Raw genomic sequence first — 57,308 nt, forward strand, 5'->3', positions numbered from 1 at the left:
ATGGGGGGTACACCAGCCGGTAGCGATGTGAGCACAACATGACTGTAGGAGCGTGGCTTGTCCCGCGATCTGGCGCGTAGCGCCAGCAAAACCAGACCGCGCGGTCCTGCTGATTAAATTCAGAAATAGGATTTGCGACTGCTGCGCAGCCGATCGCGGGACAAGCCACGCTCCTACAGATCATGCAGCGCTGCCATTCTCCAACTCACCCACAATCACCACCTTCGCCTTCGGCAAGAACCGATCCTGAATACGCTCCAGCAGCAGCGTCACGGCGCTGCTGCCCGCCTTGGACGCATCGTGCGCGATACAGGCAATGGGGATGCCGAAAATGTCGGCGAACGGCAACCGGTCGATACCGCAAATGGGCAGGCTGTCGTGCGCAACCCCCTTGTCCCGAAGTGCACGCATGGCGCCGAGGGTGATCAACTGGTTGAAGCCGAAAATCGCATCCGGCAGCGGGTGTTCGCTAAGGTATTCCAGCGTGCTGTGATAGGCCGGCTCAAGGGTGTAATCCCCCGCGAACACCTCAAGCTGCACCGGCTTGCCGTTCTCCGCCAAGGCCGCCTTCACCCCCTTCAGACGTTCTTCTGAAATCCGCGAGTGGGCAGGGCCGGTCAGCACGAGCAGGCGTTGCAGCGCCGGGCTTTTCGACAGCAGGTAACGCGCGCCCTTCAGGCCGCTGTGGAAGTTGTCCAGCACCACATGGCTGAACGGGCTGCCATGTAACGCGCGGTCCAGCTGCACCACCGGCACCTCGCCATTGCTCAGGCGACTCAAATAATGCGGCTGATACTCCGGCTCATCCGACACAGGCGACAGCACGATGCCTGCGACGCGATAACTGAGCAGCGTGTCCACCGCCTTGCGCTCCAGCTCTTCGGAGCCGTCGGTGTCGACCAGCATGATCGTGTAGCCGTGCTTCTTCGCTTCGCGAGAAATGGCCTTGATCATCTCGCTGTAGAACGGGTTGTCCACCGACGCCGTGATCACACCGATGATCATGCTCTCACTACGTTTCAGGCTGCGGGCGAACGCATTGGGCACGTAGTCCAGTTCTTGGGCGACTTCGAGGATGCGCGCCAGCGTGGCGGGTTTGACCAGATCAGGTTTGTTCAATGCGCGGGAGACAGTGACGGGGGTCATGTTCACGCGGCGGGCGATGTCGGAAATCGTGACAGGGTTCTTTTTGCTCATGGACTTCGGGCGGCCTTGAATCGGGATCACACGCGAGCGGGGTCAGCGGTGTTTAATTGCGCAAGGCTAGCACGATGAAGGGTCTGACAGGGCGCGCGGATTCGACGAATGTTAACGTTTTCATCGCCGATTTTCTGCAGCCTTGGGGTGTGCGACGGGTGGCGTCGAACGGCTCTATAAACGGCGGGTCACTGGCCACGCAAATCGTCTTCGATGTTTTGTATGCAATCGGTCAATAATGTGTGTCCGTTTACCTCACTGGAGGGTTCATGACCTCGTCTGTTTCACCGTCATCCCGTGACTTCTTCATTGCCGCAGCGGCGCTCTTGATCACGATGGTCGGCACAACGTTGCCCACGCCGTTGTACGCGATCTATCAGGAGCGGCTGGGGTTCGATGCGAGTTGGTTGACGATCATTTTCTCGATTTACGCTGCGGGGGTGATCGCGGCCCTGCTGGCTGTCGGCAGTTGGTCCGATCAATTGGGCCGTCGGCCATTGCTGTTTGCCGGGTTGTGCATGGGCGCGATCAGCGCGCTGATTTTTCTGTTCTCCGACTCTATCGGCGGGTTGCTGATCGGGCGTTTGTTCTCGGGATTTTCAGCGGGAATCATGACTGGCACGGCGACCGTCGCGGTGATCGAACTGGCGCCTAAAACCTGGAAGAACGCCACACTGATGGCGACCGCCGCCAATATGCTCGGCCTGGGGCTCGGGCCGATGCTGGCCGGGTTCACATCGCAGCATCTGGCCGATCCGCTGCACCTGATTTTCTACGTCCACCTGGCGCTGTTGCTACTTGCAACACTGGGGGTCGCCATGATTCGCGAGACGGTACAGCGCCCGGCGCAACGACGATTGTCTATCCAGAAACCATCGGTGCCTGCCTCCGTTCGCGGCGTGTTCATCTCGGCATCAATTGCAGGGCTGGCGGGGTTCAGTGTTGCCGGGCTGTTCACCAGCATGGTGCCTTCGGTGATGATTCACATCATGCAGATCCACGGCGGCTTGCTGATTGGCGCCGTGAGCGGGCTGTTTTTCGTGGCCTCGATCATCGGTCAGGCCACGTTGCAATGGCTGCCGCAACGGGCCCACATGACCCTCGGCTGTGTGGGATTAATCCTGGGGATGATCTGCCTGGGTCTCGGTATCGCCACAGCGCAGCTGTTCTTGCTGGTGAGCGCGGGGCTGCTGGCAGGCATCGGGCAAGGCATGATTCTGCGCGCCGCGATAGGCGCGGTGACCGCCAGCAGCCCGCCCCATCAGAAAGCGGGCGTGACCTCAGCGTTTTTTGTGGTGTTGTACATTTCGATATCGGTCCCCGTGGTCGCTGTAGGATTCAGCGTGCAGGCGTTTGGCTTGACCCATGTCGGCGAGTTTTTCGCAGGCCTCGTCGCCGTGGTGGCATTGGTAGCGATGGTCAGCATGCAGCGCGTGCAGTCCCGCGCGTCGGCTGTGGCGCCCTTGGGGAGATGAGCAGTGAGCATTAGGGTTGGCCTTATTTCAGACACCCATGGGCTGTTGCGCCCCCAGGCGCTCGACGCCTTGCGGGGGTGTGATTACCTGATTCATGGCGGCGACATCGGCAAGCCGGAGATTCTTGAAACGTTGAGGCAGATCGCGCCGCTGACCGTAGTGCGCGGCAACAATGATACGGACGATGCGTGGGCGGGGGACGTGCCGGTCGAGGCCGTCCTGAAGGTCGGCGGTGTGGGAATTTACGTCACCCACATCCTCGCCGACGTGCCCGAAACGCTGCCGCCGGACATCCGGGTCGTCGTCACCGGCCATTCCCACAAACCGCTGCAACAGACCCGCCACGGCGTCCTGTTCATCAACCCCGGCAGCGCCGGACCTCGCCGCTTCAAACTGCCGATTACCGTGGCCATGCTGCACATCGACGGGCTTGAGGTGCGCGGGGAGTTGATCGAGCTGAATGTGGGTTAGCGAAAAATCGAGCCTGTTGTAAGAGTGAGCTTGCTCACGAAGACGGCATATCGACCACTAGAGATTCAGCGGCTGCATCCACCTCTTCGTGAGCAAGCTCACTCCCACAGGTTCCGTCTCTGGCTTGAGATCAGGCCCGCCAGGATTCAATCACTTCGCAATCGGGTCCAGTCCACTGGCCTTGATCGCCGGGGCGGCCGCGGTGGAACTCAGAAACTCCAGAAACTGCTTTGCCTGTTCAGGGTGTTTGCTTTTGCTGACGACGCCTGCGGAGTACAGCGTCATTTGCTGGGCCTGGTCAGGGATCAGGCCGATGATGTCGATGCCGTCCACTGGTTTCAATTCGCTCAATTGCTGGAAGCCGATTTCCGCATCGCCCCGCGCGATCACTTCACCCACGGGCTCGGCCGGGATCATGTGGCTTTTGCTCTGAATGCGGTCGGCGATATGCATTTGATTGAACAGCACGCGGGAGAGGTAAACGCCGCTGGCGCTGTCGGAATAGGCGATGCTCTTGGCGTCGAGCAACGTTTGCTTGAAGGCTTCCATGTTGCTGATATCGGGGTGGGGTGCGCCGTGTTTAACGGCCATGGCGATGTAGGATTTGCCCAGGTCGACGCGGGTTTTTGGGTCGACCTGGCCGTCCTTGATCAGCTTGTCCAGCGCCGCGCCGACCATCAGCACCACGTCGGCAGGTTCCTGGCGGGCGAGACGGTTGGGGATGGCTTGCGGGGTTGCGCCCATCGACGGCGCCACTTCGCCTTGCAGTTTCACGCCCACGCGTTGTTCGTAATCCGGCGTGACGGCCTTGAACGCACCCATGATGCCGCCGGAACTCAGCACGATCAGTTGAACGGGGGCTGGGGGTGTTGCCGCCTGGACGAATGCCGCTGGAATGAAAGTGATGGCAGCGCTCAGCAGATAGGGCAGAATTTTTTTCATGAAAATGAACCTGACGATTTAAAAAGTGGCGTTGAATAAATAAAAAACAGCGCGGGCAGTATGTGGCAATTGCGCGGTGAGTAAATCCCTTTGTTGCCTTCACTGTTCACAGAGGGTCATTTCAGGCGCAGGTTCAGTGCTCCTGCAACGGCCTCAAGCCGCTGCCTCGTCGGAATCCCACTCAAGAAAATCGGGCCCACGCCGATGCTCAAGACGATCCCCTTATCTCTCTGGAAGATCGTCTTTCATGTTCAATAAACGTCTCAAACAAGAGTTGGCTGCGCTGCGTGAAGAGCTTTCATCAGTGGAGCAGGTGAGGAGCAGTCTGGACAGCGAAATGCTGTGCATGCGCCTGGACGCGCAGGGTCGTATCGAAACCGTCAACAGCAACTTTGAAAAGGAAATGCATTACCGCAGCGCCGACCTCGTCGGGCGTTCCCTCGAAGCGTTGACCCCTTCACACGTCAAGAGCCTGGATTTCTATCAGCGCATAATATCCGCCATCAGCCGGGGCGAGCATTTCAGCGGCGCCCTGCGTCTGCTGCGGGGCAATGGCCAAGAAGCCTGGCTGCGCTCGATCGTGCAGCCGGTGCTCGATAGCGGCGGCAAGGTCCGATATTTCACCATCCATTCCAGTGACCTGACCCGCACCATCGAGCATTCACGCGAACACGAAAACCTTATCGAAGCGCTGCAGCGTTCCACCGCCGTGATCGAATTCAACCTCAACGGCGAGGTGCTGGCGGCCAACGAGCGTTTTCTCAGCTCGATGGGCTATTCGTTGGCGCAGATTCAAGGTCAACATCACCGGATGTTCTGCGAGCCGAAAGAGTCAGGTTCGCCCGAGTATGAAGCGTTCTGGGACAAACTGCGCCGTGGCGAATTCGTCACCGGTCGCTTCAAGCGCGTGGACAGCCGGGGTCGTGAAGTCTGGCTCGAAGCCTCTTACAACCCTATTACCGATGCCCATGACCGGCTGTACAAAGTGGTGAAATTCGCCACCATCATCACCGAGCAGGTCAATCGCGAAAATGCCGTCGCCGAAGCGGCCGGCATCGCTTTCAGCACCTCGCAGCAAACCGACGGCAGCGCGCAAAAAGGTGCCGCTGTGGTCCAGGAGACCGTTGAGGTGATGCGCGAACTGGCCGGGCACATGGAACAGGCCGCCGATCGCATCTCCGCACTGGATAAACAGTCTCAGTTGATCGGCTCGATCATCCAGGCCATCAGCAGCATCGCCGACCAGACCAACCTGCTGGCGCTCAATGCCGCCATCGAAGCGGCGCGCGCGGGCGAGCAAGGACGCGGGTTTGCCGTGGTCGCCGATGAAGTCCGGCAACTGGCCTCGCGCACCAGCAAAGCCACCGAAGAAATCGTCGGCGTGGTGAAACAGAATCAGGAGTTGGCCGAACAGGCGGTCAACGTGATCATCAGCGGCAAGCAGCAGGCGCAGCAAGGCCTGGAACTCGCCGGTGAGGCGGGGTCGGTGATCGTTGAGATTCAGGACGGCGCGCGACGCGTCGTGAGTGCGGTGGGGCAGTTCGCGAATCAGTTGTCGAGCTGATCTTCAAAAGACCTCAAGCGTCACCTTGTCGGAAATCGCCATATCGTCTTCAAAACCGCTAAAAAAGCCGCGTCGGCGTGAGTATCCGGCGCGGCTTTTTTGCTTCAGACCCGGAAGCGGCTGACCAGCATTTGCAGCTGATTACCCAAGCGTGCGAGTTCAACGCTGGAGGCAGCGGTTTCTTCACTGGCGGCGGCGGTCTGTTCCGACACGTCGCGAACGTTGAGGATGCTGCGGCTGATCTCTTCGGCCACTGAACTCTGCTGTTCGGCAGCGGCAGCGATTTGCTGGTTCATGGCCTGGATGTTGGACACCGTGTGGGTAATGCTTTCCAGTGACGTGCCTGCCTTGCGCGTGAGGGCCACGCTGCTGTCGGTCAGGCTGCGGCTGCTGAGCATGATGTCCGACACCTGGCGCGTGCCGCTCTGCAGGGCGGCAACCAGTCCTTCGATTTCTTCAGTCGATTGCTGAGTGCGCTGGGCAAGGCCGCGCACTTCGTCGGCCACGACCGCAAACCCGCGCCCGGCCTCGCCCGCACGGGCGGCTTCGATGGCGGCATTGAGAGCCAGCAGGTTGGTCTGTTCAGCCACCGATTTGATGACGTCCATCACTTTGCCGATCTTGTCACTTTCCCGCTCCAGCACGCCCATGGCGTCCGAAGAGCGGATCACTTCGTGGGCCAGTTTTTCAATCTGCGCGATGGCTTCGCCCACCACTTTGTCACCGTCGCGCGCCTGCTTGTCGGCGTCGGAAGCAGCGCTCGAAGCCTGTTCGGCGTTGCGCGCGACTTCGTGCACGGTGGCCGACATTTCGTGCATCGCTGTGGCGACCTGATCGGTCTCCACTTTCTGGCTGTTGACGCCGGCACTGGTCTGCTCGGTAACCGCCGACAACTCTTCGGCTGCACTGGCGATTTGGGTAACGCTGTCACGAATGCCACCGATCAGGTCACGCAAGGTAGAGGCCATGCGCTGGATGCCGGTTTGCAGCACGCCAAGCTCGTCGCGGCGGGTCACGATCAGGTCATGGGTCAGGTCGCCGGAAGCGATACGGTCGACGACGGCCAGCGTTTCCTGCAGGGGACGAGTGATCTGACGGGTAATGATCAGCGCCGCCAGCGCACCGAAGATGAGGGCGAGCAGAGTGCCGCCGATCTGCAGAACGCGCGCCTGTTGAGTGTCGGCCGCGCCCAGCGTGGTTTGAAGATCGACCAGTTGCTGGCTCAGTTTGACGATGGCGGCGCCCTCGTCGGTCATCTCGGTGCGGGCAGCGTTGATGGTGTCATTGGCGACCTTGAAGCCCTGCACCGAACTGCGGTAACCGATCAGTGAGGCCTCAAGCTGCTTCAGGCGTTCGGCCTCCGGGGCGCCGAACGTCGATTTCAGCTGATCCATGCCGCCGATGGCGGTGGTCAGTTGACGGGCGGCAGCTTCTTCGGTCTTGGCCGTGGGGTTGCCGGTGTAGCCGCGCACTTCGTAGCGCACCAACATCACGTCTTCCTTGGCCTTGATGGCGGCCTGATACTGGGTGAAGCGGCGCTCGTCGGTAGGGTCGAGCTTGATCACGTCATCGGTGATGGCCGCGATCAATTCCGCGGCTTTCACGGCGTCCACGCCCATGTCGGCGCGAACCTTGGCGCTGGTTTTGTAGGCCTCGCGCATTTTGCCGAACGACGTTTCATAGGCACGGACCTGCTCGCCCAAGGCTCTGATCGGCGGGACGTTCAACGGATTGCTGAAGGTTTTTTCCAGGAACTGCTGCTGCGTCTTGAAAGCGTCGAGGGCAGTCTGCACGTTCTGAGCCACGGCTTCGTCGCCATTGCTGAGCATGTATTGCAGGCGAGTGATGCGCAGGTCGGTCAATTTATTGCTGAGCTGCATGATGTCCGCCACGCGCTCGCTGCGGAAGGTCATGGCGCCCAGGCTGGTCCAGCCGATGATGGCCAGCAAGGCAGTAAACACGAGGACGAAGCCGAACCCTAAAGCCAGCTTTTTGTTAACGCTGATGTTTGCAAACCAGCTCTTCATTCCAATTCTCCATAGTCCATTTTTCGAGTTGTCAGCCGGAGCGTTGTTGTTATGAGGGCCAGCAAAACAGTCATGTAGATGAATTCATCGGCCACACGCTGAGAATCTGAAACGGATACGGGGATTTGAAGGCGATTACCGACGCAGATGTGTAACAAATCTTACGGGGGGGGGAGTTGCCGGGCTTGAAACATCAAGCCCGGCAGAAGCCGGGCCAGGAAGGGACGAGCAGGTCTTAGCTCAAGCGGTTCGCGCCTACGCGGTCAGCGCCGTCAGCAGCAACGCGGCCCAGTTGGGTTTTCTCGGACCCGTTTTCAGCGACGCGGTTGGCGCCTACGCGGTCAGCGCCGTCAGCAGCAATGCGGCCCAGTTGGGTCTTCTCGGAGCCGTTTTCGGCAACGCGATTGGCGCCTACACGATCTGCGCCGTCGGCAGCAACGCGGTTGATAAGGGTGTGAGACGAACCGTTTTCAGCAACGACCGGTGCATCGACATGTTTGGCGACGGGCAGTGCGAAAGCGCTGGTTGCCAGTACAGAGAAGGCCAGGCCAAGGATCAGTTTGTGGGTTTTCATGGGGATTGCTCCAATTCGATTAAGTGGGTCACTCGGTATGGAGGCCATGTTACGCGGCGCTGGGTTATTAAAAACTCAATACGATTGGTAGCGATCATCGCTGGCATTGATAGTTAGTACGCCCCCCCGGCATGGCCTCGAAAGTCCGCGAAATGTAAGGCCGGATCAAGCGCAAACCCAGCGCCGCTCATGAGCCAATTTATTGACGGGCGCTGACCATCGCTTCCGAGGGTGACCGCCAAGTCATTGTTGTCAAAACATGGCGTCAACATTCCCGCGTTCGGGTGTATCAGGGATGAAATATTTCAACTGTCTAGGGTGCGCCAGACCTCATACCGTGTACGGGCTCCATCCTCGACCGTCGGGGGCGGGATTTCTCCAACCAAATGGAAGTTGCGTTATGAAACCTGTTCAGCGATTCACCACTCTCGACAGTTTCAGGGGCATCTGCGCGCTGCTGGTCGTGTTTTTTCACCTGCACGTCGTGGGTACCTTCATTCAACTGCCGTTCTTCCGGCGCGACGAGGTCCTGCTTAATTTCTTTTTCGTCCTCAGCGGGTTTGTGCTGGCTCACACCTACGGCATGAAACCCAACCTGTCGTTCAAGTCGTTCGTCGTTTCCAGGGTCTTTCGCCTCTATCCGCTGCATCTGGTCATGCTGGCATTCTTCATCCTGTTCGAAACGGCGCGCTGGTTGGCCTGGAAAAATGGCTTCAACCTGAACAACGTACCGTTCACCGGGACGTTCGCGTTGAAGGAGATACTCCCCAACCTGCTGCTGGTTCAGGCGTGGACCACCTACACCGAGACCATGTCGTTCAACTACCCGTCCTGGACCATCAGTATTGAGTTCTACATCTATATGCTGTTCGGCGCCCTGTGCATGCTCTCCATGCGCAATCGCTTTCTGTTGTTCGCCAGCGTTTCGGTGGTGGCCTTTATTCTGATCTTTTCGGAAAACGAGCCGTTGGTCGACCGCGCCATGCTCGGCTTGTCGTGCTTCTTCGCGGGCAACATCACGTATGTGGTGTACCTGCTGATTCGCGATAAAGGGCCTCTGAAACCCTGGCTCATGACCGTGCTGGAATGCGCCATGATGTACACGACGTACTGGATCGTGATGAACGACTTCGAGTATCGCTCGCCCATCGGCAGCCTGGCATTCTGCGCCCTGGTGTTGCTGTTCGCGTTCGAAGGTGGCCTGGTGTCGACCCTGCTCAAAACCGGCGTCTTCATGTTGCTCGGCAAACTGTCGTACTCGATCTACATGACCCACGCGGCCGTGATCTTCCTCCTCTCGACCGTCTTCATCATCGGCCAGAAAGTCACTGGCCTCGCCTTGGCGCCGATGATCGCGGGACAGCGTTTCATGGACACCGGGTCGATGTTCGGCAACAACCTCTTTGTGGTCGGCGTCACGGTGCTCACGGTGGTGGTGGCCGGGTTCGCGCACAAATACATCGAGTTGAAAGGCTACGAAATGGGCAAGCGCTTCCTGGGCAAATCCGCTGCGGCCAAAGCGCATGTGGAAAAGCCGGAATCAGCCCCGGCGCTCAAGCCGCAGGTCGATCGGGTCGCCTGATCGCCCTTCTACACATGTCAGGTGGCTGGCTGCTGGGCGCGGAGCCACTCGACGATTCCCAGCCCCGCCGCGCGACCGCTGGCAAAACAGGCGGTCAACAGGTATCCGCCGGTAGGCGCTTCCCAGTCCAGCATCTCGCCCGCGCAGAAAACGCCGGGCAGCGAGGTGAGCATCAATCTCGCGTCCATTGCCTCGAAGGTCACGCCGCCCGCAGTGCTGATCGCCTCATCCAGCGGGCGCGGTTTGATCAGCGTCAGTGGCAAGTGCTTCACAGCGTGGGCCAGAAGTCCCGGATCGGCAAACGCTTCAGCCGGGGCCAACTCCCGAAGCAGCGCAGCCTTCACACCGTCGAGTCCCAACTGGCTGTGCAGATGTTTGGCCATCGAACGCGAGCCACGGGGTTTGCTCAGGGCATTCTGCGCGTCGGTCAGGGATTTGTTGGGCAGCAAATCAATTTCAACGACGGCACTGCCCTGTCGATTGATTGCTTCGCGAATCTGCGCTGACAGCGCATACACCAGACTGCCTTCGACGCCGGTCTGCGTCAGCACGCATTCACCCAAGCGCAGCGTCTGCCCCTGCAGGCCCATTGCGATGTTTTTGAGCGGGGCACCTGCGAATTTGTTGCGCATCAGCTCGCTCCAGGCGCTGACCTCAAACCCACAATTGGCAGCCTGAAGCGGCGCGACCTGTACGCCCTGCCGTTCGAGCAGCGGGAGCCAGGCCCCGTCCGACCCCAAGCGGGCCCAACTGGCCCCCCCCAGCGCCAGCAGCGTTGCGGCGGGAGCGACCCGCAGTTCACCTTCCGGGTTTTCAAGGCGCAGGCTTTGGTCGGCGTTCCACCCCAACCAGCGATGGCGGGTGTGGATAACCACGCCGCCGTCGCGCAGGCGTTTGAGCCAGGCGCGCAGCAACGGCGCGGCTTTCATGTCGCAGGGAAACACTCGTCCGGAGCTGCCGACGAACGTGTCGATGCCGAGCCCGTGAATCCACTCGCACAAAGCGTCGGCATCAAATGCGCGCAGTAGGGGCGCCAAGTGCGGCGCGCGTTCGGCATAGCGTGACAGAAACGCCGGGTACGCCTCGGAATGGGTGATGTTCATGCCGCCGACCCCGGCCAGCAAAAACTTGCGGCCCACCGAGGGCATGGCGTCGTAGAGTTCGACCTTGAAACCAGCCTGGCTCAGCACTTCGGCAGCCATTAACCCGGCCGGGCCACCCCCGATGATGGCGACGGCGTGAGTGGAGGAAGTAGAGGCTGAAATCATGGTCAACGTGCGGATCATCGAAGTGGGTCGCGCATTCTACCCGAGGCCTGTGACGAACGAACGGCCTGTGGAAAACTTTTGAGCAAAAAACGTACAGCGCTGCGCGAGGCTTATGAAATATGGGCTCTGTAGCCTTGCGCTCAGGTTATCCACAGGTGGTTCCACAGCGGATGTGGGTAAATGAGCCGACGTACTGAACGCTGTCGATCCAACCATCAAAGCCCCTCCGAGACCCAGACACGCTGCGCACTGTGATGCAAAATCCCGTGCCGGCGGGCGAGGGCTTCGCGATCCTTGCTGTAGCCGCCGCCAATGACCCCCATCACCGGAATGTCGCGACCCAGGCAATGCCGCATCACCGCTTCGTCACGTCGCGCTACCCCTTCATCGGTCAGCTGCAGATAACCCAACGCATCGTCCTTGTGCACGTCGACCCCTGCGTCATAAAGCACGAGGTCGGGCCGGTAGAGCGGCAGCAAGTAATTAAGCGTGTCATCGACCACCTTCAGGTAATCATCGTCGCCCATGCCCATCGGCAGCGGAATGTCCCAGTCGCTCTGAGCCTTGCGCGCGGGAAAGTTTTTCTCGCAGTGCAGGGAAACCGTGATCGCGTCTTCGGTGTGTTCGAGAATTCGTGCGGTGCCATCGCCCTGATGAACATCGCAGTCGAAGATCAACACACGGTCAACACGGCCGCTCTGCAGCAAGTAATGGCTGATGATGGCCAGGTCGTTGAAAATGCAAAACCCGGCGGGATAATCGTAATGCGCGTGATGCGTACCTCCGGCCAGATGACAGGCCAGACCGTGTTGCAGGGCTTTTTCGGCAGTGAGTAAGGAACCCCCCACCGCGCGCACCGTACGTCGGGCCAGATCCTCGCTCCAGGGCAGGCCCAGGCGGCGCTGGTCCTCGCGGGAAAGGTCGCCATCCATGTAGCGCCGGATGTAGGCAGGGTCGTGGGCGAGCGCCAGAATATCGTCCGGGCAGACCTGCGGGCGGAAGAGTTGAGCATCTGTCGTCAGACCGCTGTCGATAAGGTGGTCGTGCAGCAGACGGAATTTGTCCATCGGGAAGCGATGGTCGGGCGGAAACGCCGGGCTGTAGTCTTCGTGGTAGATAAGCGGCAGGGGCATAGTGCGTACACATGGGTTCGATGGGCAATCTTGCCAGTTATGCCCGTCCTGGCACAGCGGTCTGGCCGGGATAAAGCGTCGCTGCAGTGGCGGGCGATTCTGATGGGAATTTGAGAGGCGGGGCAGGGGGATGTTCAATGGAACCGATACTTGAGCTCAACAGCGCGCGCTTGTTGCTGCGTCAGTGGCGGGATGATGATCTGCCGGCTTTCGCGCAGATGTGCGCCGACCCACAGGTGATGCGGTATTTCCCGCAAACGCTGACGCGCCTGGAAAGCGCCAAGATGATCGGGCGTGTGCGCGGTCATTTCGCTGAATACGGCTTTGGTCTGTGGGCTCTCGAACGCAAGGATACGGGCGAATTCATCGGTTTTACCGGGCTCAACGTCGTAGGTTTCAACGCAGCATTCACGCCTGCCGTCGAAATCGGCTGGCGACTGGCGCGGGAACACTGGGGCCTCGGATACGCCAGTGAAGCGGCCTGGACCGTGCTGGGCTGCGGGTTCGAGCACGTTGAGCTGGACGAGATCGTCTCGTTCACCGCCGTCAGCAACCTGCCTTCGCAAAAGGTCATGCAGGCTATTGGCATGCAGAACGATCCTGCCGACGACTTCGACCACCCCAACCTTCCCGAAGGCCACCCTCTGCGGCCCCACGTGCTGTACCGCATCAACCGCCAGCAATGGCTCGCCACGTTGTGATCGGAGGGAATCGCACCGCAAACCTCTGTATCATCTGGCGCATTGCCCACGTCCGCCGAGGCACGGCGTTCGCGGCTGGATGAGTGTGAAATGACTGTGCGAGGAGTCTCTGAATGAGCCATGTGCTGGATGATCTGGTGTCGCTGTTGAGCCTGGAGTCGATCGAAGAAAACCTCTTCCGTGGACGTAGCCAGGACCTTGGCTTTCGCCAGCTGTTTGGCGGGCAAGTGCTGGGGCAGTCGCTGTCGGCGGCGAGCCAGACCGTTGAGGATGAGCGCCACGTCCATTCGCTGCACGGCTATTTCCTGCGACCTGGCGATGCGAAAATGCCGGTGGTGTATCAAGTCGATCGGGTGCGCGATGGCGGCAGTTTCAGCACGCGTCGTGTGACGGCGATCCAGAAAGGCCACCCGATCTTCACCTGCAGCGCCTCGTTTCAATACGACGAAGAAGGTTTCGAACACCAGAGCCAGATGCCGGATGTGGTCGGTCCCGAAAACCTGCCCTGCGAGATTGAACTGGCCCGGCAGCGCGAACACCTGATTCCTGAGCACATGCGAGACAAGTTGCTGTGCCCGAAACCCATCGAGGTGCGGCCTGTCACGCAGTTCGACCCGTTCGATCCCACCCCCGCAGACCCGGTGAAATACGTGTGGTTTCGCGCCGACGGCACGCTGCCGGACATCCCGGCGCTGCACAAATACATGCTCGCTTACGCCTCGGACTTCAATCTGCTGACCACCTCGATGCTGCCCCACGGCAAATCTGTCTGGCAGAAAGACATGCAGATCGCCAGCCTTGACCACGCCCTGTGGTTCCACGGCGAGCTGCGCGCCGATGAGTGGCTGCTCTATGCGATGGACAGTCCCTGGGCCGGTAACTCTCGCGGATTTTCTCGCGGCAGCGTTTATAACCGTGCGGGCAAACTCGTCGCCTCGGTGAGTCAGGAAGGCCTGATCCGCCACCGCAAGGATTGGGCATGAGCCTGTCGCAGGTGCGCCACTGGGTGTTCGACATGGACGGCACGTTGACGGTTGCCGTGCATGATTTCCCGGCGATCAAACGCGCATTGGGCATCCCGCAGAACGACGACATCCTCACCCACCTGGCCGCTCTGCCCGCCGACGAAGGCGCTGCCAAGCACGCCTGGCTGCTGGAACATGAACGCGCGCTGGCGGTGGCATCGAAACCGGCCACCGGCGCAGTGGAGCTGGTACGTGAATTGGCGGGGCGCGGCTATCGATTGGGCATCCTCACCCGTAACGCCCGCGAGCTGGCCCATGTGACGCTCGAAGCCATCGGCGTCGCCGACTGTTTTGACGTCGACGATGTGCTGGGACGTGACGAGGCGCCGCCGAAACCCGACCCGGGTGGATTGCTGAAACTCGCCGAGGTCTGGAACGTTGCGCCTTCGCAAATGGTGATGGTGGGCGATTACCAGTTCGACCTCGCCTGTGGGAAAGCCGCGGGTGCCCGCGCTGTGCTGGTCAATCTGCCTGAGAATCCCTGGCCGGAACTGACCGATTGGCATGCGGATGATTGCGTGGCATTGCTCAATATTCTTAACGCCAGCGCCTGACACAGCGGTGTTTGTCAGACATGCACCGAACATGTGGGAGCCGGCTTGCTGGCGAAGGCGGTGCGTCAGCGACGATGATGTCGCCTGATAGTCCGTATTCGCCAGCAAGCCGGCTCCCACCGTTTCAAAGACCGCGCCGTATCAATTCCCCTTGAACAACGCCGCCTGCCCCTCGGGTGAGGTGAACATCGCGTCGCCGTTATGGCCCACGCCCTTCACCTCCACCAACCGCTGATTGATCCCTTCAGGGTGACGCTTGGTCAGGTAATCGAAGAAGTTGTGCCCGCGCACCAGGCGAAACGGCCCTTGCGCCTCGGCACCGCAGTCCTTGTCCAGTGCCGGGTGATTCGGGTCGGTGTCCTGTTCGCCCAGTAGATAGGTGATGTCACGCTTCACATAGGCTGCTTCCAACTCCGCCACGGTCTCCTTGCCTGCGTAAGCAGGCAGCTTGTTCATGCCGTACTTCCAAGTGTCGAACCCCGGGCAGCTCGCTGCGCTCACCGGCAACGGTCGTGTGGCGTCGAAATAGGCATAAGACGAAGGATTGGCGATCACGTACCGCAGCTTGATCCCTTCCTTCTTCAGCAACGCATCTTCCTTGCCGCCGATCATCGCGTAGCGCTGGACCACCTGTGCACCGCCGGAGTGACCGGCAATCACGATCTCTTTCAGGTTCGGGAACAGCTTGCTGTCGCTCAGGCGTTTGAGGATATGGTCGATGACCACGAACGAACTGATCGGCCTGGCGCCGAGCGACTTGTCGCCTGCCATCCAGTCGTTGGTGTGCCAGCGCAGCACCGTTTCCGGCAAGTGATGTGCGGCAATGTCTTTCTCATCGAGGAATTGCGGCGCGATCAGCAGGGTCTTGGACCGCTGCTTGGACTGGTTGGCCGCCCGTTCGACGCTGCGCAGGTAGGTCTGAGCATTGCGCAAACGGCCGTGGAAAATGATCACCACACGCTGAATCTGTGGGCTGGGACGCGCCCAGCTCTGGCTCAGGCCCAGCGTGGCCTGAGACGTTCCATTGATCAGCAGCCGGTCGGGGCTGATGGATTTGACCGCCTGATCCGCAGCATGAGCCGTCGCGCTCATCAGGGTGCCCAACAACAGGATCGAAAGCGGTTTCATCATGTGATCAGAGGCTCTTGGCGGCGAATGTATCGCATTGGTTGATTTGTCCCTGGGCGAAACCGGTCTTGAACCAGCGAACCCGCTGGGCAGACGTCCCGTGAGTGAACGAGTCCGGCACTACACGCCCTTGGCTTTGTTGCTGCAAACGGTCGTCGCCAATGGCATTCGCCGCATTCAGCGCCTCTTCAATATCACCCGGTTCAAGCCAGTTCAAACGCTTTTGCGCGTTGTTGGCCCAAACGCCGGCGAGGCAATCTGCCTGCAGCTCCTGACGCACCAACAGGCCGCTGTCACCCTCCATGCGCATACCGCGCTGGCGAGCGGCGTCAACTTTAGCTGAAACCCCTAACAAGATCTGCACATGATGGCCAACTTCATGGGCAATCACGTACGCCTGCGCAAAATCGCCCGCGGCCTTGAAGCGCTGGCTCATCTCGCGGAAAAATTCCATGTCCAGGTAGACCCGCTGATCCGCCGGGCAATAGAAAGGGCCACTGGCCGACGACGCAAAGCCGCAGGCCGACTGCACTTGGCCACGGAACAGGATCAGCGTCGGATTTTTATACTGCCGGCCGTTCTGTTGGAAGATTTGGCCCCACGTGTCCTCGGTATCGCCCAGAATCGCCCGCACGAAATCCGCTTGCTCGTCGTTGGCCGGAGGCGCCTGGCGCGTTTGAGGACTGACCGGACTGGTTTGCTGAGTGCCGACTTGCCCGGCGATCTGCCCGAGAATCTGCATCGGGTCCTGACCCGTCAACAGGCCGATGGCGACAATGATCACAATCCCGCCAATCCCCAGCCCCTTGCCCCCAATCCGCATCCCACCGCCACCACCAGAGTCGTCGCGTGCATCGACGACGTTGTCACTGCGACGTCCTTTTTTCCAAAGCATGGGAGGAATCCTCTTTTAGTCGTGTAGGAAGTGTAGACGTCGGGGAAGGTACGGCGTCTGACTGCTGGGACTAAGAGAGGGAAGCGAAGGGAATGGTTCAGGGGATGCTCTGTGATTGCGGAGCATTCCCTAACCTTGCCGACTATTGAGAGCTTTTGATGGCGTAACACAGTGCAGCCAGGACGCCGCCGTTGACGAAAAGCCAGATGTGAAGTGCCCAGATATGTTGCCTCAAACGGAAGGGGATCCTGAGGTGAGCATCTTGGGTAATGTCACCTCGGCGGTACATGATTCCCGGCATGTACATAATTGCGAAGATGATGCTGAGTCGCATCTGCCGTCCGATCACGCCGCCTTGCCACAGGTTTCGGGTGTTTGTAACACCTTGGCAGTCGGACAAATGCTCTTCGAGTACATCGATATTCTTGTAGGTGAACCAGCCCATTGCGATGAGATTGATCCACGACGAAATGAGCCAAGCCAAGCCTAGGACGATAAAAATCGGCATTATGGCTTCCATTCGTAGATCATTTCGCCAATGTGCTCGCCACCCCACTCACCTGCGGATCCTGCAACGTAGCCGCCAATAGCAGACGCGACGATACCGCATCCAATCGCGCCTAAACCGCCGGTTGGTACTCCGAACACGACCATACAAAGCGGTGTAAGGGTGGCCATTCCGATAGTGCCTCCTATAAGGCCTCCGCTAATGCCGGTGATCAGCTTCGACCCCTCAACATATTTCGCCCTCCTGCACATCTCCTCCCGCCCCGTCGAACACGCTTCCTTGATCTCAAGATGCGTCGACCACGCATTTAACGCGATCCCGATCGGCGTGCCCGCCCTCAGCAACTTCGAAGCCTTGGCAATATGTTCCAGCCGCTGGGCATACCCGCGAATCTCTTGGTTATGCAGGTAACTTTTCGTCGAAACCCCCAGCATTTTCTTGATCGAGCCGTCGTTGCGCAGGCCGGTGCCCCAGTGGGCGATGCCTTTGAGTTGGGTGGCGAGTTTGGCGAAGTGCACGCGGCGTTGGTTGATGAACTCCTGCCGGGCGATAGGGGTGCCGCGTTTGAGGGCGAGTTGATACAGCTGTTCGATGTCTTTGAGGGTGGCTTCGACGCCTTTGAGGTGTTTTTCCCAGCTGCCCGTGGTGGCGCCGATCCCCAGTGAACTGTAGCCGAGTATTTGTTGCAGGAGGTCGTAATTTTGGACGATGTCGGCGTCGGCGCGGGTCTGATGCTGGAACAGCGCGTGGTGAGTGCCGTAAGCGAGCCGCATCATTTCGGCCTCTTCGGGCGATACGCGCGGCGTCGATTCGTCGCCCACCACCATGAGTTGGCCGGGCATGACCAGCGTGCCGTACACATGGCGATTGAGGTGGTCGAACTTTGCTCCGCCGCCTACCTGCGCCTTGATGGTCGGGTAGTGCTGAAGCTGGTCGTTGATGAACACATACGGCTTGCCTGCCACTGCCATTGCCTTGTCCCTGAAGAAACATGAGGGCGCGAGGATAGGAAAAGGGCAGGAGGCTTTCGATGGGTTAGGGCGGGGTTACAGTGAATTCAGAACGGCCCTACTCGGGCCGCGATCTTTTCCTACAGGACTGACTCATATAGCGGGCTGCGCGAGGTGTCGTGCTCGCGCTAGCCGCACTGTTATCGGTGGCCGCGCATCATCAGCAAGGCCACGATGACGCCGAGCGCTGCGATGATCGTCGCGATGATGCCCAGCGAACCCAGTCCGTAATGATGAATGCCCAACCCGCCGAAGATAGCGCCGAGGCCGATGCCAGCGTTGGCCGCCGAGATGTTCATCGACGCCGCCAATGCTTGCGCCTTGGCGCCCGCCGTCATCACGCGAACCTGGCAGACGGGAAACAGCGCGGTGTAGGCCACGCCCCAGATGATCAGGGAGCCGATCAGCCAAGGTGTGTTCGAGGCAAGTGCCACCGCGCCGAGCATCCCCACGCCCAAGACCAGCAGGAACAGCACCATCGCGCCCAAGGGTCTGCGATCCACCATGGCGCCCCCCACGTGGTTGCCGATCATGCCGACCGCACCGAAGCCCATCAGCCACCAACCGACTTGGCTAGTAGGCACATTTGCCAGTCGTTCGAGGATGTCGGCCAGGTAGGTGTAGGCCGTGAACATCGCTGTGAACGCCAAAACCGAGAGCAGAATGTGGGCGAGAAACCGAGGTTGACGCAGGATGTCAGTCTGCTTTTCGCCCTTGTCCGCGACCGGTGCGCTGGGAAGTGTCGGCATCGTCAGATGCATCAGCGCCCCGATGACCAGGGAAACCCCCGCCAGCACCCAAAAGGTGCCTCTCCAGCCAATCACATCCGCCGCCACGGTGCCCAGCGGAATGCCGAACACCAGCGCCGCAGAAATGCCGAGGTAAACCTTGGACACGGCTTTGCCCGCGTTGCCGGGGCCGGCCAGTTGCCCGGCGGTCTCGCTCGCGGTGCCCCAGAACACCGGAAGCGCCAGTGCCGGGATGAAGCGGGCCACGGCCAGCACCCAGATGTTGGTCGAAACGGCGGCAAGGGCATTCGCCAGGGCGAAGATCACCAGAATCATCGTGAACAGCCGTTTGCGCTCGACCCGGGCGAGTTTGGCGGTGAGCATCGGGCCGAACAGCATCACCGTAAAGGCGAACAAGGTGACGACCTGACCGGCGACGGTGATTGACACGTTCAGATCTTGAGCCAGTGAAGGTAGCAGACCGACGATGACGAATTCCGTGGTGACGATGATGAATGCCGCAACGGCCATGATCAGGATTTGTATGCCTGATCGCGAGGGTTCGTGGGCAATTGCGGCGGTGTTGACCGCTGAGGAAGAAGACATGGGGCACACTCCAAAATAGATGGCGCTAGCCTATTTGAGAATTTGAGTTCTATCCCGGTCATTATTTCTGGAATGATGTGAAGCAATTTCACTAATGCACGGGGCGAAAAATGTTTTTATCCGAACGTCTCAAAGGCATCGACGTGTTCGTCATGGTGGCCGACTTAGGCAGCTTCACGGCAGCAGCTGAACGTCTCAATCTCAGTAACTCGGCTGTGAGCAAGAGTATTGCCAGGCTGGAAAGCCGGCTAGGGACGCGCGTGTTCACTCGCACCACGCGGCGCCTGTCACTCACGGATGCGGGTGTGACTTTCTACCAGACCTGCAGCGCTGTGTTGGCTGATCTCGAAGAGGTCGAACAGGCGCTCCATTCCGAGCAGGACGAGCCCCAAGGCAGACTGCGGATCGATTTGCCTGCCGCTTACGGGAGGCTGCATGTCTTGCCGCTGATTCTGGACTTCGTCAGGCAGCACCCGGGGCTGATGCCGCATATTTCTTTTGCGGACAGGTTCGTCGATCCGGTGCACGAGGAGATCGACATCGTGGTGCGCATTGGCGGGCCGGACGCTTGGCCTTCGGGCGTAGGCCATCGCTATTTCGGCAGTCAGCGACTGGTCTTCTGCGCGTCACCCGATTACCTCGTCCGATTCGGCACCCCGTTGTCCGAACACGATCTCGAACAGCATCGATGCCTGGGGTATTCGATGCACGTCGGCACGATCAGCCCTTGGTATTTCAAAGGGAGGCAGCCTGGCGACATGGAGCGCAGGATCATGCATCCCCATGTGGCAGTGGGCGACGGCGAGGGCGTGGTGATGGCGGCGTTGGCTGGGCTTGGCATTACGCAACTGCCCACCTGGCTGCTGCAGCGGCACCTGGATTCGGGGGCGTTGGTGGAGGTCCTGCCCGACTTGGCCACCGAGGGCATGCCGATGAATCTGGTCTGGCGCCGAAGCCGGGAAAACCTGCCGAAAGTGCGCGCGCTGCTGGAGTATCTGGCTGCCCGACTCACGCCGTCGGGCAGTTTGCGACCCAGCGGTTCAGGGGCGTGATCAGACCCGCGCGGTCTGCTTTTCAGTCACTTCGCTTGGCGATGCGTCGGCGAAATGGTTGACCTGCCGCAGTGCCTTGAAGCCGACCATCCAGGTGCCGACGACGCCCAGCGTGCACAGCCCGCCAAGAATTGCCGCAGGTACGGCGCCGAACAGGGCGGCGCTGCTGCCCGCGCGGAATTCGCCCAGCTCGTTGGACGAGCCGATGAACAGCATGTTCACGGCGTTGACCCGACCGCGCATGGCGTCTGGCGTAGAGAACTGCACCAGCGTCGAGCGGATGTAGACGCTGACCATGTCCGCCGCGCCCGCGAACATCAGCGCCAGCAGCGATAGCCAGAACAGCGTCGACAACGCGAAGACCAGGTTGGCCACACCGAACACCGCAACGGCAATGAACATCACCATGCCGACATGACGATCGAACGGGCGCGCAGCGAGGTACAGACCGGTCGCCACTTCACCGAGACTCATCGCGCTGCGCAGTGCCCCTAACCCTTGCGGCCCGAGGTGCAGCACTTCGTGAGCGTAGATCGGCAGCAGCGCCACCACGCCTCCCAGCAGCACGGCGAACAGGTCGAGTGAAATCGTGCCAAGGATGATCGGGCGCGAACGAATGAACGCGATGCCTGCGGTGAAGCGTTTCCACGCCGTGGATTCAAGGATCTGCTTCTTCCCGGCATACAGCACCGGCACGCGAATGAGCAGCAAGACCCCTGCGATGAAACTGGCCATGCACACGCTGTAGGTCAGCCCGCCACCGCCCGCCGCATAAAGACCGCCGCCGACCAAAGGCCCTGCGATCGTGGCGATGCGCATGATCATGCTGTTCGTCGCAATCGCCGACGCCAGTTTTTCCCGAGGCACGACTTGCGGCAACAGGCTCTGCAGTGCCGGACCGGTGAAGGCGCGGGCGCAGCCGAACAGGGCAAGGGTGGCGTAGATCAGGCGGGTGTCTTGATGATGCGTGACCGAAAACAGCATCAGCATCAGGCTGCACGTGGCTTGCACGGTCCAACTGATGGTCAGGATCAGTTTGCGGTCGTAGCGGTCGATCAGATCCCCGGCGGGCATCAGCAGCAACAGCATCGGAATGAACTGCGCCAACCCTACGTACGCCAGCGAAATCGGGTCGCGGGTCATGTCATAGACCTGCCAGGCGACGACAACGGCCTGGATCTGCATGGCGAAGACGGCAGCGAGACGGGCAGTCAAAAAGGCAAAGAAGCCGGGCTGCTTTAGGGCACTTCCAGCGGCAGCTTCGGAAGGTGAGGCAGACGAATCGGAACTCAAGGCGGGACATCCATCGACGCGAAAGACGGCCGACTGTTATACACCGCCGAGGCGGTATATGCCGCTTGCTGTCAGAAATTTAATGATGGGCGGTGCAATGTTATTTGACTTCGCCGCAGAGCCGACTGGCATCTCGCTGACCTGCGGGAGCCGGCCCGCAGCAAGCCGGCTCCCAGAGGCGGTGTGTGGCATGCCAGCTCAGCGACGAACCAGCAACACCCCTGACTCCATATGGTGCGTGTACGGAAACTGATCGAACAGCGCGCAGCGCTCGACCCGGTGGGTGTCGTGCAGTTGGGCGATGTTGGCGGCGAGGGTTTCCGGGTTGCAGGAGATGTACAGGATGCGTTCGAAGCGTCGGGTCAGCTCGCAGGTGTCCGGGTCCATCCCGGCGCGGGGCGGGTCGACGAACACGCTGCCGAAGTCGTAGCTTTTCAGATCGACACCGGCCAGACGGCGGAACGGACGCACGTCGTTCAGCGCCTCGGTCAGTTCTTCCGCGGAGAGACGCACCAGCGACACGTTATCCACGCCATTGTCCGCCAGGTTGCTCAGCGCGGCGTTGACTGACGTTTTGCTGATTTCAGTGGCCAGCACTTTGCGCACGCGGGTCGCCAGCGGCAGGGTGAAGTTGCCGTTGCCGCAATACAGCTCCAGCAGGTCATCTTCGCGGTCGCCCAGGGCGTCGTAGGCCCAGTTCAGCATTTTCTGATTCACCGTGCCGTTCGGCTGAGTGAACGCGCCTTCGGGCTGCCGATAGCGGAACGTGCGCCCGGCCACTTCCAGTTCTTCGGTCACGTAATCACGACCGACCACCAGACGCTGGCCTTTGGAACGGCCGATCACGCTGACGTTGAGCTCCGCTGCCAGTTGCTCCGCCTCTTGCGTCCACGCCTCGTCCAGCGGGCGGTGGTAGCACAGGGTGATCATCCCGTCGCCCGCCAATGTGGTCAGGAAATCCACCTGAAACAACTTGTGATTGAGGGTTTTGCTGGCTTCCCACCGCTCGCGCAACACCGGCATCAGCGTGTTGATCTGCTGGCTGGCGATGGGGAAATCGTTGATCAGAATCGGCGTGTACTTGTCGCCCGGCGCGAACATCGCGTAGTGCCGCGAACCGTCGTCGCGCCACAGCCGGAATTCGGCGCGCAAGCGGTAATGCTCGCGCGGCGAGTCGAACACCTGCGGCTCCGGGGCGTTGAACGGCTCCAACAGCTCGCGCAGGCGCTGGGCCTTTTCATCGAGCTGGTGGGTGTAGTTGGCAGGGTCGAACGCAGCACTCATGGATAAAAGCCCAACTTGATCACGAACAGAATCGACAGCACGACCAACGCCGAATTCAGCTCACGGCCACGGCCCGACAACAGCTTGATCACGGTCCAGGAAATGAAGCCGAACGCGATGCCGTTGGCGATGGAATAGGTGAATGGCATGGCCAGCGCGGTGAGGACGACGGGCGCGGCTTCGGTGATGTCGTCCCAGTTGATTTCGGCCAGGCCGGAGGTCATCAGCACGGCAACGAAGAGTAGCGCAGGCGCCGTGGCGAACGCCGGAACACTACCCGCCAGCGGGGCGAAGAACAGCGCCAGCAGAAACAGCACGGCGACGACAATCGCCGTCAGACCCGTGCGGCCCCCGGCACTGACGCCCGCCGCAGATTCGATGTAGCTGGTGGTGGTCGAGGTGCCCAACAGCGAACCGGCCATGGCGGCGGTGCTGTCAGCGATCAGGGCGCGGCCCATTTTCGGCATGTGGCCGTCCTTGCCCATCAAGCCCGCGCGCTTGGCGACGCCGATCAGGGTGCCAGAGTTGTCGAACAGGTCAACGAACAAGAAGGAGAAGATCACGCTCACCAGACCGATGTTCAGCGCGCCTGGAATGTCCAGTTGCAGGAAAGTCGGGGCCAGCGACGGCGGCATCGATACCACGCCGCCAAACGGCGAAAAACCGAGAACGATGGAAATGACGGTCACCGCCAGGATGCCGATCAGCACGGCGCCGCGCACTTTCAGGGCATCGAGCGCGACGATCAGGGCAAAACCGAGCGTGGCGAGAACCGGCGCAGGTTTGGCCAGATCGCCCAGGCCCACCATGGTTGCGGGGTTGCTGACCACGATGTCGGCGTTGTGCAGGGCAATCAGCGCCAGGAACAGGCCGATACCGGCTGCAATCGCCGAACGCAGGGGCAGGGGGATGCTGTTGATGATCCACTCGCGGATACGGAAGATCGACAGCAGAAAGAACATCACCGCGGAAATGAACACCGCGCCCAGCGCCACTTGCCAGGTGTGACCCATGTGCAGGACGACGGTGTAGGTGAAGAAGGCATTCAGGCCCATGCCCGGCGCGAGGGCGATTGGGTAGTTGGCGATCAGGCCCATGACCGTGGAACCGATGGCGGCGGCCAGACAGGTCGCGACGAAGATAGCGCCCTTGTCCATGCCGGTCGCGCCGAGGATGCTCGGGTTGACGAACAGGATGTAGGCCATGGCGAGGAACGTGGTGACCCCGGCCAGAATTTCGGTACGCACATTGGTGTCATGTGCCTTGAGTTGAAACAGCCGCTCCAGCATGTGTGGCTCCCCGGTGGCGCATCGCGCCTTTAATGAATCGACTAGTGACAGCAAAGCACAGCCGCCGAAGCGGCTCGCGCAATTTCACTGCACAAAATCTGCCAGTCGCAAAAAAGCCGCGCATCATACCAGCGTCCCGTGGCGCTGGCTGCTGGCGTCGATCGGCGTCTCGTGGCTACCGCAAAACCTGACGGCATGGTCAGGCGCCGTACGCCGGTCAGGGTGACCTCACTCACGCCTTCATATCTGCGCTTTCATACACGGGCAACGGTTGCGGTGCACGGCAGTCATCACAAAGCCTGAACGATTGCGAAAATCCATAAGTCGTAACCCCATAGACGCAGATTCACTGCGCTGATGACGACAACCGTGAGGCTTTTTCCATGAGTGCGACGAACCCACAGGCCTTCGCAGAGCATTCCATTGCCCTGACGTTGAATGGCCAGCACCGCCAACTGAGCGTGCAACCCTGGACAACCCTGCTGGACCTGCTGCGCGAACAGCTCGATCTGGTCGGCACCAAGAAAGGCTGCGACCACGGCCAATGTGGGGCCTGCACCGTGTTGCGCGACGGCAAACGGATCAATGCCTGCCTGACCCTGGCAATCATGTGCGATGGCGCTGAACTCACCACCATCGAAGGTCTGGCCGACGGCGATGCTTTGCACCCGATGCAACGCGCGTTCATCAAGCATGACGCGTTTCAGTGCGGCTACTGCACACCAGGGCAGATTTGCTCGGCGGTGGGGCTGGCCAATGAGGGCCGCGCCAAAACTGACGATGAAATCAAAGAGATGATGAGCGGCAACCTGTGCCGCTGCGGCGCCTACAGCCATATTCGTGCGGCCGTGGTTGAGGTATTGCCCCAGCTCGACGCTGCGCCAGATCAGGGAGGACGCCAATCATGAACCCGTTCAGCTACAGCAAACCTGCCGATGTGGCACAAGCCATCAATCTGGTCGGGCCTGCCAGCCGCTTTATCGCGGGGGGCACCAACCTGCTCGACTTGATGAAGGAAAACGTCGCCCATCCCGAACACTTGATTGACATCACTGGCCTGCCGCTAAAAGACGTCCGCGAAACTGCGCAAGGTGGCCTGATGATCGGCGCGCTGGTCAGCAACGCCGACCTGGCGTGGCATCCGCTGATCGAAACGCGCTACCCGCTGCTGTCCCAAGCCGTGCTCGCTGGCGCATCGCCGCAACTGCGCAACATGGCCAGCACCGGTGGAAATCTGTTGCAGCGCACCCGGTGCTATTACTTCTATGACTCGACCGTGCCGTGCAACAAACGCGAGCCGGGTTCGGGGTGTCCTGCCAAGCAGGGCCTGAACCGCATCCACGCGATTCTCGGCGCCAGCGATGAATGCGTCGCGACGCACCCGTCCGACATGTGCGTGGCCCTCGCCGCGCTTGAGGCCGTGGTCCACGTTGAAGGACGCGCTGGCAAGCGCACCATCGAATTCGAAGATTTCCATCGCCTGCCTGCCGACGCGCCTCAGCGTGACAATCAGTTGGCAGACGATGAACTGATCACGGCCATTGAGCTGCCTGCGCCGCGCTTTCAACCTCACAGCCACTACCTGAAAATTCGCGATCGGGCGTCGTATGCCTTTGCGTTGGTGTCGGTGGCTGCGGCGCTGGAGCTGGACGGGGATGTGATCAAAGACGTACGTCTGGCCCTTGGTGGCGTGGCCCACAAGCCTTGGCGTGACAAGGCCGTCGAGCGGTTACTGATTGGCCAACCGGTCTCGCGGGAAAACTTCGTGGCGGCCGCCGATGCCATGCTGCGCGATGCTCAGCCTCTCGATCACAACGCCTTCAAGATCAAACTGGCGCACCGGGCCATCGTCCGCGCCTTGAGTGATGCCGCTTTGGGAGGGAATGCCTGATGAACGCCAAAATGTTTCCACCCGGTCGTGTTTCGCCCGTGGGCCAGCCACTGGACCGCGTCGATGGCCTGTTGAAAGTGACGGGGCAAGCCCGTTATGCCGGGGAGTACCCCGAGAAAGGCTTGCTCCATGGCAGCGTCGTGTCCAGCACCATTGCCCGGGGCCGCATCATCCGCATCGACACCTCGCAGGCCCTGCAGGTGCCGGGTGTGGTGGCGGTGATTGATCACCTCAATCGCCCGCACATCGCCAGTTACGACAAGGATTACCAAGACGCTGACTCGGCGGAAGGTTCGCCGTTTCGCCCTCTTTATAACGACCGCGTGCTGTACAGCGGCCAACCCTTGGCGCTGGTCGTCGCGGACAGCCTCGAGGTGGCTCGGCATGCGGGGTCGTTGATCCGCATCGATTACGAGAGCGAGGCTCACGAGACAAGCCTGCTCGCCGCGCAGAACACTGCCCATACCGCGCCAGCCCAAACCCCGGAGCCGCGGGGGGACTTCGAGTCGGGGTTTGCCGGTGCGGCGTTCACGGTGGACGCCCACTACAGCACGCCCAACGAGCACCACAACCCGATGGAACCCCACGCGTCGACAGTGCTTTATCAGGATGACGGCAGCCTGCATATCCACGACAAGACCCAAGGTCCGCAGAACTGCCAGGATTACCTGCACAAAGTGTTCGGTCTGGACAAGTCGAAGATCCGCATTTTCGCCGCGTTCGTCGGCGGCGCGTTCGGCTCCGGTCTGCGGCCGCAATATCAATTGCCGCTTGCCGTGATGGCGGCGTTGCAGCTCAAACGTTCGGTTCGCGTGACCTTGACGCGTCAGCAGATGTTCACGTTTGGCTACCGACCCAACACCCTTCAGCATCTGCGGTTAGGCGCGACGAAGGAGGGCAGGCTTGTCGCGGTGGGTCACGATGTGATCGGCCAGACGTCGCGCTTTGAAGACTTCACCGAGCACGTGGTCGAGTGGAGCGGGATGTTGTACCAGTGCGACAACGTGCAGCTGACCTACAAGCTGGCGCCGCTGGACGTCTACACCCCACTGGACATGCGGGCGCCTGGCGCGACTTCCGGGATGGTTGGGCTGGAATGCGCGATGGACGAACTGGCCTGCGCCGCGGGCATCGACCCGGTGCAACTGCGAGTGCTCAATTTTGCAGAGCGCAATGGCAACGAAGACAAGCCTTATTCCAGCAAGGAATTGATCGCCTGTTATCAGCAAGGCGCAGAGCGTTTCGGCTGGAACCGGCGTAATCCCGAACCCCGGAGCATGCGCAACGGTCGGCAATTGGTCGGATGGGGCATGGCGGGCGGCGTGTGGGAGGCGATGCAAATGAAGGCCAGTGCCAAGGCCAGCATCGATGCCAGCGGCAAGCTGACCGTCAGTAGCGCCACGACTGACATTGGCACTGGGACGTACACCGTCATGGTGCAGATCGCCGCCGAAGCAGTTGGGGTCAAGCACGACGACGTTACGTTCGTGCTGGGCGACTCGTCGCTGCCCACCGCGCCACTACAAGGCGGTTCGTTCACCGTATCGTCGGTGGGCACGGCGGTGCAGCAAGCCTGTCAGGCGCTGCGTGCCAAGCTGCTGGACGCCGTTCGTATGGCCCACCCGCAATTCGCCGTGGTGGACATGGAAGATATTGCCTTCGGCGACGGCTATCTGATCATTCAGGACCAACGTTTTGCCTACGGCGACATCGTCCGCGAATCGTCCCATGACGTGCTGGAAGTGCAGATCGACGCCGAGCCTGACGAGAAACGCAACGCTTACGCCACCGCGACGCACTCGGCGGTGTTCGTCGAGGTGTTTGTCGACGAAGATTTGGGCAGCATTCGGGTGAATCGCGTCGTCAGCGCGGTGGCGGCGGGCAGGGTCGTCAACCCTAAAACGGCAGGCAGCCAGATTTTGGGTGGCGTCGTGTGGGGCATCAGTCAGGCGATGCAGGAAGAGACCCAGACAGACCACAATCTGGGCCGATTCATGAACCACAGCCTGGCCGAGTACCACATTCCGGTGAACGCCGACATTGGGGATATCGATGTGCTGTTCGTTGAAGAGAACGACGAGATCGTCAATGAACTCGGCTCCAAGGGCGTCGGCGAGATCGGCATTGTCGGGGTCGCTTCAGCCATTGCTAACGCGATCTACCACGCCACTGGCAAACGCGTACGCGAATTCCCAATCACGCTGGATAAGGTGCTGTGACGTAACACGAATGCTGTAGGAGCGCGCTTGCCCGCGAATGCGGTAGGTCAGACGAATCATCTGTCGCAGACCGACCGCCTTCCCGGGCAAGCGCGCTTCTGCAGCTCAGCACTGCTCTACTGTCACCCTGCCATCTTCACCAATGTCGCTCCAGTGCAAGCACTGGTCGCGCTGGTGCGTTTTGTCCAATGTGCGTCTGCGTAATTTGCATCAACGCGGCAGCATTCGGATTGCCGTGGTCTTTAAGCCTTAGAAAACTGCCGGAAAGAGCTGAATAAAATAACGAGCCGACCCGAGGAGCACGCATGAAGAGATTTATTCGTCAGATCAGTTGCGGTGTATTGATGCTGAGCAGCACGGCCCTGATGGCGGCTGAGCCCGCCAAGTGTCAGAACGTGCGCATGGGTGTGGTCAACTGGACCGACGTGATTGCTACCAGTGCTGTGGCTGAAGTGCTGTTGCAAAACCTGGGCTATGACGTCAAGCAGACCAGCGCGGCACAGCAAATCGTCTTCGGCGGTTTGCGCGACGACCGTCTGGACGTGTTTCTGGGCTACTGGAAACCGGCGATGGACAAGAACATTGCTCCGTTCGTGGCCGCCAATCAGGTCAAAGTCTTCGACACCCCAAGCATGAATGACGCGCAGGCTACCCTGGCCGTCCCGCAATACGTGGCAGATGGCGGGCTGAAAACCTTCGCCGACATCGCCAAATTCAAAGACAAGTTAGGCGGCAAGATTTACGGCATCGAGCCCGGCACCGGTGCCAACGCCAACATCAAAGGCATGATCGAGAAGAACCAGTTCGGTCTGGGCGGCTTCCAGCTGGTGGAATCTGGCGAGGCGGGCATGCTTGCCGCGGTGCAACGCGCGACCAAGCGTAACGAGTGGGTAGTGTTCGTGGGCTGGACCCCGCACCCGATGAACATCAACATGAAGATCGCTTACCTCACCGGAAGCGAAGACGTATTTGGTCCCAATGAAGGCGCGGCGACCGTTTCTGTTGTGACGGCGCCGGATTACGCGTCCCGTTGCCCGAACGTCAATAAGCTGATGAGCAATCTCAAGTTCACGGCGGCTCAGGAAAGCCAGATGATGGTCCCGATCATGGACCGTAAGGCCCCGAACGACGTCGCCAAGGCCTGGCTCAAGGATCATCCGGAAGACACCAAGCGCTGGCTGGATGGCGTGACCACGTTTGATGGAAAAGACGCGGCAGCCGCGGTGCAGGTTGCGGTCAACAAGTAAGTGCTGAAAGAGGTGGGCTGGACTTCGGTCTACCGCTCGCGATGGGGGGTATCATGGGAATGTTCATCTGTGACCCTCCGTTTCGCGAGCAAGCTCTCGCCTCCCGGCAATGTCTTTGAACCGCGGCACCCTCCCGAACCCGTTGCCGCACCGGCTGGAGCAGCAAATGCCAACGCATTACCCCCTCTCGCCGGCGATGGCGGCGTTCGTCGCCAGGACGCTGAGTTTCAGCGTCGATTCTGAAGATATCCCCACGCAACGCCGCGGTTACGCGCGCATGTGCGAAGCCTTCACCCCGCCGCGCTCGGCGGAGCTTGAGGTCAAGGACTTCACTTTGGCGGGCGTGGCCGTGCGCAGCTATCGACCTCGCCAACTTTCCCTCGAACACCCGGCACCGTGTGTCGTGTACCTGCACGGCGGCGGGTGGGTGGTCGGCGATCTTGATTCCCATGACTTCCTGACCGCCGCCCTGGCGATTGACCTCAACGCGGTGGTCATCGCTGTGGACTATCGCCTGGCCCCCGAATACCCGTTTCCCGCTGGCTTCGACGACTGTCTTGAGGTCTGGCACGCTTTGCAGATTCAGGCGCCACGACTGGATATCGACCCTCAACGCATCGCCATTGCCGGAGACAGTGCCGGTGGCAATCTCGCGGCGGCGGTGTGCCTGGCGTTGCGCGATGCGGGCGAGCAGCAGCCCGCGGGTCAGGCGCTGATTTATCCGGCACTGGGCGGGGCGGACGACCTTCCGTCGCGTAGCGAATGTTTTGATGCGCCCTTGCTGGCGACATCGGAGCTGGGTCTTTACGAACGTCTTTACCTGCCAACCGGCGAGCGAAGTGGTTACGCGATGCCCCTCACCGCCGCCGACTTTCGCGGGTTGGCCCCAACGTTCATCGCCGTCGCACAGTTCGACCCCCTGCGCGATGACGGCGTGTGCTACGAAAAGGCTCTGCGCGAAGCGGGCGTCGCCACCGAATTCGACCCGGGGTTAGGCCTGGTGCACGGCAGCATCCGGGCCATCGGCCACGCTCCGGAAGTGGATGGGGTGTATCGGCGGCTGGTCAGCGCGTTGCTGGGGTTTTTGCGTCGCTCGTTGTGAGCGCGGGCACCGGCATCTGCGCGGAAGGCGTAAGAGTGTCGCTGGCCCGCAATCGGCCTAGGGTCGCGCTCGACCGAAACGGCAGTAAAACCAGACACTCTCGTCAGACGCCCCGCCTTTATCGAATTCGCTGCCGCCGCGCAGCAGATCGCGAGCCAGCTCACGCCTACAGGACCTGCGCAAACGCTTTAGGCGAGAGCGTGCTCGCGATGGCTGTTGAACGGCGCTCCCACCCCCCTAAAACTGTACACAGGCTTGTTTGCACTGCTTTCCCTGGGTGAGGCAACTCGTCACGCGACAAAAGACCACGCAGGGGAAGTGCCGAAATGGGACTACTCTTCTTTTAATGTCGGCTGACCTGAATCAATGTCTTACACGCAATGAATTGATCCAGTGGCTTGACGCAACGCCCGTATGGTCGTTTGCCTGAGCGTGAAATCAAAAAGAACAATCGCACAGCGTCGTACTCAATACACCGTGGGGGCAGTCGCTGAGGCCCGCGTGCTTGCAGCCGGTTTCACCTGATGAGAGGAAGACCTATGTTCGGTTTAGAGGCGCTCGATCTCGCCCGAATCCAGTTTGCGTTCACTGTTTCGTTTCACATTCTCTTCCCTGCCATCACCATCGGTCTGGCGAGCTTCCTCGCGGTGCTCGAAGGTCTGTGGCTCAAGACCCATGACGACACCTACCGCGACCTGTACCACTTCTGGTCAAAGATCTTCGCCGTCAACTTCGGCATGGGCGTGGTGTCCGGGTTGGTCATGGCGTACGAGTTCGGCACCAACTGGAGTCGCTTCTCCGACTTCGCCGGGGCGGTCACCGGGCCGTTGCTGACCTATGAAGTGCTCACGGCGTTCTTCCTCGAAGCGGGCTTTCTGGGCGTCATGCTGTTCGGCTGGAACCGTGTGGGCCGTGGCCTGCACTTCTTCGCGACCGTCATGGTGGCCATCGGCACGTTGATTTCCACGTTCTGGATTCTCGCGTCCAACAGCTGGATGCAAACCCCTCAAGGCTTCGAAATCGTCGACGGTCGCGTGATCCCGGTGGATTGGCTGGCCGTGATCTTCAACCCCTCATTCCCCTATCGCTTGCTGCACATGGCGATCGCTGCGTTCGTCGCGACAGCCTTCTTCGTTGGCGCGTCGGCGGCCTGGCATTTGCTGCGCGGTCGAGACAACCCGGCCATTCGCCGCATGCTGTCGATGGCCATGTGGATGGCGCTGATCGTGGCACCGATTCAGGCAATGGTCGGCGATGCTCACGGGTTGAATACGCTGGAACACCAGCCTGCCAAAATTGCGGCGATCGAGGGGCACTGGGAAAACGTCGGTGACGAACCCACGCCGCTGATCCTGTTCGGCATCCCGGACATGAAAGAAGAACGCACCAAATACGCGGTTGAGATTCCCTACCTCGGCAGCCTCATCCTGACCCACAGCCTGGACAAGCAAATCCCCGCGCTGAAGTCATTCCCGCCCGAGGACCGGCCTAATTCGCTGATCGTGTTCTGGTCGTTCCGGGTCATGGTCGCGCTGGGAATGCTGATGATCGCCGTCGGCCTGTGGAGTGCCTGGCTGCGCTGGCGTGGCGGGTTGTTCACCAACCGGCTGTTTTTGCGGCTGGTCATGTGCATGGGGCCGGCGGGGCTGATCGCGATACTGGCGGGGTGGTTCACCACCGAAATCGGCCGCCAGCCGTGGGTCGTCTATGGGCTGATGCGCACCGCCCATGCCTCGTCGAGCCACAGCGTCGAGCAGCTGAGCATCACCCTGGTGCTGTTCGTAGTGGTCTATTTCATGCTGTTCGGCACCGGTTTCGGCTACATGATGCGCTTGGTGCGCAAAGGACCGAAGACCCATGAAAGCGAGAACACCCCACCCGGCGGGCCGGGCCAGAAACGCACGCCAGCACGTCCGCTGTCGGCTGCCGATGAAAGCAGCACCGACGATCGCAAAGACCGCCTGACCGAGGGGAACTGAGCCATGGGTATTGATCTGCCACTCATCTGGGCCGTCATCATCATCTTCGGCATCATGATGTACGTCGTCATGGACGGCTTTGACTTGGGCATCGGGATCCTCTTCCCTTTCATGAAGGACAAGACCGACCGTGACGTGATGATGAACACCGTTGCGCCGGTCTGGGACGGCAACGAAACCTGGCTGGTGCTGGGCGGCGCGGGGTTGTTTGGCGCCTTTCCGCTGGCTTACTCGGTGGTGCTGGAGGCCTTGTACCTGCCGCTGATCCTGATGCTGATCGGGCTGATTTTTCGCGGCGTGGCATTCGAGTTCCGCTTCAAGGCGACCGATGAAAAACGTCACCTCTGGGACAAGGCGTTCATCGGCGGCTCGCTGGTGGCGACGTTCTTTCAAGGGGTGGCGCTGGGTGCGTTCATCGATGGCATCCCGGTGGTCAATCGTGCCTATGCCGGTGGCGGGCTGGATTGGCTGACACCGTTCTCCCTCTTCTGTGGACTGGCATTGATCGTGGCCTATGCGCTGCTCGGCTGCACTTGGCTGATCATGAAAACCGAGGGCGCTTTACAGAAGGCGATGCATGATCTGGCGCGCCCGCTGGCATTAGGGACACTGGTGGTAATGGGCATTGTCAGCCTGTGGACGCCGCTGGCCCATCACGACATCGCCGAGCGCTGGTTCAGTCCGTCCAATCTGATCTGGTTCATGCCAGTGCCGGCGCTGGTGTTGGTGACGATGTACGGGCTGTTCAAGGCGGTCGCACGCAACGCGCATTACACGCCGTTCCTGCTGACGCTGGTGCTGATCTTCCTGGGTTACAGCGGGCTGGGCATCAGCTTGTGGCCGAACATCGTGCCGCCGTCGATCTCAATCTGGGACGCAGCATCGCCGCCGCAAAGCCAAGGCTTCATGCTGGTCGGGACGCTGTTCATCTTGCCGTTCATCCTGGGTTACACCTTCTGGAGCTACTACGTGTTCCGCGGCAAGGTCACCCACGAACACGGTTATCACTAGGAGGGCAGGGCCATGAACGGCAAGGGTTCGCTGAGTGAACACGAAGGCGAGGCAAAAAAGCCGCTCTGGCAGCGACTGGGCTGGCTGGTGGTGATTTGGTCAGGCAGCGTGTTGGTACTGTTCGTATTCGCGATGTTGTTGCGGATGTTTATGACGGCGGCGGGGATGAAGACGCACTGAATTGGCACCATTGTCGGGTTCGATATTGTGGGAGCCGGCTTGCTGGCGAAGGCGGTGCATCAGTGACAAATGCATTGCCTGAGACCCCGCCTTCGCCAGCAAGCCGGCTCCCACAGGGAAGAATCTCACTGGCCTGGTGATTTATTTGCGGGCTTTGAGAATCACGAACTTCGGCGTCGCCGCCACCTGTTCCACCCCTCGGAACAACCGCGCCAGCTTGGCGTGGTACCCCAAATGCCGGTTACCCACAATGTACAACGCGCCGCCTGTCACCAGTGCCGAGCGCGCCTGCTGGAACATGCGCCAGGCGAGAAAATCCCCGACAACCTGTTGTTGGTGAAAGGGCGGATTGCACAGCACAACATCCAGCGAATCCGGTTCCTGACCCGCCAGGCCGTCAGCCGCCCGGATCTCCACCTCACGCTCACCCAACGCCAGTTGCCAGTTCTCCTGCGCGGATTTCACCGCCATGAATGACTCGTCCACCAGCGTGTAGTGTGCGTCCGGGTTGGCCAGCGCACTGGCAATCGCCAACACCCCGTTGCCACAGCCCAAATCCGCCACGCGTCCGGAACCGAGATTTGTCGGGAGATGGGGTAGAAAGGCGCGGGTGCCGATATCCAGGCCGTCGCGGCAGAACACGTTGGCGTGGTTGATCAGCTCGATCTTCGGCTCGTCCAGCGTGTAGCGGGTGGGGAAGGGCGAAGGCTGATAAGCCTTGGGTTCCGGCGTGCAAAACAGCAGGCGGGCTTTTTTGACGGCCAATGACGCCTGCACCGGCCCGATGTAATCCGCCATCAGCTCACCCGCCGAGCGCGGCAGGTGTTTGATCATGCCCCCGGCCACCACCCTGGCGTCCGGCGCCAGTTGGCCTTGCAGGCGAATGAGCTGTTCTTCCAGCAGCGCCAGGGTCTTGGGCACGCGAATCAGCACCCAGTCGAACGGCCCTTGGAGCGGTTCGCTGGCCGGGATCACGGGCACTGCGTCGTAAGCCTGCCCGTTGCGCACCAGGTTTTTCTCCAGCGCCTGCACCCCAAGAAACGAGTCCGTGCTGCTGAACACTGCCGCGTGCGGAGCAAGGCTGGCCGCCAGCGCACCGAAGCTGTCGTTGAGAATCAGCACACGGGTTTGCAGGCTCAGGCCGTGCTCTGCGAGGTGGCTGAGCAGGTATTCGTCAGCCGCGTCGAAGGCCTGCAAGGGTTCATCTGACTGCTCCGGCTGGCGAATCAGATCGAGCTGGGCGAAAGGCGTGGTAAGCAGGGGCATGGGCTGGAGAATTCCATTCGTGGGCGACGCGATTGGCGGCTTGGTGCACCTGGACGACGCACCCTTGCCAGCGGACTCGCGAAACCCGCGATTTTACGTGGTTTTCCATCGGCTTAGCACCCAGGCTTTTCAGAGAGCGCTCTCTGACTCGGCCCTCATGGCCGGAATACTCCATGCAGCGCAGCTTGCACGACGGCCGACGTTTTGTTGCTCACTCCCATTTTTCGTATGGCGCTGCCAATGTGGAAATTCACCGTTCGGATTTTCACGTCCAGAATCAGCGCGACTTCCGCGGCCGTCTTGCCTTCGGCCGACCATTTCAGCACTTCGATTTCCCGAAGCGTTAGCCCGCTGTGCACCAGGGCGACGGCCTTACTCATCTGTAGCAAATCCAGTCTCAAGTGTTCCATCACAAGCCTCCATGCCCGAGCAAAAGTGAACGTCGTTTTGATGGAAGTCTAGGTAAGGAATCGCCGGGCAATCAGTCACAGCGTGGGTGAGACGGATGAGTGGGGAAGCGGCTCTTGTCCGACACATTCTCTAAGTCTTCTGAATTCAATCGCTTACGTGCGCCCGAATTCGATCTCAGTATCGGTCGCGATAACCTCCATCGCGAAATGCTCTAAAAATCCACACGAATGCATCGGGCCGCCGCGTGATCCGATACCACTACAAACCCGCAGTGTTTATCGACGTCGGTTTGCGGGAAACTGGGCGCTCTTGAATGAGTGACAGGAGCCAGGAGCGCCCCATGACCGCCAGTGCAGAGAAGTTCACCCGGCAAACATTGCTCAACGTCACGCCGTTGACCCCGAGTCTGTTCACCTTGCGCACCACCCGCGATCCGGGTTTTCGCTTCACGGCCGGACAATTCGTGCGGTTGGGCGTGACCAAGGTCGACGGCAGCACGGTGTGGCGGGCGTATTCGGTGGTGTCGTCGCCCTTCGATGAGTTTCTCGAGTTCCTCTCCATCGTCGTGCCCGGCGGCGAGTTCACCAGCGAGCTGAGTCGGCTGCGCGAGGGCGACACGTTAATGGTCGAAAAACAGGCCACAGGTTTCCTGACCCTCGACCGCTTCACTGATGGTCGTGACCTATGGATGCTTTCAACGGGCACGGGCGTGGCGCCGTTTCTGTCGATCCTGCAGAACTTTGAAGTGTGGGAAAAATTCGAGCGCATCATTCTGGTGTACAGCGTCCGTGAGGCCAAAGAACTCGCCTATCAGGACCTGATCGCCGAGTTGACCCAGCGCGAATACCTCGCAGAATACGCCCACAAGTTTCATTTCATCGCCACGGTCACCCGTGAAGATCACCCTGGCGCGCTCAATGGCCGGATCACGACGCTGATTGAAACCGGCGAGCTGGAAAAGGCAGCGGGCGTAGCGCTGACCCCTGAGCATTCACGGGTGATGATCTGCGGCAACCCGCAAATGATTGATGACACCCGAGCCGTGCTCAAAACTCGCGACATGCGTCTGGCCCTGACCCGCAAGCCGGGACAGGTGGCGGTGGAGAATTATTGGTAAGGGTAACCGGTCGATGGCGAAGAGTTTTGAAGAACACACATCTGTGACAGTGAGCTTGCTCTCGAAGGCTCACGTGCATCTGCCGTAGATCCGGTGGATGCACTGACCCTCTCGTGAGCAAGCTCACTCCCACAGATCATTCAGCAAAGGGTGGGAGCGGTGTAGGACAGAGGTTGCGGACTACACCAACCGATCAGGATTCACCGGCAGTGGCGCCGCAGGCTTGTTGTTCTGCTCTTTCAGCAGGTCACGAATCTCAGTCAGCAGAGTTTCTTGCGGAGACGGCGCAGGCGGAACGGAAGGGGCTTTGGCTTCTTCGCGTTTCAGGCGGTTGATCGCCTTCACGCCCATGAAGATCGCAAACGCCACGATGATGAAGTCGACCACGGTCTGGATGAATTTGCCGTAGGCCAGCACCACCGCAGGGGCTGGGCCATTCGCTGCCCGGAGGGTAATTGCCAGATCACTGAAGTCCACGCCGCCAATCAGCAGCCCCAGGGGCGGCATGATTACATCGCCGACGAACGACGAAACGATCTTGCCGAATGCCGCGCCAATGATGATACCGACGGCCATGTCGACCACATTTCCTTTGACGGCAAAGGCTTTGAACTCGCTTAGTACGCTCATGGTGTATTCCTTTGTTACAGATGAGGGTGGTGAATGCAGTGTATGTCAGCTACACGCATCCCGCGTAATCCATTCAATCGACCGGCTTCGATCCTGTTAGTTTTACGGAATCGTCCAGAAAGGTGTTCGCGCGGGCCATGACACGCGGGCGTTCCAGGCATGGGGTATGATTGCCCCTTTTTTGCGGCGGGGGTTCCATGGCCAAGGCCAAACGCATGTATGGCTGCACCGAGTGCGGCGCGACCTTTCCCAAATGGGCCGGGCAATGCAGCGAATGCGGCGCCTGGAATACGCTGACCGAAACCATGATTGAGAGCGGCGGCGCGGCGGCACCTGCAGGCCGTGGCGGATGGGCGGGGCAGCAAGCGCAGATCAAGACCCTGGCTGAAGTCAGCATCGAGGAGATCCCACGCTTCTCTACCAATTCTGCCGAGCTGGACCGTGTACTGGGCGGCGGTCTGGTGGACGGCTCGGTGGTGCTGATTGGCGGCGACCCGGGCATCGGCAAGTCAACGATCCTGCTGCAAACCCTCTGCGCCATCGCCGAACGCATGCCAGCACTGTACGTCACCGGCGAGGAATCACAGCAGCAGGTCGCCATGCGCGCCCGTCGTCTGGGTCTGCCTCAAGACAAACTGCGGGTGATGACCGAAACCTCCATCGAAACCATCATTGCCACGGCGCGTATCGAACAGCCGAAAGTCATGGTGATCGACTCGATCCAGACCATTTTCACCGAGCAGTTGCAGTCGGCCCCCGGTGGCGTGGCGCAGGTGCGCGAGAGCGCGGCGTTGTTGGTGCGCTATGCGAAACAGAGCGGCACGGCCATTTTTCTCGTCGGCCACGTGACGAAAGAGGGGGCATTGGCCGGCCCTCGCGTACTCGAACACATGGTCGACACCGTGCTGTATTTCGAAGGCGAATCGGATGGCCGTTTGCGTTTGCTGCGGGCGGTGAAAAACCGTTTTGGCGCGGTCAACGAGTTGGGTGTGTTCGGCATGACCGACAAAGGTTTGAAAGAAGTCTCCAATCCGTCGGCGATCTTTCTGACACGCGCGCAGGAAGCCGTCGCCGGCAGTGTGGTCATGGCCACATGGGAAGGCACGCGTCCGATGCTGGTGGAAGTGCAGGCGCTGGTGGATGACAGCCACCTGTCGAACCCGCGTCGCGTCACGCTGGGCCTGGACCAGAACCGGCTGGCGATGCTGCTGGCTGTTCTGCACCGCCACGGTGGAATTCCTACACACGATCAAGACGTCTTCTTGAACGTGGTGGGCGGGGTCAAAGTGCTGGAAACCGCATCTGACCTCGCGCTGATGGCGGCTGTGATGTCGAGCCTGCGCAATCGGGCGTTGCCGGGGGACCTGCTGGTGTTTGGCGAAGTGGGTCTTTCAGGGGAAGTGCGGCCGGTGCCCAGCGGGCAGGAACGCCTGAAAGAAGCTGCCAAACATGGCTTCAAACGCGCCATCGTGCCCAAGGGCAACGCACCGAAAGAGGCGCCGCCCGGTCTGACCGTTGTCGCCGTGACCCGACTGGATCAGGCGCTGGATGCGTTGTTTGAGGAATGACTGAGAGTAGCCGGCTTGCACTTAACCTGTGGGAGCCGGCTTGCTGGCGAAAGCGTCAGGTCAGGCACCTCTATGCTGATTGACACCCCGCCTTCGCCAGCAAGCCGGCTCCCACAGGGTTAGTGTTCGGCCGAAGATCGGCGGCTACACCTCAATCAACGCTCCCAACTCCCGCTCCAACTCGTCATGATCGGCCAGGTTCAACTCGATCAAACGGCGCAGGTGGGTCACCGATTCCAGCCCGATGTGTTCGCACACGAAGCCCAGATGGTTGTGATCGTCGTGGGTCAGCCTGACTTCCATCTGCACGTCGATATCGACGTTCAAATGGATGTCGACGATGAACGGCTCATCGGGATTACCCAGCCAGGGTGACGGCCGCTCGATCAGCAGCCCTTTGAGCGACAGGTCGATCAAGTGGACCGGCCAGCTCTTGGCGCCTTGGGTCAGTTCGGTCTTGGCATCGAACGCAATACGTTTGAAACGGCGACGGTCTTCGTGGGCATCGGTCATGACGCGACTTCTCCTGGCCGTATGGCGGCAACTGCGTTGACTATAGGACAAATCCCGCGCTAGACCATCGTGGGGGTGGCCTTTCGCTCCAGCAGCGCTAAACTCTCGTTGCTGCTAAAAACACTCCACTCTGCTGGAAACACAAAAAAATGAAAAATAATAATAGTCTGCTGCGCCACGTGCCCTGGCTGATTGTTGCGATTCTTGGGGCGTGCGCCCTCGGAGTGGTTGCATTGCGTCGGGGAGAAGCAATCAACGCACTCTGGATCGTGGTCGCCGCGGTCGCCATCTATCTGGTCGCTTATCGTTACTACAGCCTGTTCATCGCCACGCGCGTCATGCAGCTGGACCCGACACGGGCCACCCCTGCAGTGCTGAACAACGACGGTCTGGATTATGTCCCGACCAACAAACACATTCTCTTCGGTCACCACTTTGCCGCCATCGCCGGTGCAGGCCCGCTGGTCGGTCCGGTGCTCGCCGCGCAAATGGGTTATCTGCCCGGCACGCTGTGGCTGATCGCCGGCGTGGTCTTGGCCGGTGCGGTGCAGGATTTCATGATCCTGTTCCTCTCCACACGCCGTAACGGCCGCTCGCTGGGCGACATGGTCCGCGAGGAAATGGGCCGCGTTCCCGGCACCATCGCCTTGTTCGGCTGCTTCCTGATCATGATCATCATCCTCGCCGTGCTGGCGCTGATCGTGGTGAAGGCCCTGGCCGAAAGCCCGTGGGGCATGTTCACGGTCATGGCGACGATCCCGATCGCGATGTTCATGGGCGTCTACATGCGCTTCATTCGTCCAGGGCGCATCGGCGAAATTTCCATCATTGGCGTCGTGCTGTTGCTGCTGTCGATCTGGGTCGGCGGCCAAGTGGCAGCGAGCCCTGAATGGGCACCGCTGTTCACGTTCACCGGCGTGCAGATCACCTGGATGCTGGTGGGTTATGGCTTCGTCGCCGCCATGCTGCCAGTGTGGCTGGTGCTCGCCCCTCGCGATTACCTGTCCACGTTCCTGAAAATCGGCACCATCATCGCGCTGGCGATCGGCATTCTGATCCTCGCGCCTGAGCTGAAAATGCCGGCCTTGACCCAGTTCACCGACGGCACCGGCCCGGTCTGGAAAGGCACGCTGTTCCCGTTCCTGTTCATCACCATCGCCTGCGGTGCCGTTTCCGGTTTTCACGCGCTGATCTCCTCGGGCACCACGCCGAAGCTGCTGGATAACGAAGTCAACGCCCGTTACATCGGTTACGGCGGCATGCTGATGGAGTCGTTCGTGGCGATCATGGCCATGGTGGCGGCGTCGGTCATCGAACCAGGCGTCTACTTCGCCATGAACAGCCCGGCGGCCATCGTGGGTACTGACGTCAACGCGGTCGCCCAGATGGTCAGCAGCTGGGGCTTTGTGATTACCCCGGATCAACTGGTGGCGACCGCGAAGGACATTGGCGAGAACACCATTCTGGCCCGTGCTGGTGGCGCGCCAACGCTCGCAGTGGGTATCGCGCAGATCCTGCACCAAGCGTTCCCTGGGCAGAACACCATGGCGTTCTGGTACCACTTCGCGATCCTGTTCGAAGCGCTGTTCATCCTGACCGCAGTGGACGCCGGTACCCGTGCCGGTCGTTTCATGCTGCAAGACCTGCTCGGCAGCTTCGTGCCTGCGCTGAAACGCACCGAATCGTGGACCGCCAACGCCATCGGCACCGGGGGCTGCGTCGCGCTGTGGGGTTACCTGCTGTACCAAGGCGTGATCGATCCACTGGGCGGTATCAACACCCTGTGGCCGCTGTTCGGTATCTCCAACCAGATGCTGGCGGGTATTGCGCTGATGTTGGCCACCGTCGTGCTGATCAAGATGAAACGTCAGCAATACGCGTGGGTCACGATTCTCCCCGCTTCCTGGCTGCTGATCTGCACCGTGACCGCAGGCCTCATCAAGCTGTTCGACCCGAGCCCCGCCGTCGGCTTCCTGGCTCTGGCCAAGAAATACAGTGCAGCCGCTGAAGCCGGCCAGATCATCGCGCCGGCAAAAACCGCCGATCAGATGCAGCACGTGATCTTCAACGCGTACACCAACGCCGCGCTGACCACGCTGTTCCTGTTCGTGGTGTTGAGCATCCTGTTCTACGCGATCAAGGTCGGTCGTGCGGCGTGGGTCAAGAAAGAGCGCAGCGACAAGGAAGCGCCGTTCCAAGCCTTCCCGAAAACCCATTGAGTGCGCTGTAAAGCGAGGAGCTGTGTATGTTCAATGACCTGAGTCGTCTGGGTAAATATCTGGGTCAGGCTGCGCGCCTGATGGTCGGCATGCCGGACTACGATAACTACGTTGAGCATATGCAGAAGACCCACCCGGACAAGCCGGTGATGTCGTACGAGGCGTTCTTTCGCGAGCGTCAAGATGCGCGTTACGGTGGGAAGGGTGGGCCGAAGTGTTGTTGAGAGGTAAATAGCGCGAGCTTGCGAGCTTTACATATGTGGGAGCCGGCTTGCTGGCGAATGCGATAAATCAGTCGATGTCGATGTGACTGATCTGACGCCTTCGCCAGCAAGCCGGCTCCCACAATGCAATCATCGTTATCGCCACAAATTCGCGTTGCATTGGAGATATTTGTGTTCACACCCATCCCCGTCACCGTGCTGAGCGGCTTTCTCGGCGCGGGCAAGACCACGCTGTTGCGTCACCTGCTCAAGGCAGAGCACGGCCTGAAAATCGCTGTGATCGAAAACGAATTCAGCGACGCCGGGGTGGACACCCAACTGCTCGGCGATGAGCCGGTGCAGGTGATGACCCTGTCCAACGGCTGCGTGTGCTGCACCATTCACACCGACCTGACCAAGGCGCTGGTCTTGTTGCTGGAGCGGTTGGACAGTGGCGAAATCGCTTTTGACCGTCTGGTGATCGAATGCACCGGCCTTGCCGACCCGGCTCCTGTCGCTCAAACGTTCTTCATCGACGAAGAACTGCGCGAGCGTTACATCCTCGACGGCATCATCACGCTGGTCGACGCCGCCCACGCCGACACCCATCTGGAGCAGACCATTGCTCAGGCGCAGATCGGCTTTGCCGACCGCCTGCTGGTGAGCAAGACCGATCTGGTGGACGAAGCGACCTTCCAGGCATTGAGCGAGCGCCTGACCCGCATCAACCGACGTGCGCCGATCCGCGTGGTCGAACACGGCCAGATCGATCTGGCGCAATTGCTGGACGTGCGCGGTTTCAACCTGAACGCCGACGTCGGCGGCATGGTGCTTCGCCCTGCGGCGCCTGCAGGTCGCGGGATCGACCGCATCAGCAGCCTGGTACTGCGCAGCGACGCAGCCTTGGATCTCGACAAACTCAGCACCTTCATGAACGACCTGCTGGAAGAACACGGCAAGCAATTGCTGCGTTACAAGGGCGTCCTCAACATCGCGGGCGAAGACCGCAAGCTAGTGTTTCAGGGCGTGCTGAAGCTGTATGGCTTCGATTTCGACGTGGAGTGGGGCACCGACGAAAAGCGCGAAAGCGTGATCGTGTTCATCGCTGACGATCTGCCGGAAGAGAAGATTCGAGAAGGGTTTGCGAAGGTGGCGGCGGAATGATCCGCAACCTCACGGCTGACTGACACACCGCACGTCCACTGTGGGAGCCGGCTTGGTGCGGGCAGCGATCCGACGAAAGCGGCAGCACAGACACATGGAGGTTGAATGACACGTTGTAGCTGTAGGAGTGAGCTTGCTCGCGATTGCTTCGTCTCATTCAGCACTCTGGTGTCTGAAATGATGCAATCGCGAGCAAGCTCACTCCTACAGGCCATGGCGTAGCCCTAAAGAAAAAAGCCCGGCGCTGAAGCCGGGCTTTTTCACATCACGCCTACGCTATCAAGCGCCGTAAACCGGCAGCTTGGCGCAGATGGCCTGGACTTTTTGGCGAACGGCGTCGATCACCGCTTCGTTATTCAGGTCAGCCAGGATGTCGCAGATCCAGCCGGCCAGTTCCTTGCACTCTGCTTCCTTGAAGCCGCGAGTGGTCACCGCCGGGGTGCCGAAACGCAGACCGGAGGTGACGAAAGGAGAACGTGGATCATTCGGTACGGAGTTCTTGTTCACGGTGATGAACGCACGACCCAGCGCGGCGTCGGCGTCTTTGCCGGAGATGTCCTGTTTGATCAGCGACAGCAGGAACAGGTGGTTTTCGGTCCCGCCGGACACCACGTCGAAACCGCGCTCGATGAACACGCCGGCCATGGCCTTGGCGTTCTTCACCACTTGTTGCTGGTAAACCTTGAACTCAGGCTGCAGTGCTTCCTTGAAGCAGATCGCCTTGGCCGCGATGACGTGCTCCAGCGGGCCACCCTGACCACCCGGGAACACAGCGGAGTTCAGCTTCTTCTCGATGTCGGCGTTGGCGCGCGCGAGGATCAGGCCGCCACGTGGACCGCGCAGGGTCTTGTGGGTGGTGGTGGTCACGACGTCTGCGAAGGGAACCGGGTTTGGATACACGCCTGCGGCGACCAGGCCGGCCACGTGGGCCATGTCGACGAACAGGTAGGCGCCAACTTTGTCAGCGATGGCGCGGAAGCGGGGGAAATCCAGGACCTGCGAGTAAGCCGAGAAACCGGCCACGATCATTTTTGGCTTGTGTTCCACTGCCAGACGCTCGACTTCGTCGTAGTCGATCAGGCCGTTGCCGTCTATGCCGTATTGAACCGCGTTGTACAGCTTGCCGGAGGAGGAAACGCTGGCACCGTGGGTCAGGTGGCCGCCGTGGGCCAGGCTCATGCCGAGGATGGTGTCGCCCGCGTTCAGCAGGGCCAGGTAGACGGCACTGTTGGCTTGAGAACCGGCATGTGGCTGGACGTTGGCGTAGTCGGCGCCGAACAGCTCTTTGGCGCGGTCGATGGCCAGCTGCTCAACGATGTCGACGTACTCGCAACCGCCGTAGTAACGCTTGCCCGGATAACCTTCAGCGTATTTGTTGGTCAGCACCGAACCCTGGGCTTCCATGACCGCCGGGCTTGTGTAGTTCTCCGAGGCGATCAGCTCGATGTGATCTTCCTGGCGCTTGGCTTCTTGCTCCATGGCGGCAAACAGGTCGGAGTCGTACTTGGCGATAGTCAAATTACGGCTGAACATGGCGGTCCTCGGGGATCGGGCAGTAGAAAAGGGGGGCATTCTACAACATCGCGTTTTATCTGGCATATGAAAGGCGGTCATGTGCTGGACAAGCGGTTTTCATACGGTTAAAAGGTCGACGAGCCACTCCGTGGGAGCCGGCTTGCTGGCGAAAGTGGTGTGCCATTCGACATCACAGTGTCTGACCTGCCGCATTCGCCAGCAAGCCGGCTCCCACAAGGAATGCAGCGGCAGTCGTTTCTCCGTCAATCCAGCATGAACAGCGCATCATTGCTGAATTGCGCCTCGAACCGCTGTGCCGGCATCGGACGACCGAACAGGTAGCCCTGCACTTCGTCGCAACCATGCTCGCGCAGAAATTCCAGCTGTTCGTACGTTTCGACGCCCTCGGCGATGACCGCCAAGTTCAGGCTATGGGCCATGGCGATGATTGCGCGGGCGATCTGCGCGTCTTGCTCGCCCGAGGGCAAACCGTCGACGAATGTACGGTCGATTTTCAGCACGTCGATGGGGAACTGCTTGAGGTAGTTCAACGACGAGTAACCCGTACCGAAGTCGTCGACGGCGATGCTCAGCCCCAAACGCTTCAAACCGTCGAGGATTTGCATGGCCTCGCTGACCTCACGCATCAGGATACTTTCCGTCAGCTCAAGCTCCAGACAGGCAGGCGACAGCCCGGTCTCCTGAAGAATGTTGGCGATGCGCATCCCGAGTTGTCCATCGGAGAACTGGCGCGCGGAAATGTTGACCGAGACCTTTGGCACACGAACCTTCGCCTTGTGCCATTCGCGCAACTGACGACAGGCTTCCTTGATCACCCATTCACCGACCTCGACCACAAGCCCCAGCTCTTCGAGCACCGGAATGAAATCCCCGGGCGGCACCAGTCCACGGGTTGGATGGCGCCAGCGCAACAGGGCTTCGGTCCCGGTCAGGCGCTTACCGTCGCCGCTGAATTGCGGTTGGTAATAAAGGGTGAATTCCTCCTGCTCCAGCGCGTGACGCAGGTCGCTTTCCAGCTCCAGCCGCTCCAGGGCGCTGGCATTCATGTCCGCCTGATAGAACTGGAAGTTGTTCTTGCCGCGCTCCTTGGCGTGATACATCGCGGTGTCGGCGTTTTTCATCAACTGGCTGAGCTCATTGCCGTCTTGCGGACTGAGGGCAATCCCGATACTGGCCGTGACGAAGAACTCGCGGCCTTCAAGCACGAACGGTTTGACCAGACTGGCGAGGATCTGCTCAGCCACGTGGATGGCGCGGGTCAACGCCGCCTGCTGTGTCGCGCCCGGTTGCAGCAGCAGGGTGAATTCGTCGCCGCCCATGCGTGCGACGGTGTCGTCGTCGGCCACGCACTCCAGAAGCCGCGCGGCCATATCTTTAAGCATGCGGTCGCCGGCGGCATGACCCAAGGAGTCGTTGATCGGCTTGAAGCGGTCAAGGTCCAGAAACATCAGCACCACCCACGCCTGCTGGCGTTCGGCGTGCTGCAGCGCCGTATGCAGGCGGTCCTGAAACAGCGTGCGGTTTGGCAAGTGTGTCAGAGCGTCGTAATACGCCAGACGATGAATGCGCTGCTCGCTGGCTTTGCGCTCGCTGATGTCACTGAAGAAGCACACGTAACTGGCCAGGTCGCCTTCGTCGTCGAACACTGCGGTGATGCCGACCCACGCCGGATAATGCTCGCCATCCCGACGCTTCAGCCACAGCTCTCCCTCCCAACTGCCCCGTTGATGCAACTGCTTGAGGATGTACCCCAACTGGGCTTCCTGCTGGTTTTCGACGGTCAACATCATGGGGAGTTGGTCGAGTACTTGCGACATCTCGTAACCACTGACGCGGCTGAATGCGTCGTTCGCCTGCACGATATAACCGGCGGGGTCGGTGATGAGAATCGCCGAGGTCGAGTGTTCGAATACCGTCGCTGCCATGCGCAGGTCTTTTTCCGCGCGACGCTGCTGACTGATATCACGACCTACGCCGAGAATGCCTTCGAAGCCACCGGACTCGTCCCACAGCAATACCAGCCGCAACTCGACCGGGATCTTGCGCCCGTCAGCGCGTAGGCAGTCGAACAGATACAGCTGCGTGGTGATTTCGTTGCGCAACGCCGCCAGCGATTCGGGCTTGTTGAGCGCCTTGCCGATACGGTGCAGCAGGCCCTGAAGATTCGCCAATTGCTGAGGATTGGCGAAGATCGAATTCCAGCCGTTGGTCAGTATCCACTCGGCGCTGTAACCCAGGACGGTGTTGACCGACGGGCTGACGTAGTTGGGGCGCAGCTTCGGGTTGGTGGAAAAAATCACGTCGCTGATGCTTTCCGCCAACATCCGATAACGCTGTTCGCTGTCCCGCAGCGACTGGCTGGCCTCGATTTGTTCGGTGATGTCCTTGGCAACCCCGATGATGCGCGTGACCCGGCCGTTCTTGTCCAGCTCAAGCGCTTGCTCGCGGATATCGAAACGCCGCCAGTGACCGTCGCGGTTTCTGAAGCGCAGCTGGCATTGGGTAAGGGCTTTGTGGCCTTCTTCGCTGCGGGCCAGACGCAGCTGCTCATAGGCCTCGGTGTCTTCCGGGTGCAACAGCATCACCCAGAAATACTCGCCCATCTGCTGCAGCTCGTCCTTGCTGTAGCCGAGGGTCTGTCCCAGATGGTGGTTGCTGTAGATCATGCGGCGGCTGATCACGTCCTGCACGTACAAATGATCGGGCACGGTGCGCACCACGTCCGACCAGAAGCTTTCACGCTCCTGCAGGGCCAGTTCAGTCTGCTTGCGGTTGGTGATGTCGTTGATGTTCAGAATGACGGCGTTGAAGTCCTCGGGCTGCTCGGGCAGTCGGACCACCAGCCACAGGTGATGCTCATTGCCGTCAGCGTTGGGCAGGAGGATTTCCAGTTCCAGTTGGGGCAGGCGGTCAAGCACGGCGCTGATCAGCTGTACGCCGATCCCTGTCTGCGAGCGAGGGCAACCCTCGATCAAGTGCTGCCAGGCCTGCGCAGACGACCCGACGTTCAGCAGCGTGGCCGCCACCTGATTGACTTCCGTGATGCGCAGCTGACGCAACAGGGCGGGCAGTTGGTCCGGGTGATTCCGCAGCCGTTGGTGCAGGTCATCGCTGGAGGTCAATTGCAGGTGCTTGAAATACTCCGGCAGGCCGGACAGATCCAGCACGCACAGGGCCACGCCAGTGCCCTCGAAAATATCCTGGTAGCGACGACGGCTTTCATGCAGCTGCAACTGGCGGCGCCTCAGGCTGCGCAGGGCCAACAGCGGCACAATGGAACACAGCAGCGCGATCAGGCATTTGCCCACCAGCGGCCCAATCAGCGCCTGACGCGCCTTGTTGGGGTCGAACAGGCCACGCAGTTGCCAGTCACTGTTGGTCAGGGGTTCGAGCAACACGGTCTGGGCCGTGCCGTCGGCTTGATCCTCGGCTGCGGCGTCGGCATAGATGACCCGCTGGCTGGTGCGATTTTCCAGCCGCCAGCTCGCCCGAAAATCCTGCTCGCTTTGGCGGGTGAGGGCGTTCATCGTCTGGGGATCGAGCCGAATGACCCAATGGTTGTCTTCCCGACTGCCAGGCTGACGGACGAACAGGTAAAGCGTCGAGCCGTCCGGCGCGTCCGCGTAATAGTAGGTGCGATCGTCGATGCGCTCGCGCTGCTGAGTCAAAAAGCTGGCGTCCGCGCTGCTCGGCGCGCTGTCGGAGGCCACATTCGCGCCCGCATCCAACCACGCGACACTGCGCATCCCTGGCAGCGCTTTGCGCAGGCGATCGAGTGTCGCGGTCCGTTGGTCGGTGAGGGGGGACTCGCCTTTTGCATCGTCCAGAATGTTCAGGGCAACTTGCGCATTGAGCGCCATGTTCAAACTCAGGCGATCGGCCAACTGCATGCTGTAGTCGACGCTGCGCTGACGTTGACGATCTTGCGTCTGTTGAAACTGTTCGAAGAGCTGCCAGATCAACAGCGCAAGCATCAGCAGCACCAGCACGGCCAGCGCACCCTTGGGCGAGCTTCGGAAAGCTGCGGCCGTCGCGCGTTTGGGAGACCGCAGGGGGGAAATGGGTGATGGTGTGGACAAACTGGCGATCCTGACTGCTGGACTGAATCAGCGGGTGCGAAATGCACAATAAGCTTGGCGCTTAAATGGCGCCTAGCATGCCCTGAGTTGTGGCTAAGTGCCAGCCTTTAAGGCCCGCACGGTTTGCCCTCTCGACTGCATTCGGGTAGCTTTGCGCCACGCGCGATGTGCCCGAATCTGCAAGCCGGTTTTCTGCAATTTGCCTCAGTCCTTGCAAACAATGCTCCAGCTTGACGACCGATACTCGGAAGTTTTGTCGCGACTATTCTGTTCGTGCTTCCCTTCATTCAAGGCGCGGATGCGTTACACAACAAGTCGCAGGATTAAATAATCGCTGTTTTGCGACGGGGCTCCGGGTTTGCACGCCAAACCGGGCTCGCGCCTTTATTCACAGTCCTAACCAGGTTTTCATTCCATGGCCCAATACGTCTTCACCATGCATCGGCTGAGCAAAGTTGTTCCGCCGAAGCGGGAAATCCTGAAAAACATTTCCTTGTCGTTCTTCCCGGGCGCCAAAATCGGCGTACTCGGCCTCAACGGCTCGGGTAAATCAACACTGCTGAAAATCATGGCCGGGGTCGACACCGAGTTCGACGGCGAAGCGCGCCCGATGCCGGAACTGAACGTCGGCTACCTGCCGCAAGAGCCGCAACTGGACCCGAGCAAGACCGTACGTGAAGTGGTCGAGGAAGCGGTCAGCGTGATCAAGGACGCTCAGGCGCGTCTGGACGAGGTCTACGCCGCCTACGCCGAGCCGGACGCTGACTTCGACAAGCTCGCGGCCGAACAGGCCAAGCTCGAGGCCATCCTTCAGGCCAGCGACGGCCATAACCTTGAGCGCCAACTGGAAGTCGCCGCCGATGCGCTGCGTCTGCCGGCCTGGGACGCCAAGGTCGAACACCTGTCCGGTGGTGAGAAGCGTCGCGTGGCCCTTTGCCGCCTGCTGCTGTCCGCGCCCGACATGCTGCTGCTCGACGAACCGACCAACCACCTGGACGCCGATTCCGTTGCCTGGCTCGAACACTTCCTGCACGACTTCCCGGGCACTGTGGTCGCGATCACCCACGACCGTTACTTCCTGGACAACGTCGCCGGCTGGATTCTGGAACTCGACCGCGGCGCCGGTATTCCGTACGAGGGCAATTACTCCGGCTGGCTGGAAGCCAAGTCCGATCGTCTGGCGCAGGAGTCCAAGCAGCAATCGGCCCACGAAAAGGCCATGAAGGAAGAGCTGGAGTGGGTGCGCAAGGGCGCCAAGGCGCGCCAGTCCAAATCCAAGGCACGTTTGCAGCGCTTCGAAGAAATGCAGTCGCAGGAATTCCAGAAGCGCAGCGAAACCAACGAAATCTACATTCCCGCCGGTCCGCGCTTGGGCGACAAGGTCATCGAATTCAAGAACGTCACCAAGGGCTACGGCGATCGCGTGCTGATCGACAACCTGTCGTTCTCCATGCCCAAAGGCGCCATCGTTGGCGTGATCGGGGGCAACGGTGCCGGTAAGTCGACACTGTTCCGCATGCTGATGGGCAAGGAGCAGCCGGATTCGGGCTCGATCGAAATCGGCGAAACCGTGCAGCTGGCGTGCGTCGACCAGAGCCGCGACGACCTCGACGGCAGCAAAACCGTGTTCGCGCAGATTTCCGATGGCTCCGATCAGATCAAGATCGGCAACTATGAGATTCCGTCGCGCACCTACGTAGGCCGTTTCAACTTCAAGGGTGGCGATCAACAGAAGTTCGTGAAGGACTTGTCCGGTGGTGAACGCGGCCGTCTGCACCTTGCGCTGACACTCAAAGAGGGCGGCAACGTCCTGCTGCTCGACGAACCGTCCAACGACCTCGACGTTGAAACCTTGCGTTCTCTGGAAGAAGCACTGCTGGACTTCCCAGGCGCCGCGATTGTGATCTCCCACGATCGGTGGTTCCTGGACCGTGTCGCGACGCACATCCTCGCGTACGAGGACGACTCGCAAGCGGTGTTCTTCGAAGGCAACTACACCGAGTACGAAGCCGACCGCAAGAAACGTCTTGGCGAAGCCGCTGCCCAGCCGCACCGCGTGCGTCACAAGAAACTGGCCTGATTCTTCTGGATCGGTCTCACTGAAAACGGAGTCTTCGGGCTCCGTTTTTATGGATGAGGGATCGGCAGTCAGCCATTCATCGGCAGCCTACGAGGTCCTCCATGGGCGCCTCATCATTCAACGACGTCCGCCTCGATCCGCACCACCTCAATCACCTGATCACCCGCCGGACGCCTCCATGTCACTTCATCCCCTTCCTGTGCACCCAGCAACGCCTTGCCCAGCGGCGACGCCCAGTTGATCAGCTGGTTCGTCGCATCGGCCTGATCCTCACCCACCAACTGCACGCGTTGCTGACGATCGTCCTCATCAACGAACGTTACCCAATGACCGATCTGTACTTTTTCGGTCGACATCGCCCCTGTGACCACCTGCGCGCTCTGCACGCGCTGATTGAAATAACGTAGGTCGCGTTCGATATCGGCCAGGCGCTGTTTGTCTGCCCGGTCGCCCAATGACGATTGCTCGCTGTGTTGCGCCTGCAGCGCAGCAACTTGAGCCTGCAATTGAACGAGCCCACGGGCGGTGACGTAATTGGGGGTTGTGCTGATCTGCCGCTCCACCGGTTGGCTGGCCTGCGCGGCGGCGTGGTCTTCATTGACGAAGGCCCGACTCATGGCGTGCTCCCTATTTGATTGCGCTGTTGTAGCGCTGTCATAACGGTTGGGCCATGTGGTCAGTGCACAAGTTTCGTCGCACGCGTGATCACGACGCATTGGTCAGTGGGAGCGATACGCCTTGGCCGCATCCTGGGTTTTCTGCTGCTCCCACGCGCGGTCGCGGTCGTTCCAAATACTGTCTCTGCCTTGATCCTGAAGATTGCGATTGGCCAATTGACCTCTGCACTGATTGAACCCATCGCTCCAACCCTGCGCATAAATCGTGTCGCGCAAGAAGCGCTGAACATCTTTCTTGTACTGGCCTTTAATGGGGTCGATGGACTGTCGACCGCTTCCGCAACCGTCCTGAAACCCGTCTGCGAATGCAGGGGGGTAACCCTCGGCGACTAACTGGTCATGGGTAGACTGACAACCGGCGACCGCCAAACAGCACCACAGCGTAACCCAACGTGTGTTCATTTCCGTTTCCCTCGACTCATGTAAAAAGTCTAGAAGCGGATCCGTGAGTTATTTGTAAAAGGCGTGTGAGAAATCCATTAACCGATGCTCGGTCGCGTGGCGTTAGTTCCCATTTTCCGCCTGACGGCCAAGCCTCCGAAAAAACGTTTAGTCATTTTCCCCTCGACACTCAGAAAACATATCAGGTTGCTAAACTACCGCGTTGCGTAAAACGGCTTAGGAAGATTGATGAACCTCAGAACGATCCTTATTCTCGGCGCCCTCAGCGCATTTGGCCCGATGGCCATCGACTTTTACCTCCCTGGTTTTCCCGCGATGGCGTTGGCGTTCGGAACGGACGAAAGACACGTCCAGATGACCTTGGCGTCCTACTTCCTGGGGCTGAGCATCGGGCAACTGGCTTATGGTCCGATCGCGGATCGGTTCGGGCGGCGAATCCCGCTCTTGTTCGGCGTGGGATTGTTCACGCTGGCCTCCCTGGCGTGTGCGTTCGCACCAAGCCTTGAATGGCTGATTGCCGCGCGTTTCGTCCAGGCATTGGGCGGATGTGCAGGCATGGTCCTTTCTCGCGCGATCGTCAGCGACAACTGCTCCCCCGTGGACTCGGCGAAAGTGTTCTCGCAACTCATGCTGGTCATGGGGTTGGCGCCGATCCTGGCCCCGATGCTCGGGGGGCTGTTGGTCAACGTGTACGGTTGGCAAGCGATCTTTCTCACACTGACGTTGTTCAGCGCCCTCACGGCGATGGCGGTGGCGTTGGGATTACCAGAAAGTATGCCGGCCGGGCATCCCCGGCCGCCGCTGTCCGGAGCGCTGAGGTCTTACTGGGCGCTGTTCGGTGACCGGATCTTCCTCGGCCATGCCCTGACCGGCGGAATCGCCATAGCCGGGATGTTCTCCTACATCGCGGGCTCGCCTTTCGTATTTATCAAGCTCTATGGCGTACCTGCCGAGCACTACGGCTGGTTGTTCGGCACCAACGCCGCAGGCTTCATTCTGGTGGCGCAAGTCAATGCCCGGCTGGTAGGACGGTTTGGCCCGGCGAAGCTGCTGTCTCGTGCGGTCTGGCTTTATCTGGCTGCAGCCGTCGTCTTGCTGGTGATTGCGTCCCTGCACACCGAACAGCTATGGCCGCTGCTGATTCCGCTGTTTGTCTACATCGCCAGCCTGGGGTGCATCATTCCCAATGCTTCCGCGTGCGCAATGGCGGGACAAGGCAAGCGGGCTGGCAGTGCCTCGGCTTTGCTGGGCTGTCTGCAATTCAGTGTGGCCGCGGGCGCGGCTGCATTGGTCGGTGTGCTTCACGATGGAACAGCGGTTCCCATGGCGGTCGTCATTACGCTGTGCGGCGTGCTGGCGGCAGGATTGGCGACGATTACCCGGCGTGCGCAGATCAAACGCGATACCGCGATTCCTCACGTGGACGTCCGCATCTGACAAGCATTCGAACAGTGCCTGCGACACTCTAAGCGTCGCAGGCAAGCCAGTGACATATACAAAGCAGGTGGGAGTCAGACCTGTTTAGTCGTGTTCGGTCTGTAGACGATTCAAATTAATATGTTGGCATTTACTACTGCAAAAATAGACGTTTCTTACAGCTCATTTTTTCAAGGCGCGCATCACTGCACTTCGACCTCATTAATGCACTCGACGGCATTAGACTGAGGGATGTTTTTTTTGAGAGTTTTTGGAGAGTTTGTTGTAGGCATTTGCCTCGCCCACCTTGCCGCCATCGCAGTGCGAAACGCCTGAACGCCTTATTAGTCGTGCATATCGACGATTGTTGAATGTGTATTCAACAGTGTCGAAGGAGCAACCTTTGCTCAACGATTTGCCGGCAATGCTGACAAACTTCGGTAGCGAGCATCGACAAGTCGATTTTCTATCCTGAAGCAGCGCTTATACTACGCCACCACTGTGGATGCGATTTAATGACGAGACGTTGAACTGTTGCGATTGCGCAAGCAAATCTGTACTGCCTGACAACAGGCCGTTATGCGAAGTTTTCAAAATGTGACGTAAATCAAGACCCCTCATGGGGCTTGGCAACACTGTTAATTGTTTACGATACGTGGCGACCCGGTCACCGTTAGACGAATGTTTCAACAGGGAGTGAAAACATGGAACATGCACCTTGCATCAGCCAGATTGCCGCACTGCTGGCGGACCCAAAACGCAGCGCGATGATGTGGGCATTGATGGATGGCGCTTCTCGGGCGGCGGATGAATTGGCACTGTTGGTGGGATTGTCCACCTCTTCGGCAGGATCACATCTGGCACGGCTGGCTGCGGGAGGTTTGCTCAGGCTGGAAACCCGTGGCAAAAAGCGCTTTTTCCGGCTGGCTGCGCCGGAAGTCGGTACCGCAGTCCAGGCATTGGCCAGTGCCTCGATGATCAGCGCCGAAGTGATCAGCCGCAGCGTCGCCCAACCTCTGCCCCCGTTGCCATTGCGACGCGCCAGCGTGTGTTCTGACCATCTGGGCGGCGAATTGGCGACGGAACTGTATCAACGGTTGCTCGGCGCCGGTTGGATCGAACAATGTGACCAGCGGCTTGAAGTGACCAGTGTCGGTATCTCCCGATTCGCCGAGCGAGGCATTTTCGTGCCGGCACTGGCCCACCGGCAGCGCGAAACCGTGTGCGCCTGTGTCGATTGCAGCGACGTGAATCCCCATTTGGGTGGAGCGGTGGGGGCGGGGCTGCTGCAATTGTTCATGCAGCTAGGGTGGCTGCGCGCCACGGAAGAAGCCAGCACGTTGCAAGTGTCATCCAACGGGCAGCGGGAAATCAGCAAGATCGCGGCAGCGGCCTGATTGGCCTCAAGGGTGACCCTGGCGTGAGGCCCTGACTGCGGGAGCGGGTCGATCCGCCCCACAGGGAGCCTCTTCAGGGTGGCGGTGCTCAGCGCTTTATGAGTCGCGCATCCAGACTGTTTTGCGCCAGGCGCTTTGCCTGGTCTTGCGTCATGCCCAGATGTTCGTGCAGGGCATGAAAGTTCTCCGTCACGTAACCGCCGAAATACGCCGGGTCATCGGAATTGACGGTCACCTTCACGCCGCGCTCTAGCATGTCGAGAATGTTGTGCTGGCCCATGTGATCGAACACGCACAGCTTGGTGTTGGACAGAGGGCAAACGGTCAGCGGGATTTGCTCGTCGATGATCCGCTGCATCAGCCGTTCGTCTTCAATGGCCCGCACGCCATGGTCGATGCGCTGGATTTTCAGCAGGTCGAGAGCTTCCCAGATGTACTCGGGCGGGCCTTCTTCACCTGCGTGCGCGACGGTCAGGAAACCTTCACCGCGCGCGCGATCAAACACCCGTTGAAATTTGCTCGGCGGATGGCCCATCTCCGAACTGTCTAACCCGACGGCAACGATGGTGTCGCGATAGGGCAGGGCCATGTCCAGGGTCTTCTGCGCTTCCTCTTCACTCAGGTGACGCAAAAAGCTCAGGATCAGGCCGCTGCCGATGCCGAGTTGTTCCTTGCCATCCTTCAGTGCCTTGGCGATACCGTTGAGGACCACCTCGAACGGGATGCCCCGGTCGGTGTGGGTCTGCGGATCGAAAAAAGGCTCGGTGTGAATGACGTTCTGGGCCTTGCAGCGCTGCAAGTAGGCCCACGTCAAATCATAGAAATCCTGTTCGGTGCGCAGCACATCCGCGCCCTGGTAATAGAGGTCGAGGAATTCTTGCAGATTGTTGAACGCGTAAGCCTTGCGCAGCGCTTCAACGTCGGTCCATGGCAGGGCGATCTTGTTGCGTTCAGCCAGGGCGAAGAGCAGCTCAGGCTCCAGGGAGCCCTCTAGATGCAAGTGCAGTTCAGCCTTGGGCAAGGCGTTCAGCCAGTCGTACATGTGCGTTTTCTCATCAGGGCAATGACCGGCATTCTACAGAGTCAGGCACTGCTGCTGGTTAAAACCTGACCGAAAGGTTCAGGTTCCGATCAGCCACGATATTGCACCCGCTGTGGCCCGTGATCGCGATGCCCCGAGTCAGTGTCTTGAAACCTTTGTTTACAACACGCACTCTCAACGCCTTAAGCAGTAATCACTTCACGGATGTGCGGCATCGGTCGCAGGAAAAGAGGCAACGATGGGCACCCTTCTCAAGCAGGAAAAGTTTCTTCTATTGGCGGTGATCGCGACCTGTCTCGCCTACCCCTTCGAGCATCAATTGCTCAGCCACGGCAATACGATCGCGCTGATTGCGGGGATTGCGTTGGTGGGGTTCATTGTCTGCGCTTCGATGCGGGTGGCGCACCATGCCGAGTTGCTCGCGGAAAAGGTGGGCGACCCCTACGGGACGATGATCCTGACGCTGTCGGCAGTGCTGGTGGAAGTGGTCATCCTGGCGATCATGATGAGCAACGAGCCTTCCCCAACGCTGGTGCGCGACACGATTTATTCAGCGGTGATGCTCGACATCAACGGTATCCTCGGCCTCGCGGCGTTGATGGGCGGCCTCAAGCACGGGGAACAGTCCTACAACGATGACTCGGCGCGGTCATACAGCGTGATGATTTTGACAGCGATGGCCGTGTCGATGGTGGTGCCCGAGTTCATTCCCGAGTCGAACTGGAAGGTGTACTCGGCCTTCACCATTGGCGCGATGATCCTGCTTTACGCGCTGTTTCTACGCATGCAAGTGGGGCCGCACAGCTACTTCTTCAGCTACAGCTACCCCGACAAGAAACGCCGCAAGGATCAACCTGAACATGCCGCCGAAGCAGTCAATCTGTCGCTGTCCATCGGCATCCTGGTGTTCGGCGTGGTGGTCATTGGTGCGCTGGCGGAAGTGATGTCCAAGACGGTCGACCTGGGGCTGGAAGGCAGTGGCGCACCCCCCGTTGTGACCGCGATTCTGGTGGCTGCGATTTCCGCGGCGCCAGAAATTCTGACGGCGCTGCGGGCTGCATTGGCCAACCGGATGCAGTCGGTGGTCAACATTGCGCTCGGAGCATCGTTGTCGACGGTGATCCTTACGGTTCCCGTGATGGAGGCCATGGCGCTGTACACCGGCCAGCCGTTTCAGATGGCGATGACCCCGGTGCAAACGGTCATGATCTTCATCACCTTGCTTATCAGCGCTATCAACCTCAACGATGGCGAAACCAACGCCATCGAAGGCATGACTCACTTCGTGCTGTTCGCGACGTTCATCATGTTGTCGTTGTTGGGGTTGTAAGACACGTCAGGGGCCGGCGCCACGAATGCTCAGGCGCCGGCATCTGGGCTTCGTGCTACGCCCGGATCAATTGCGCCGCGGCTTGCCGGTGATCGGCGATCAAGCCCTTCAGATCCAGCCCTTGGACCTGGCCGTCGATCACCCGCCATTCCCCGCCAATCATTACCCGATCCGCACGATCAGCGCCGCATAGCAGCAGCGCCGACAAGGGGTCATGGCTGCCGGAGAAACGCAGTTCATCCAGTTTGAACAGTGCCAGGTCCGCTTGCTTGCCTACCGCCAGTTCGCCGATATCGCTGCGGCCCAACAACCTCGCCGAGCCA

Annotated in this window: 49 protein-coding genes and 2 pseudogenes (2 of these 51 cut by a window edge); 27 read left to right on the top strand and 24 right to left on the bottom strand. The window is 60.1% G+C overall.

Annotated elements, in window-relative coordinates:
- On the top strand, positions 1–23 hold the 3' end of the coding sequence (locus tag B3N48_RS02615) for an SDR family oxidoreductase (protein WP_296179045.1). Its footprint begins 715 nt before the window's first position; the window shows 23 of its 738 coding nt (coding positions 716–738); its start codon lies beyond the left edge, outside the window; its stop codon occupies positions 21–23.
- 157 nt (positions 24–180) lie between these two features.
- Here the strand turns inward: B3N48_RS02615 and B3N48_RS02620 are convergent, their stop codons facing one another.
- On the bottom strand, positions 181–1,197 hold the full coding sequence (locus tag B3N48_RS02620) for a LacI family DNA-binding transcriptional regulator (protein WP_296179047.1): 1,017 nt from the start codon (positions 1,195–1,197) through the stop codon (positions 181–183).
- Positions 1,198–1,466: 269 nt separating this feature from the next.
- Between B3N48_RS02620 and B3N48_RS02625 the strand changes: the two genes are divergently transcribed.
- Together B3N48_RS02625 and B3N48_RS02630 are read left to right on the top strand one after the other, a co-directional pair.
- Complete coding sequence (locus B3N48_RS02625; RefSeq protein WP_296179049.1) at positions 1,467–2,672, top strand: MFS transporter; 1,206 nt, start codon at positions 1,467–1,469, stop codon at positions 2,670–2,672.
- Positions 2,673–2,681: 9 nt separating this feature from the next.
- Positions 2,682–3,143, top strand: coding sequence for a metallophosphoesterase family protein (locus B3N48_RS02630; RefSeq protein WP_296179145.1), 462 nt, complete (start codon positions 2,682–2,684; stop codon positions 3,141–3,143).
- A gap of 150 nt (positions 3,144–3,293) precedes the next feature.
- Here B3N48_RS02630 and B3N48_RS02635 read toward each other — a convergent pair whose 3' ends face one another.
- Complete coding sequence (locus tag B3N48_RS02635; RefSeq protein ID WP_296179051.1) at positions 3,294–4,085, bottom strand: substrate-binding domain-containing protein; 792 nt, start codon at positions 4,083–4,085, stop codon at positions 3,294–3,296.
- Between the two features lie 346 nt (positions 4,086–4,431).
- Here B3N48_RS02635 and B3N48_RS26770 point away from each other — a divergent pair.
- Positions 4,432–5,109: pseudogene (locus B3N48_RS26770) on the top strand (PAS domain-containing protein); the annotation flags it as partial.
- 105 nt (positions 5,110–5,214) lie between these two features.
- Positions 5,215–5,649, top strand: a pseudogene (locus B3N48_RS26775) (methyl-accepting chemotaxis protein); the annotation flags it as partial.
- Between the two features lie 104 nt (positions 5,650–5,753).
- On the opposite strand, the gene B3N48_RS02645 reads toward B3N48_RS26775, so the two are convergent.
- Positions 5,754–7,676 (bottom strand): methyl-accepting chemotaxis protein, encoded by a 1,923-nt coding sequence (locus tag B3N48_RS02645; protein ID WP_296179055.1) that lies wholly within the window; start codon positions 7,674–7,676, stop codon positions 5,754–5,756.
- A gap of 235 nt (positions 7,677–7,911) precedes the next feature.
- Positions 7,912–8,250 carry a hypothetical protein gene (locus B3N48_RS02650; RefSeq protein ID WP_296179057.1) on the bottom strand — a complete coding sequence of 113 codons (339 nt, stop codon included), beginning with the start codon at positions 8,248–8,250 and terminating at the stop codon, positions 7,912–7,914.
- A gap of 400 nt (positions 8,251–8,650) precedes the next feature.
- Here B3N48_RS02650 and B3N48_RS02655 point away from each other — a divergent pair, with 400 nt between their 5' ends.
- Complete coding sequence (locus B3N48_RS02655) at positions 8,651–9,832, top strand: acyltransferase family protein (protein ID WP_296179059.1); 1,182 nt, start codon at positions 8,651–8,653, stop codon at positions 9,830–9,832.
- A gap of 17 nt (positions 9,833–9,849) precedes the next feature.
- Here B3N48_RS02655 and B3N48_RS02660 read toward each other — a convergent pair whose 3' ends face one another.
- On the bottom strand, positions 9,850–11,100 hold the full coding sequence (locus tag B3N48_RS02660; RefSeq protein WP_296179148.1) for a TIGR03862 family flavoprotein: 1,251 nt from the start codon (positions 11,098–11,100) through the stop codon (positions 9,850–9,852).
- Between the two features lie 215 nt (positions 11,101–11,315).
- Positions 11,316–12,233 (bottom strand): histone deacetylase family protein, encoded by a 918-nt coding sequence (locus tag B3N48_RS02665; RefSeq protein ID WP_296179061.1) that lies wholly within the window; start codon positions 12,231–12,233, stop codon positions 11,316–11,318.
- Between the two features lie 137 nt (positions 12,234–12,370).
- Here B3N48_RS02665 and B3N48_RS02670 point away from each other — a divergent pair, with 137 nt between their 5' ends.
- The 3 genes from B3N48_RS02670 to B3N48_RS02680 all read left to right on the top strand — a co-directional run bounded on the left by B3N48_RS02670 (position 12,371) and on the right by B3N48_RS02680 (position 14,513).
- The gene (locus tag B3N48_RS02670) at positions 12,371–12,934 is read left to right on the top strand and encodes a GNAT family N-acetyltransferase (protein WP_296179063.1); all 564 of its coding nucleotides are present in this window, start codon (positions 12,371–12,373) and stop codon (positions 12,932–12,934) included.
- Positions 12,935–13,047: 113 nt separating this feature from the next.
- Positions 13,048–13,917, top strand: coding sequence for an acyl-CoA thioesterase II (tesB, locus tag B3N48_RS02675; RefSeq protein ID WP_296179065.1), 870 nt, complete (start codon positions 13,048–13,050; stop codon positions 13,915–13,917).
- Positions 13,914–14,513, top strand: a complete 600-nt coding sequence (locus tag B3N48_RS02680; protein WP_296179066.1) for an HAD family hydrolase — start codon at positions 13,914–13,916, stop codon at positions 14,511–14,513. Before tesB ends, B3N48_RS02680 begins: the two co-directional genes overlap by 4 nt.
- Positions 14,514–14,654: 141 nt before the next feature.
- Here the strand turns inward: B3N48_RS02680 and B3N48_RS02685 are convergent, their stop codons facing one another.
- The 5 genes from B3N48_RS02685 to B3N48_RS02705 all read right to left on the bottom strand — a co-directional run bounded on the left by B3N48_RS02685 (position 14,655) and on the right by B3N48_RS02705 (position 19,388).
- Complete coding sequence (locus B3N48_RS02685) at positions 14,655–15,644, bottom strand: alpha/beta hydrolase (protein ID WP_296179068.1); 990 nt, start codon at positions 15,642–15,644, stop codon at positions 14,655–14,657.
- A gap of 4 nt (positions 15,645–15,648) precedes the next feature.
- Positions 15,649–16,536, bottom strand: coding sequence for a KPN_02809 family neutral zinc metallopeptidase (locus B3N48_RS02690; protein ID WP_296179070.1), 888 nt, complete (start codon positions 16,534–16,536; stop codon positions 15,649–15,651).
- A gap of 142 nt (positions 16,537–16,678) precedes the next feature.
- The gene (locus tag B3N48_RS02695; protein ID WP_296179071.1) at positions 16,679–17,044 is read right to left on the bottom strand and encodes a hypothetical protein; all 366 of its coding nucleotides are present in this window, start codon (positions 17,042–17,044) and stop codon (positions 16,679–16,681) included.
- Positions 17,044–18,015, bottom strand: coding sequence for a hypothetical protein (locus tag B3N48_RS02700; protein ID WP_296179072.1), 972 nt, complete (start codon positions 18,013–18,015; stop codon positions 17,044–17,046). The genes B3N48_RS02695 and B3N48_RS02700 overlap by 1 nt, the downstream gene beginning before the upstream one ends.
- A 179-nt stretch (positions 18,016–18,194) precedes the next feature.
- Positions 18,195–19,388 (bottom strand): MFS transporter, encoded by a 1,194-nt coding sequence (locus tag B3N48_RS02705; RefSeq protein WP_296179074.1) that lies wholly within the window; start codon positions 19,386–19,388, stop codon positions 18,195–18,197.
- Positions 19,389–19,498: 110 nt separating this feature from the next.
- Here B3N48_RS02705 and B3N48_RS02710 point away from each other — a divergent pair, with 110 nt between their 5' ends.
- On the top strand, positions 19,499–20,440 hold the full coding sequence (locus tag B3N48_RS02710; protein ID WP_296179075.1) for a LysR family transcriptional regulator: 942 nt from the start codon (positions 19,499–19,501) through the stop codon (positions 20,438–20,440).
- On the opposite strand, the gene B3N48_RS02715 is transcribed toward B3N48_RS02710, so the two are convergent.
- The 3 genes from B3N48_RS02715 to B3N48_RS02725 all read right to left on the bottom strand — a co-directional run bounded on the left by B3N48_RS02715 (position 20,441) and on the right by B3N48_RS02725 (position 24,306).
- The gene (locus B3N48_RS02715; RefSeq protein WP_296179077.1) at positions 20,441–21,733 is read right to left on the bottom strand and encodes an MFS transporter; all 1,293 of its coding nucleotides are present in this window, start codon (positions 21,731–21,733) and stop codon (positions 20,441–20,443) included.
- A gap of 198 nt (positions 21,734–21,931) precedes the next feature.
- The gene (gene trmA, locus B3N48_RS02720) at positions 21,932–23,017 is read right to left on the bottom strand and encodes a tRNA (uridine(54)-C5)-methyltransferase TrmA (protein ID WP_296179079.1); all 1,086 of its coding nucleotides are present in this window, start codon (positions 23,015–23,017) and stop codon (positions 21,932–21,934) included.
- A complete protein-coding gene (locus B3N48_RS02725; RefSeq protein WP_296179081.1) occupies positions 23,014–24,306 on the bottom strand; it encodes an NCS2 family permease in 1,293 nt (430 codons plus the stop codon). Before B3N48_RS02725 ends, trmA begins: the two co-directional genes overlap by 4 nt.
- A gap of 383 nt (positions 24,307–24,689) precedes the next feature.
- On the opposite strand from B3N48_RS02725, the gene B3N48_RS02730 reads away from it, so the two are divergent.
- The 8 genes from B3N48_RS02730 (at position 24,690) to B3N48_RS02765 (ending at position 33,935) form a co-directional block, all read left to right on the top strand.
- The gene (locus tag B3N48_RS02730) at positions 24,690–25,214 is read left to right on the top strand and encodes a (2Fe-2S)-binding protein (RefSeq protein WP_296179083.1); all 525 of its coding nucleotides are present in this window, start codon (positions 24,690–24,692) and stop codon (positions 25,212–25,214) included.
- Entirely contained in the window at positions 25,211–26,197 is a 987-nt protein-coding gene (locus B3N48_RS02735; RefSeq protein WP_296179085.1) for an FAD binding domain-containing protein, read from the top strand. The genes B3N48_RS02730 and B3N48_RS02735 overlap by 4 nt, the downstream gene beginning before the upstream one ends.
- A gap of 11 nt (positions 26,198–26,208) precedes the next feature.
- Positions 26,209–28,416, top strand: a complete 2,208-nt coding sequence (locus tag B3N48_RS02740; RefSeq protein ID WP_414704187.1) for a xanthine dehydrogenase family protein molybdopterin-binding subunit — start codon at positions 26,209–26,211, stop codon at positions 28,414–28,416.
- Between the two features lie 305 nt (positions 28,417–28,721).
- Positions 28,722–29,663 (top strand): choline ABC transporter substrate-binding protein, encoded by a 942-nt coding sequence (gene choX, locus B3N48_RS02745; RefSeq protein ID WP_296179089.1) that lies wholly within the window; start codon positions 28,722–28,724, stop codon positions 29,661–29,663.
- A gap of 166 nt (positions 29,664–29,829) precedes the next feature.
- Positions 29,830–30,765 carry an alpha/beta hydrolase gene (locus B3N48_RS02750; RefSeq protein WP_296179090.1) on the top strand — a complete coding sequence of 312 codons (936 nt, stop codon included), beginning with the start codon at positions 29,830–29,832 and terminating at the stop codon, positions 30,763–30,765.
- 539 nt (positions 30,766–31,304) lie between these two features.
- The gene (locus B3N48_RS02755) at positions 31,305–32,744 is read left to right on the top strand and encodes a cytochrome ubiquinol oxidase subunit I (RefSeq protein WP_296179094.1); all 1,440 of its coding nucleotides are present in this window, start codon (positions 31,305–31,307) and stop codon (positions 32,742–32,744) included.
- Between the two features lie 3 nt (positions 32,745–32,747).
- Positions 32,748–33,755, top strand: coding sequence for a cytochrome d ubiquinol oxidase subunit II (gene cydB, locus B3N48_RS02760; RefSeq protein WP_296179096.1), 1,008 nt, complete (start codon positions 32,748–32,750; stop codon positions 33,753–33,755).
- A gap of 12 nt (positions 33,756–33,767) precedes the next feature.
- Positions 33,768–33,935: a DUF2474 domain-containing protein gene (locus tag B3N48_RS02765; RefSeq protein WP_296179097.1), complete on the top strand. Its 168-nt coding sequence runs from the start codon at positions 33,768–33,770 to the stop codon at positions 33,933–33,935.
- Between the two features lie 141 nt (positions 33,936–34,076).
- Here B3N48_RS02765 and B3N48_RS02770 read toward each other — a convergent pair whose 3' ends face one another.
- Together B3N48_RS02770 and B3N48_RS02775 are read right to left on the bottom strand one after the other, a co-directional pair.
- Entirely contained in the window at positions 34,077–35,201 is a 1,125-nt protein-coding gene (locus B3N48_RS02770) for a methyltransferase (RefSeq protein WP_296179099.1), read from the bottom strand.
- Positions 35,202–35,356: 155 nt separating this feature from the next.
- Positions 35,357–35,581: a helix-turn-helix domain-containing protein gene (locus tag B3N48_RS02775; protein ID WP_296179151.1), complete on the bottom strand. Its 225-nt coding sequence runs from the start codon at positions 35,579–35,581 to the stop codon at positions 35,357–35,359.
- Between the two features lie 371 nt (positions 35,582–35,952).
- Between B3N48_RS02775 and B3N48_RS02780 the strand changes: the two genes are divergently transcribed.
- The gene (locus B3N48_RS02780; RefSeq protein ID WP_296179102.1) at positions 35,953–36,729 is read left to right on the top strand and encodes a ferredoxin--NADP reductase; all 777 of its coding nucleotides are present in this window, start codon (positions 35,953–35,955) and stop codon (positions 36,727–36,729) included.
- Between the two features lie 180 nt (positions 36,730–36,909).
- On the opposite strand, the gene mscL is transcribed toward B3N48_RS02780, so the two are convergent.
- Positions 36,910–37,359 carry a large-conductance mechanosensitive channel protein MscL gene (mscL, locus tag B3N48_RS02785; protein ID WP_296179103.1) on the bottom strand — a complete coding sequence of 150 codons (450 nt, stop codon included), beginning with the start codon at positions 37,357–37,359 and terminating at the stop codon, positions 36,910–36,912.
- A 197-nt stretch (positions 37,360–37,556) separates the two neighbouring features.
- Here mscL and radA point away from each other — a divergent pair, with 197 nt between their 5' ends.
- A complete protein-coding gene (gene radA, locus B3N48_RS02790) occupies positions 37,557–38,927 on the top strand; it encodes a DNA repair protein RadA (protein WP_296179104.1) in 1,371 nt (456 codons plus the stop codon).
- A gap of 144 nt (positions 38,928–39,071) precedes the next feature.
- Here the strand turns inward: radA and B3N48_RS02795 are convergent, their stop codons facing one another.
- Positions 39,072–39,440, bottom strand: a complete 369-nt coding sequence (locus B3N48_RS02795) for a PilZ domain-containing protein (protein WP_296179105.1) — start codon at positions 39,438–39,440, stop codon at positions 39,072–39,074.
- 149 nt (positions 39,441–39,589) lie between these two features.
- Here B3N48_RS02795 and B3N48_RS02800 point away from each other — a divergent pair, with 149 nt between their 5' ends.
- The 3 genes from B3N48_RS02800 to yjiA all read left to right on the top strand — a co-directional run bounded on the left by B3N48_RS02800 (position 39,590) and on the right by yjiA (position 43,026).
- The gene (locus B3N48_RS02800) at positions 39,590–41,659 is read left to right on the top strand and encodes a carbon starvation CstA family protein (protein WP_296179106.1); all 2,070 of its coding nucleotides are present in this window, start codon (positions 39,590–39,592) and stop codon (positions 41,657–41,659) included.
- Between the two features lie 26 nt (positions 41,660–41,685).
- Complete coding sequence (locus tag B3N48_RS02805) at positions 41,686–41,883, top strand: YbdD/YjiX family protein (protein ID WP_065987541.1); 198 nt, start codon at positions 41,686–41,688, stop codon at positions 41,881–41,883.
- 123 nt (positions 41,884–42,006) lie between these two features.
- Positions 42,007–43,026, top strand: coding sequence for a GTPase (gene yjiA, locus B3N48_RS02810; RefSeq protein ID WP_296179107.1), 1,020 nt, complete (start codon positions 42,007–42,009; stop codon positions 43,024–43,026).
- Between the two features lie 279 nt (positions 43,027–43,305).
- Here the strand turns inward: yjiA and glyA are convergent, their stop codons facing one another.
- Together glyA and B3N48_RS02820 are read right to left on the bottom strand one after the other, a co-directional pair.
- On the bottom strand, positions 43,306–44,559 hold the full coding sequence (glyA, locus tag B3N48_RS02815; RefSeq protein WP_296179108.1) for a serine hydroxymethyltransferase: 1,254 nt from the start codon (positions 44,557–44,559) through the stop codon (positions 43,306–43,308).
- Positions 44,560–44,804: 245 nt separating this feature from the next.
- On the bottom strand, positions 44,805–48,641 hold the full coding sequence (locus tag B3N48_RS02820) for a bifunctional diguanylate cyclase/phosphodiesterase (RefSeq protein WP_414704183.1): 3,837 nt from the start codon (positions 48,639–48,641) through the stop codon (positions 44,805–44,807).
- 415 nt (positions 48,642–49,056) lie between these two features.
- On the opposite strand from B3N48_RS02820, the gene ettA reads away from it, so the two are divergent.
- Positions 49,057–50,721: an energy-dependent translational throttle protein EttA gene (gene ettA / locus B3N48_RS02825; RefSeq protein ID WP_296179109.1), complete on the top strand. Its 1,665-nt coding sequence runs from the start codon at positions 49,057–49,059 to the stop codon at positions 50,719–50,721.
- A gap of 113 nt (positions 50,722–50,834) precedes the next feature.
- Here ettA and B3N48_RS02830 read toward each other — a convergent pair whose 3' ends face one another.
- Both B3N48_RS02830 and B3N48_RS02835 read right to left on the bottom strand, forming a co-directional pair.
- Positions 50,835–51,338: a GreA/GreB family elongation factor gene (locus B3N48_RS02830; protein ID WP_296179110.1), complete on the bottom strand. Its 504-nt coding sequence runs from the start codon at positions 51,336–51,338 to the stop codon at positions 50,835–50,837.
- 102 nt (positions 51,339–51,440) lie between these two features.
- On the bottom strand, positions 51,441–51,800 hold the full coding sequence (locus B3N48_RS02835) for a hypothetical protein (protein WP_296179111.1): 360 nt from the start codon (positions 51,798–51,800) through the stop codon (positions 51,441–51,443).
- 228 nt (positions 51,801–52,028) lie between these two features.
- Here B3N48_RS02835 and B3N48_RS02840 point away from each other — a divergent pair, with 228 nt between their 5' ends.
- Together B3N48_RS02840 and B3N48_RS02845 are read left to right on the top strand one after the other, a co-directional pair.
- Complete coding sequence (locus B3N48_RS02840) at positions 52,029–53,237, top strand: multidrug effflux MFS transporter (RefSeq protein ID WP_296179113.1); 1,209 nt, start codon at positions 52,029–52,031, stop codon at positions 53,235–53,237.
- A 683-nt stretch (positions 53,238–53,920) separates the two neighbouring features.
- Complete coding sequence (locus B3N48_RS02845; RefSeq protein WP_296179115.1) at positions 53,921–54,613, top strand: ArsR/SmtB family transcription factor; 693 nt, start codon at positions 53,921–53,923, stop codon at positions 54,611–54,613.
- Positions 54,614–54,701: 88 nt separating this feature from the next.
- Here B3N48_RS02845 and B3N48_RS02850 read toward each other — a convergent pair whose 3' ends face one another.
- Entirely contained in the window at positions 54,702–55,655 is a 954-nt protein-coding gene (locus tag B3N48_RS02850) for an adenosine deaminase (RefSeq protein WP_296179117.1), read from the bottom strand.
- Positions 55,656–55,893: 238 nt separating this feature from the next.
- On the opposite strand from B3N48_RS02850, the gene B3N48_RS02855 reads away from it, so the two are divergent.
- A complete protein-coding gene (locus B3N48_RS02855; RefSeq protein ID WP_296179119.1) occupies positions 55,894–56,985 on the top strand; it encodes a calcium:proton antiporter in 1,092 nt (363 codons plus the stop codon).
- 55 nt (positions 56,986–57,040) lie between these two features.
- On the opposite strand, the gene B3N48_RS02860 is transcribed toward B3N48_RS02855, so the two are convergent.
- Positions 57,041–57,308: the final stretch of an 8-oxoguanine deaminase gene (locus tag B3N48_RS02860; protein ID WP_296179120.1), read on the bottom strand. The gene runs 1,088 nt beyond the window's last position; the window shows 268 of its 1,356 coding nt (coding positions 1,089–1,356); its start codon lies beyond the right edge, outside the window — the gene reads right to left on this strand; its stop codon occupies positions 57,041–57,043.

The sequence above is a fragment of the Pseudomonas sp. UBA1879 genome (assembly GCF_002338065.1).
In the GTDB taxonomy this organism is placed as follows: Bacteria; Pseudomonadota; Gammaproteobacteria; order Pseudomonadales; family Pseudomonadaceae; genus Aquipseudomonas.

Excerpts from the sequence above, each read along its gene's own strand:
- B3N48_RS02725 (WP_296179081.1), bottom strand. The coding sequence starts at position 24,306 with ATGCTGGAGCGGCTGTTTCAACTCAAGGCACATGACACCAATGTGCGT.
- B3N48_RS02750 (WP_296179090.1), top strand. The coding sequence starts at position 29,830 with ATGCCAACGCATTACCCCCTCTCGCCGGCGATGGCGGCGTTCGTCGCC.
- B3N48_RS02845 (WP_296179115.1), top strand. The coding sequence starts at position 53,921 with ATGGAACATGCACCTTGCATCAGCCAGATTGCCGCACTGCTGGCGGAC.
- B3N48_RS02680 (WP_296179066.1), top strand. The coding sequence starts at position 13,914 with ATGAGCCTGTCGCAGGTGCGCCACTGGGTGTTCGACATGGACGGCACG.
- B3N48_RS02830 (WP_296179110.1), bottom strand. The coding sequence starts at position 51,338 with ATGAGTCGGGCCTTCGTCAATGAAGACCACGCCGCCGCGCAGGCCAGC.
- B3N48_RS02765 (WP_296179097.1), top strand. The coding sequence starts at position 33,768 with ATGAACGGCAAGGGTTCGCTGAGTGAACACGAAGGCGAGGCAAAAAAG.
- B3N48_RS02710 (WP_296179075.1), top strand. The coding sequence starts at position 19,499 with ATGTTTTTATCCGAACGTCTCAAAGGCATCGACGTGTTCGTCATGGTG.
- B3N48_RS02690 (WP_296179070.1), bottom strand. The coding sequence starts at position 16,536 with ATGCTTTGGAAAAAAGGACGTCGCAGTGACAACGTCGTCGATGCACGC.
- glyA (WP_296179108.1), bottom strand. The coding sequence starts at position 44,559 with ATGTTCAGCCGTAATTTGACTATCGCCAAGTACGACTCCGACCTGTTT.
- B3N48_RS02730 (WP_296179083.1), top strand. The coding sequence starts at position 24,690 with ATGAGTGCGACGAACCCACAGGCCTTCGCAGAGCATTCCATTGCCCTG.
- B3N48_RS02735 (WP_296179085.1), top strand. The coding sequence starts at position 25,211 with ATGAACCCGTTCAGCTACAGCAAACCTGCCGATGTGGCACAAGCCATC.
- B3N48_RS02740 (WP_414704187.1), top strand. The coding sequence starts at position 26,209 with ATGTTTCCACCCGGTCGTGTTTCGCCCGTGGGCCAGCCACTGGACCGC.
- B3N48_RS02660 (WP_296179148.1), bottom strand. The coding sequence starts at position 11,100 with ATGATTTCAGCCTCTACTTCCTCCACTCACGCCGTCGCCATCATCGGG.
- B3N48_RS02670 (WP_296179063.1), top strand. The coding sequence starts at position 12,371 with ATGGAACCGATACTTGAGCTCAACAGCGCGCGCTTGTTGCTGCGTCAG.
- B3N48_RS02635 (WP_296179051.1), bottom strand. The coding sequence starts at position 4,085 with ATGAAAAAAATTCTGCCCTATCTGCTGAGCGCTGCCATCACTTTCATT.
- tesB (WP_296179065.1), top strand. The coding sequence starts at position 13,048 with ATGAGCCATGTGCTGGATGATCTGGTGTCGCTGTTGAGCCTGGAGTCG.
- ettA (WP_296179109.1), top strand. The coding sequence starts at position 49,057 with ATGGCCCAATACGTCTTCACCATGCATCGGCTGAGCAAAGTTGTTCCG.
- B3N48_RS02705 (WP_296179074.1), bottom strand. The coding sequence starts at position 19,388 with ATGTCTTCTTCCTCAGCGGTCAACACCGCCGCAATTGCCCACGAACCC.
- B3N48_RS02775 (WP_296179151.1), bottom strand. The coding sequence starts at position 35,581 with ATGAGTAAGGCCGTCGCCCTGGTGCACAGCGGGCTAACGCTTCGGGAA.
- yjiA (WP_296179107.1), top strand. The coding sequence starts at position 42,007 with ATGCAATCATCGTTATCGCCACAAATTCGCGTTGCATTGGAGATATTT.
- B3N48_RS02780 (WP_296179102.1), top strand. The coding sequence starts at position 35,953 with ATGACCGCCAGTGCAGAGAAGTTCACCCGGCAAACATTGCTCAACGTC.
- B3N48_RS02855 (WP_296179119.1), top strand. The coding sequence starts at position 55,894 with ATGGGCACCCTTCTCAAGCAGGAAAAGTTTCTTCTATTGGCGGTGATC.
- B3N48_RS02655 (WP_296179059.1), top strand. The coding sequence starts at position 8,651 with ATGAAACCTGTTCAGCGATTCACCACTCTCGACAGTTTCAGGGGCATC.
- B3N48_RS02755 (WP_296179094.1), top strand. The coding sequence starts at position 31,305 with ATGTTCGGTTTAGAGGCGCTCGATCTCGCCCGAATCCAGTTTGCGTTC.
- B3N48_RS02695 (WP_296179071.1), bottom strand. The coding sequence starts at position 17,044 with ATGCCGATTTTTATCGTCCTAGGCTTGGCTTGGCTCATTTCGTCGTGG.
- B3N48_RS02805 (WP_065987541.1), top strand. The coding sequence starts at position 41,686 with ATGTTCAATGACCTGAGTCGTCTGGGTAAATATCTGGGTCAGGCTGCG.
- B3N48_RS02620 (WP_296179047.1), bottom strand. The coding sequence starts at position 1,197 with ATGAGCAAAAAGAACCCTGTCACGATTTCCGACATCGCCCGCCGCGTG.
- B3N48_RS02835 (WP_296179111.1), bottom strand. The coding sequence starts at position 51,800 with ATGAACACACGTTGGGTTACGCTGTGGTGCTGTTTGGCGGTCGCCGGT.
- B3N48_RS02795 (WP_296179105.1), bottom strand. The coding sequence starts at position 39,440 with ATGACCGATGCCCACGAAGACCGTCGCCGTTTCAAACGTATTGCGTTC.
- B3N48_RS02700 (WP_296179072.1), bottom strand. The coding sequence starts at position 18,015 with ATGGCAGTGGCAGGCAAGCCGTATGTGTTCATCAACGACCAGCTTCAG.
- choX (WP_296179089.1), top strand. The coding sequence starts at position 28,722 with ATGAAGAGATTTATTCGTCAGATCAGTTGCGGTGTATTGATGCTGAGC.
- trmA (WP_296179079.1), bottom strand. The coding sequence starts at position 23,017 with ATGAGTGCTGCGTTCGACCCTGCCAACTACACCCACCAGCTCGATGAA.
- B3N48_RS02850 (WP_296179117.1), bottom strand. The coding sequence starts at position 55,655 with ATGTACGACTGGCTGAACGCCTTGCCCAAGGCTGAACTGCACTTGCAT.
- B3N48_RS02770 (WP_296179099.1), bottom strand. The coding sequence starts at position 35,201 with ATGCCCCTGCTTACCACGCCTTTCGCCCAGCTCGATCTGATTCGCCAG.
- B3N48_RS02800 (WP_296179106.1), top strand. The coding sequence starts at position 39,590 with ATGAAAAATAATAATAGTCTGCTGCGCCACGTGCCCTGGCTGATTGTT.
- B3N48_RS02650 (WP_296179057.1), bottom strand. The coding sequence starts at position 8,250 with ATGAAAACCCACAAACTGATCCTTGGCCTGGCCTTCTCTGTACTGGCA.
- B3N48_RS02665 (WP_296179061.1), bottom strand. The coding sequence starts at position 12,233 with ATGCCCCTGCCGCTTATCTACCACGAAGACTACAGCCCGGCGTTTCCG.
- B3N48_RS02645 (WP_296179055.1), bottom strand. The coding sequence starts at position 7,676 with ATGAAGAGCTGGTTTGCAAACATCAGCGTTAACAAAAAGCTGGCTTTA.
- B3N48_RS02840 (WP_296179113.1), top strand. The coding sequence starts at position 52,029 with ATGAACCTCAGAACGATCCTTATTCTCGGCGCCCTCAGCGCATTTGGC.
- B3N48_RS02625 (WP_296179049.1), top strand. The coding sequence starts at position 1,467 with ATGACCTCGTCTGTTTCACCGTCATCCCGTGACTTCTTCATTGCCGCA.
- mscL (WP_296179103.1), bottom strand. The coding sequence starts at position 37,359 with ATGAGCGTACTAAGCGAGTTCAAAGCCTTTGCCGTCAAAGGAAATGTG.
- radA (WP_296179104.1), top strand. The coding sequence starts at position 37,557 with ATGGCCAAGGCCAAACGCATGTATGGCTGCACCGAGTGCGGCGCGACC.
- B3N48_RS02685 (WP_296179068.1), bottom strand. The coding sequence starts at position 15,644 with ATGATGAAACCGCTTTCGATCCTGTTGTTGGGCACCCTGATGAGCGCG.
- cydB (WP_296179096.1), top strand. The coding sequence starts at position 32,748 with ATGGGTATTGATCTGCCACTCATCTGGGCCGTCATCATCATCTTCGGC.